This window comes from Streptomyces sp. NPDC017520 (assembly GCF_044329855.1).
In the GTDB taxonomy this organism is placed as follows: Bacteria; Actinomycetota; Actinomycetes; order Streptomycetales; family Streptomycetaceae; genus Streptomyces.
In genome coordinates this window covers 33,314-90,984 of the sequence record NZ_JBIRKB010000013.1, presented here as the reverse complement: position 1 = coordinate 90,984, position 57,671 = coordinate 33,314, and the positions used below count along the sequence as shown (strand labels likewise).

Here is a 57,671-nt window from a genome sequence, read left to right as displayed (position 1 = left end):
CGTGCGCACGGTCCTGGTGTGCGACGACGGCCGCGTCGTGCTCACCGGTCTCGCGGCGGGCGCCGCCGAGGAGGCGCTCTGCGGATACGCCCCCGGACCGGCGCCCGACACCGACCCGGTGGCCGGCCCCACGACGTACGGCGTCCCGGCCGTCGAGGCCGCCCCGCCGAGAGAGCTCGACGGGGCCTACGCGCTCCCGCCGGCCAGGAGCGGAACGGAGTACGCGCCGTTCGAGGGCTACGGCTCCGTCGAGGGCGGCCAGGGCTACGCGGCCGTCGAGGAGCACACGGAGTACGCGGACGTGGATGCGGACGCGGACGCGGACGTCCAGGAGTACGCGGACGTCCAGGAGTACGACGGCGGCGGCCGGGCGGACCGGCCGTACCGGGCGGACCAGGGGCTTCCCGTTCCGTCGCTGCCGGAGGGTTACGCGCCGCGCCGGTACGACGACCGGTACGACGACCGGGATGGCGGCCGGGCCGAGGACCGGTTCGGCGACCGGCCCGGTGACCGGGACGACGACCGTTATGACGACCGGCCCCACGACCAGTCCGGCGACCGACCCCACGACGGGTCCGGCGACCAGCACGACGACCGGTCCGGCGACCGGTACGACCTGCCGCCGGGCGGCCCGGAAGCCGAGCCCTTCGCGTCGCGCGCCGGCCAGGAGATCGTCCCGCGCCCCGCCGCCCCCGCCGTCCCGTACACCACCGTGCCGCCCCCCGCCGAGCCTGGCGCCGCGAGCGCCGCCCAGCTGCGGGCCGCGCGCGCCGGAGCCATCGCCGCCTACCGGGCGGGCGCACGGGCCGCCGCCCGGGTCACCGAGGACCGGCAGCAGACCGACCGGCCCCCGGCCGACCTCACGAAGTCGCCGCCGGAAGGGCACGCGCCCGCCCCGAGCACCAGCGGCACCAGCGGAATCACCGGAACGGGAGCCGGAGCCGGAACCGAAGCCGGAGCCGGAGCCGGGACCGAAGCCGGAACCGGAACCGGAACCGGAGCCGACGCGGACGCCGACACCGGCATCCTCCCGCCGCAGCGCCCGGCGCCCGGCGCCCCGGCCCCCGACGCCCCCGTGACCCCCGGACTGACCTCCCCCTGGGGCATGCCCGCCGAGGACCCCTACGACGACGAGGACGACGAGGACGACGAGGACGGCCCCCGGCCGCCGGGCCGCCGCGTGCACCTCGCCGGGACCTGGGACGACGGACCCGGTGCGCGGCCCGTCTCCGCGGGCGGCTCCGGCGAGGACGCGCTGCGCGCCGACTCCCGGCGGCCCGGCACGGCGGCCCCGGCCCCCAAGCAGCTCGCCCGCACCGCACCGCCCCGGGACGGGCGGACCGCCCCCGGGGCCTGGGAGGAGGCCGTCGCGGGCGGCGACGAGCCCGCCGTCTACCGGGGCCCCGCCACCCCGCTCGCCGCCGAACGCGCCCGCCAGGCACGCATCGCCGTCGTCGGAGCCGTCACCGAGCGCTGGGCCCCCGAGCAGGCGGGTCCCGTCCACGAGAACTGGCAGCTCGCGCCCCCGATCGGCCCCTCCACCGACCTGTGGGCGCTCGGCGCGCTGCTCTACCGCGCCGTCCAGGGCCACGCCCCCTACCCCGAGGAGAACGCGGCCGAGCTCGTCCAGATGGTGTGCGGGGAGCCCCCCGCCTTCGCGGAGGAGTGCGGCCCGCTGCGGCCCGTCGTCGAGTCGCTGCTGCGCCAGGACCCCACGGAGCGGCCGGACTTCGAGGAGCTGCGCGGCTGGCTGCGCTCGCTGGTGCGCTCCGCGCCGGAGCCGGAGGCGGGCGCCGACGTCGTGCCCCTCCCCGCGCCCGACGCCGCCCGGCTCCCCATCGTGCGCCGCCGGGGCGAGCTGGTCCGCAGGCGCCGGGGCCGTTTCGGCGGCGGCTCGGCGCACGGCAGACACCGCCAGGGGAAGCGTCACCAGCCGCCGAAGCGGCGCGGTGACGGCGAGCAGCGGGACCGGCAGGAGTCGCTGCTGCCGCCCGACCGGTCCGTGCGGATGCCCGTGGAGAGCTGGGAGGAGGAGCGCCCGGCCCGCGCACCCCGTGCGCCCAAGGGCCCCCGGGTGCTGCGGGAACCGTCGCGCCGGGGCGAGGAGTCCTCGTCGCCACGCAGGCTGGGCCGGCTGCTGCTCGTCCTCATCCTGCTGCTGATGGCCGCCGCCGTCGCGTACGCCGTGATGTTCCTGCCGAAGCAGGAGCCGGGCAAGGACAGCGGAGCGCCGACGTCGCCCGCCGGCTCCGCCGCACCGCCCGCCGCCTCGGGGGAGCCCGAGCCGTCCGGCTCGGCGGGCGGGTCCGCCGATCCCGGCTCGCAGCAGCCGCAGACCAGCCGGTCGGCCGTGGCGCTCGCCCCCGGCTACGCGCTCCGCGAGGACGCGGAGGGGTTCGAGGTCGGCGTACCGAAGGACTGGCAGCGCAGCCCCGCCAACGCGGACCGGCAGATCCGCTACGGCAGCGACGGGTTCACCCTCCTCGTGGTGCCCGGCCGGGACACGGTGAAGGCGGGGGGCGGCGATCCGCTGGCCTACCAGCGGGACAAGGAGCCCGAGCTCCAGCCGTTCCGCGACTCCTCCTGGTCCTCCTCGTCCGGACTGCGCCGGGTCGACGTCGGCCGGCAGGCCATGGCCGAGGGGCAGTTCACCTGGCAGGAGAGCGGCGGGCGCGAGGTGTACGTCCGTAATCTCGCCATGATCGTCGACGGCAGGTACCACGTCATCCAGGTCATCGGGCCTGAGAGCGACCGGGACAAGGTCACCGAGATCTACGAGCAGGCCATCGCCTCCTACCGAGTCACCTGACCGCCGGTCACACTGCTACCGGGTCACCTGACGCCGGTCACACTGTCACCGGGTCACCTGACCGCCGGTCACGCCCGATCGCGCGCACGTGACCGTCCGTCCCGCGCGCCTGATCGCGCGTCACCGCCTCGCCCGCGCCAGGGGCGTTGTGCGGTGCCGACAACCATCACAGTGCGGTCTCGTGGGCGATCCCCGGTTCCGCCCCGCCGTCGCGCCTCCGTAATCTGGCCATTCGAGGAACGGGGCGGGGACATCACGTGGATCGATCACAGAGCACGGACGCGGGACTGGTGCTGGCGGGGCGCTACCGGCTGGGCGACGTCCTCGGCCGGGGCGGCATGGGCAAGGTCTGGCGCGCCCACGACGAGGTGCTGCACCGCACGGTCGCCGTCAAGGAGTTGACCGCCGGGCTGTACGTCGCCGAGGCCGACCGGCTCGTCCTGCACGCCAGGACGCAGAAGGAGGCGCGGGCGGCGGCGCGCATCACGCACCCCGGCGTCGTCACCGTCCACGACGTGATCGAGTACGACAACCGCCCCTGGATCGTCATGCAGTACGTCGACGGGCCCTCGCTCGCCGACTCCGCCAAGGAGAGCGGCGAGGTCGCCCCGCGCGAGGCGGCCCGCATCGGGCTGCACGTGCTGAGCGCCCTGCGCGCCGCGCACGCGGCCGGGGTGCTGCACCGCGACGTCAAGCCCGGCAACGTGCTGCTGGCGCGCGACGGTCAGGTGCTGCTGACCGACTTCGGGATTGCCGCGATCGAGGGCGACTCCACCATCACCCGGACCGGCGAACTGGTCGGCTCCATCGACTACCTCGCCCCGGAACGGGTACGCGGCGGAGACCCCGGACCGGCCTCCGACCTCTGGTCCTTGGGGGCGACGCTGTACACGGCGGTCGAGGGGACCTCCCCGTTCCGCCGTACGTCCCCGATCTCCACCATGCAGGCCGTCGTCACCGAGGAGCCGCCCGCCCCGCTCAACGCGGGCCCGCTCGGCGCCGTGATCACCGCGCTGCTCCGCAAGGACCCGGACGACCGGCCCACCGCCGCCCAGACCGAGCAGATGCTGCTGGACGCGATGGACGGCCGTGAGCCCCGAGCCGCGCAGGCGCACGTGCCGACCCAGCGCTTCCCCGAGAACGCCCGGTACGCCTACCAGGACACGGACGGCGGTCCCGGCGGCCCGCACGATTCCGGCAGCCCGAACGGCGCCGACGGTTCCGACGGCGCCACCGCCCGGCTGCCCGGAGCAACCCCCTCCATGACCTCACCGCCCGCCCGCGGCCCGGGGGCCGCCGCCCCGGTCACCGGCCCCGCCTCCGCCCCGGTGACCCGGCGCGCCGGGTCCCGGGGGCGCACAGTGCTCGTCGTGGTCGTCGCCGCCGCCGTCCTGGGGGGCGCGGCCGGGCTGTTCGCGATGAAGTACGGGGAGGGATCGGACGCCCCCGGCAGCACGGCCGGCGGCACGGTCGCCGGCAGCACACCGTCCCCGGGGCGGACCTCCACGGAGCAGACCTCCCCGGATCCGGCCGTCTCATCGGAGGGGACACCGGAGATACCCGACGGCTGGCACCGGGTCGACGACCCGGCGGGGTTCAGCCTGGTGGTGCCGGTGGACTGGACCCGGCAGGTCCAGGACGGGCAGATCGACTACACGCCGGACGGCGGGGCCCACCGGATCCGCATCAGCGTCGACCCGGACCCGGACTTCGAGCATCCGTACCTGCACATGGAGAACATGGAGGAGCAGCTCTCCGAGCGGCTGCCGGGCTATCAGCGGATCGGGATGGAGAAGAACACCTTCCGCGACCGGCCGGGCGCCCTCTGGGAATTCACCTGGAACGAGACCAAGGACCACCCGGGGCCCCGGCACGGGATCGACCAGATGTACTACGGCGGCCCCGGCGGCCCCGAGTACGCGCTGTATCTGACGGCCCCGCAGGAGGGCTGGGAGGCCAGCCGCGAGAAGTTCGACATCATGCTGCGGAGTTGGAGCGCCCCGAAACCCCAGCAGTGAGCACGGCACCCGGCGGGACTCACGCTTCCTGAGTGCCGCGGGCCGACCGTCCGGTCGACGGTCGGCCGCATAGCCACTGATCAGCGGTTATGTCGCCAGCGATCACTGGCTCGTTCGAGGGGGGTGCCCGGCGGAGGTGGCGGGTCCTGTGAAAAACTGTTACCCACGGGTACCCAAAGGCTGCGGCTGGACATACTCTCGGCCTCATGACGGACTCGCAGGCCCCTGACGCCCCTCTCGGTACGAACCCCGTGGCGGCCGCCCCCGCCGGTGTGCGTACCGCCGCCGACGTGGTCACCCCCGAAGTGATCGCCCAGCTGACCCGTGGCGTCCTCGGGTCGGGCCGCACGGCCAACCACACCCCCTTCACCGGGGAGAAGCTGGCCGATCTGCCCGAGTCCGCCCCCGAGGACGTCGCCACCGCCTTCGACCGGGCCCGCGCCGCCCAGCCCGTCTGGGCCGCCGTCCCCGTACGGCAGCGGGCCGCCGTCCTGCTGCGCTTCCACGACCTCGTCCTCAGCCGCCAGTCCGAGGTCCTCGACCTCATCCAGCTGGAGACCGGCAAGGCCCGCCTGCACGCCCACGAGGAGGTGCAGGCCGTCGCCGTCGCCGCCCGCCACTACGGGCGCAAGGCCGCCGCCTACCTCAAGCCCCGCCGCCACACCGGCGTCGTCCCGGTCCTCACCAAGGTCACCGAACTCCGCCAGCCGCGCGGCGTCGTCGGCCAGATCGCCCCCTGGAACTACCCGCTCGAACTCTCCGTGGGCGACGCGCTGCCCGCGTTCGTCTCCGGCAACGCCGTCGTGATGAAGCCCGACACGGAGACCGCGCTCACCGCCCTGTGGGCCCGCGACCTGCTGATCGAGGCCGGACTGCCCGCCGAGGTCTTCCAGGTCGTCCTCGGCGAGGGACCCGTCGTGGGACCCGAGGTCGTCAGCCGCGCCGACTACGTCTCCTTCACCGGTTCCACCCGCACCGGCCGCGAGGTCGCCGTCGGCGCCGCGTCCCGGCTGGTCGGCGTCTCCCTGGAGCTCGGCGGCAAGAACGCCATGCTCGTACTGAAGGACGCCGACGTCGAGAAGGCCGCCGCGGGAGCCGTCCGCGCCTGCTTCTCCTCCGCCGGACAGCTCTGCATCTCCATCGAGCGGCTGTACGTCCACGAGTCCGTCGCCGACGACTTCGTGGAGCGCTTCGCCACCCGGACGAAGGCCATGCGGCTCGGCAGCGCCCTCGCCTACGGGGCCGACATGGGCTGCCTCGTAGGCGAACGCCAGCTGGAGACCGTCAAGCGCCACGTCGACGAGGCCGTCGAGAAGGGCGCGAAGCTCGTCGCCGGCGGCGTCGCCCGCCCCGACATCGGCCCGCTGTTCTACGAGCCGACCATCCTCGACGGAGTGGAGGCCCCGATGACCGTCTGCACCGAGGAGACCTTCGGACCGGTCGTCTCGATCTACCGCTTCAGCGACGAGGACGAGGTGATCGCCCTGGCCAACGCCACCCCGTACGGCCTCAACTCCAGCGTCTGGACCACCGACTCCCGGCGCGGTCACCAGATCGCGGCCCGGCTGCGCACCGGCACCGTCAACATCAACGAGGGGTTCGCCCCCGCCTACGGCAGCGTCCAGGCCCCCATGGGCGGCATGAAGGATTCCGGCCTCGGCCGACGGCACGGCTCCGAGGGCATCCTCAAGTACACCGAGGCCCAGACCGTCGCCCAGCAGCGAGTGATGCCGCTCGCTCCCTCCTTCGGGCTGGACGACGAGAAGTACGCCGCGCTCATGACCAGCAGCCTCAAGGCGATGAAGGCGTTCCGGCTGCGCTGACCGCCCGGAGACCCAGCGACGTCCGCCCTTTTCGTACCGCATCCGTTCCGAGGAGTGCCATGTCCCAGGACAGCCCTGCCCAGAAACAGGCCGTGAGCCCCGCGCCGGTGAGCCAGGTCCCGGCCGAGGACGACGCCGCGTACGACTACGACGTCCTGGTCGTCGGATCGGGCTTCGGGGGTGCGGTGTCGGCGCTCCGGCTGACCGAGAAGGGGTACCGGGTCGGGATCCTGGAGGCGGGCCGCCGCTTCACCCCCGGCACCCTCCCCAAGACCTCCTGGGACCTGAAGAACTACCTCTGGGCCCCCGCGCTGGGCCTCTTCGGCATCCAGCGCGTCCACCTCCTCGGCAACGTCATGGTGCTCGCCGGGGCCGGGGTAGGCGGCGGATCGCTCAACTACGCCAACACGCTGTACGTGCCGCCCGCCCCGTTCTTCGAGGACCGGCAGTGGGCCTCGATCACCGACTGGCAGGACGAGCTGAAGCCGTACTACGACCAGGCCCGCCGCATGCTGGGGGTCCGCCTCAACCCGACCATGACCCCCTCCGACGTCCACCTCAAGGCCGCCGCGGAGGCGATGGGCGTCGGCGACACCTTCCACCTGGCCCCGGTCGGCGTCTTCTTCGGCGACGGCAAGGACGCCGACGGCACCGCGAGGGCCAAGCCCGGCGCCACCGTCCCCGACCCCTACTTCGGCGGCGCGGGCCCCGCCCGCAGGGCCTGCACCGAGTGCGGGGAATGCATGACGGGCTGCCGCCACGGCGCCAAGAACACCCTCAACGAGAACTACCTCCACCTCGCCGAGAAAGCCGGAGCGGTCATCCACCCGATGACCTCCGTCGTCGCGGTCACCGACGACCCCGAGGGCGGCTACCGGGTCCTCACCGTCCCCACCGGCCGCCGCCGCAGGGCGAAGCCCACGAAGCTCCGCGCGCGGAAGGTCGTCGTCGCCGCGGGCACGTACGGGACCCAGACCCTGCTGCACACCATGAAGGACCTGGGGCTGCTGCCCCGGCTCTCCGCGCGGCTCGGCGAGCTGACCCGTACCAACTCCGAGGCGCTGGTCGGCTCCCAGACCAGTGACCGCCGCTACCGCAAGAAGCACGGCACCGCGAAGGCCGACTTCTCGCAGGGCGTCGCGATCACCTCCTCGATCCACCCGGACGACAACACCCACATCGAGCCCGTCCGCTACGGCAAGGGCTCCAACGCCATGGGCGCGATGTCGATACTCCAGGTCCCCTACGGCGCCCACCGGGTGCGCGGCTGGCTCGCCAACATGGTCAAGCACCCGACTCTGGCCGCCCGTTCGCTCTCCAACCACCACTGGTCCGAGCGCACCATCATCGGCCTGGTCATGCAGTCGCTGGACAACTCCCTGACGACATACCGCAAACCGGGAGGCATCGGCAAGGGCCTGCTCACCGCCCGCCAGGGCCACGGCGCGCCCAACCCGACCCAGATACCGGAGGCCACCCACAGCGCCACCCTGCTCGCCGAGGAGATCAACGGCTTCGCCGGCTCCAACGTCGGCGAACTGATGGGCACCCCGCTCACCGCCCACTTCCTCGGCGGCTGCCCGATCGGCGCGAACGCCGACGAGGGCGTCATCGACCCGTACCACCGCCTCTACGGCCACCCCGGCATCAGCGTCGTCGACGGTTCAGCCGTCTCCGCCAACCTCGGCGTCAACCCCTCGCTGACCATCACCGCCCAGGCCGAGCGCGCGATGTCGTTGTGGCCCAACAAGGGCGAGGCGGACCCGCGCCCGGAGCAGGGCCAGGCCTACGAGCGGCTCACCCCCGTCGAGCCGCTCGCGCCGGCCGTGCCGAAGGAGGCGTTCGGCGCGCTGAAGCTGCCGTTCCTGGGCATCCCCGTGGTGCCGCCGAAGGGAACGGCGGAGGCCGGGGCGGACGTGAAGGGCGTCGGCAACACCCCCGTACCCAATCCGTGATCTTCTCCTGGGCAACTGTTCGGAGGGCTGCGCGGTCGAACCCGTACTGCCTCACAGCAGTCACACAGCTCCTGCCGAGTCCCAGAGGTCCCCGATGACACGCATCTCCCCGAGAACCGTGCTGCACCGCGCAGCGGGTTCTCTCGCCGCCGCAGGCCTGCTGGCCTCGGCCACGCTCGCCGGGGCGGCCGTCCCGGCACAGGCCGCCGATGCCCCGGTGTTCACCCTCGGCGGCCCCGCCGAGACGGGTCTGCACCCCTACCCGGAGAGCGGCGAGCCCCGGCACTCCACGGTCGGGATCACCGTCAACAACCCGTCCCAGGACGAGGAGAACGGCGGCTACGGAGGCAACTTCACGCTCACCTTCGACCTCAGCGGTATCGACGGTGTCGCCGACGTGGCGTTCGACGGCGAGTCCAACAGCGCGGACTGCGAGGTCACCGGTACCAAGGCGGTCTGCGAGGACTGGGGCATCTGGCCGGGCCTCCAGGGCGCCGCCGACCTCCTGGTCACCGCCGCCGAGGGCAGCCGGGCCGGGGACACGGGCACGATCAGGGTGACCGGCGAGGCGGAGGGTGCGACCTTCACCCCGTTCACCACCCGGCTCACGGTCGGCGGCACCGACCTGGTCATGGAGGAGCTCCCCTTCGACCAGGAGCTGAACCCGGGCGACGAGCAGCAGGCTCCGATCACCTTCTCCAACCGGGGCAGCCGGGACGCCGACGGCGTTCTGCTCACCCTCATGTACACCCGAGGCCTCGACATTCCGCAGCGCTACGCCAACTGCGAGTACGCCGAGGACGACCCGGACGTCCCGGGCATCGGCTGGACCACGGCCCTCTGCTCCGTCGAGGGCTCCTTCGAAGCGGGTGCGACGTACACGCTGGCGACCCCGCTGACCATCGAGGCCACGACCCGCGCCTTCTACGACACCTTCGTCTACCGCATCCACGAGGACGGTGCCGCCCAGCGCACCGCCCAGCGTGCGGGCGCCTCCTTCGCCCGGGGCGCGGGCCCCGTGCTGAAGGCGGTCCCGGCGAAGGCTCCACGGAAGGGCGCGACCGCCCGGGGCGGCGACCTGAATCCGTCCGACAACCAGCAGGAGGCCGACTTCCGTACGAAGAACACGGCCGACTTCGTGGCGTACGGCGACGAGGCATCCGGGGCCGCCGGGACCACGGTGAAGGCTGACATCGGCTTCCGTAACGAGGGCCCGGCGTGGATCGGCTACATCCGCTCCGGCGAGCCCGTCGCCACCGTCGACTTCACCGTCCCGCAGGGCGCGTCGGTCACCGCGAAGCCGGACCGCTGTCGTGCGGTGACCGCCGAAGGAAAGTACCGCGAGGACCAGCAGAGCCCCGCGCCGCGCTACGTCTGCGACACCTCGATGACCGTGCGGGACGACGAGGGTCTCGACCTGCCCTTCGAGCTGCGGATCGACGAGGCCCTGATCGGAGCGAGCGGCGAGGTGACCGTACGCAACACCCGGCCGCAGAACCCGGCGCTGCCGTTCGACCCGAAGCCGGCCAACAACACCGCGTTTCTGGTCCTGAACGGCGAGGGCGGCGGCTCGGACTCCGGCGGCACGACGGACGGCGGCTCCGGCGAACCGTCCACCCCGCCGACCTCGGCCCCGGACCCGGAGGAGAGCCCGTCCGGCACCCCCGGGCCCTCGGCGTCCACGACCTCCGACGGAGGGGCGGCGGGTACGACCGGCGGCTCCGGCGGCGGGGGCGGCCTCGCCTCGACGGGATCGACCGCCCTGATCGCCTCGGGCACGGCGGCCGCGGCGCTGGCGGCGGGCCTGCTGCTGTTCATGGCGGCACGGCGACGGGCTGCCGCGCAGCACGTCTGACGCCTGACCGACGGCGGAGGGGGAACAGGGCCTCCGCCCGAACGTTCCGATGCGGCCGACCCGGGCGTCCCCGGGTACGGCCGCATATGGGGTGACCGGGCTGCTGTCCCCTGCGGACCGGTCACTTTCGCCGGGATGTGGTCCCACGACGCACCTGCGGTACGTCACACGTCCCGGCGGAGCCACGCGTGGTTTCCTGCCGATGCCGCCCCTGGTTGGCACGGACATCAGGATCAACGAAGGCACCGCGCACCTGGTCACGCGCCGTACGGGTGAGACGGGGTCCGAACGCAGATACGGCCGGGTGCCGCAGGCGGAGAACCGTTCCGTCCGCGCACCGCTCACCAGGCCGCACACGTCTCACACCCGGCCGCGGCACAGCTCCAGGAGCGTCATCGCCAGAGCGGTGCCCGGCTTGCCCAGCGCGTCCCTGTAGTGGCCGAGCACGGCCGTCTCCCGGGAGAGGTTGACCCGCCGGCCGCCGGAGGTGATCCGGGCCTCCTGGATCACCGCCGAGACGGCCATCCGTTCCTGGACGAGGCCGATGATCCGGTCGTCGAGGGCGTCGATGCGCTCGCGGGCGCCGCCGATCAGGGCGGCGGCCTCGTCCGTGCGGGCGCCGGTGGCCGCGGTGGTGTCTGTGGTGCTGCTGCTCATGGTGGTGACTCCCGGTGGGGTGACGGCCCCCCCGGAGCTACGGACCCGGACACGCGAGACGCCCCGGGCCTGCTGGCCCGGGGCGCCTGGAACGTTGCTTGTCAGTAGCTCAAGCAGCACGACCATGGCAGCCGGCGGGCCGGATGCCATAGGTAAAGACGAAGGTCGTGTGCTGACGCATGGGGGACAGTATGGCCCCGGCCCGGCGGCCCCCACAAAACGGGGCCCGGATCCTGAGACGCGACGGACACCGGCCTGGAGGCGTCGGCCCCGTCCCCCCGACCCGGCGGAGGGTTCGCGCACGGCCGGTAGAATTGGAAGAACCGACCCCCTTCACCACCGCCGGAAGGCCGCCCCCGTGCCAGCAGCACCCCCCGCCGCCCCCGACGCCACGGCCGACGTGGTCCTCGTCGTCGACTTCGGCGCGCAGTACGCCCAGCTCATCGCCCGCCGTGTCCGTGAGGCCCGGGTCTACAGCGAGATCGTCCCGTCCACCATGCCGGTGGCCGAGATGCTGGCGAAGAACCCCCGCGCGATCATCCTCTCCGGCGGCCCCTCGTCGGTGTACGCGGAGGGCGCACCCAGCCTGGACCGCTCGCTCTTCGAGGCCGGGGTGCCCGTCTTCGGCATGTGCTACGGCTTCCAGCTGATGGCCACCACGCTCGGCGGCACGGTCGACGACAACGGGGCCCGTGAGTACGGCCGCACCCCGCTGCACGTCTCCAAGGCGGGCTCCACCCTCTTCGAGGGCACGCCCACCGAGCAGCCGGTGTGGATGTCGCACGGCGACGCCTGCTCGGCGGCGCCCGAGGGCTTCACCGTCACCGCCTCCACCGACGTCGTACCGGTCGCCGCCTTCGAGAACGACGAGAAGAAGCTCTACGGCGTCCAGTACCACCCGGAGGTCATGCACTCGACCCACGGCCAGCAGGTCCTGGAGCACTTCCTCTACCGCGGCGCGGGCATCGAGCCGAACTGGACCACGACCAACGTGGTCGAGGAGCAGATCGCCCTCATCCGCGAGCAGGTCGGCGACAAGCGCGCCATCTGCGGCCTCTCCGGCGGCGTGGACTCCGCGGTCGCCGCGGCCCTCGTCCAGAAGGCCATCGGCTCCCAGCTCACCTGCGTGTACGTCGACCACGGCCTGATGCGCAAGGGCGAGACCGAGCAGGTCGAGAAGGACTTCGTGGCCGCGACCGGCGCGAAGCTCAAGGTGGTCGACGCGCAGAAGCGCTTCCTCGACGCCCTGGCCGGGGTCTCCGACCCCGAGCAGAAGCGGAAGATCATCGGCCGCGAGTTCATCCGCGTCTTCGAGCAGGCCCAGCTGGAGATCCTCCAGGAGGACGGCCCGGAGGTCGCCTTCCTCGTCCAGGGCACGCTCTACCCGGACGTCGTCGAGTCCGGCGGCGGCACCGGCACCGCCAACATCAAGTCCCACCACAACGTCGGCGGACTCCCCGACGACATCGAGTTCCAGCTCGTCGAGCCGCTGCGCCAGCTGTTCAAGGACGAGGTCCGCATGGTCGGCCAGGAGCTGGGCCTCCCGGAGGAGATCGTCCAGCGCCAGCCGTTCCCCGGCCCCGGCCTCGGCATCCGCATCGTCGGCGAGGTCACCGAGGAGCGCCTGGACCTGCTCCGCGACGCCGACGCCATCGCCCGCGAGGAGCTGACGGCGGCGGGCCTGGACCGCGACATCTGGCAGTGCCCGGTGGTCCTCCTCGCCGACGTCCGCTCGGTCGGCGTCCAGGGCGACGGCCGCACCTACGGCCACCCGATCGTGCTGCGCCCGGTCTCCTCCGAGGACGCCATGACGGCCGACTGGTCGCGTCTGCCGTACGAGACGCTGGCGAAGATCTCCACCCGCATCACCAACGAGGTCGCCGACGTCAACCGCGTCGTCCTCGACGTGACGAGCAAGCCGCCGGGGACGATCGAGTGGGAGTGACCTCCCCGCTTCCGGCGGCCCCATAGGGCTCTCCCGGGTCAAACGCCGATGCCGTCGCTCATTCGTTTGGGCGGCGGCATTGTCGTATCGGGTGGGTACGCTGAGTGAAGAGACGAGACTTCGGCGTATGGGAGTAATTATGAGCGCCGCACCCGATCCCAGGCTTGAGCAGCAGCCGAAGCGGTGGCCTGTCCCGCCGGAGGGTGGCTGGACGGCGGACGACCTCGACCGGATTCCGGGCCTCCCGCCCCACACCGAGCTGATCGACGGGAGTCTCGTCTTCATGAGTCCGCGGACCGCCTTTCATGGGCGTGCCATGCGGTTGTTCGAGAATGCCCTGCTGGATCAGGCGCCGGCGCATCTGGACGTCCTGCGCGAGATGACGATCAAGTTGGACGAGAAGAACAGGCCGGAGCCGGACGTGCTGGTGTTCCCCGTCGAGGCGAACACGGGCCACCGCCAGACCTGGTTCCGCCCCGAGGACGTCGTGCTCGCCGTTGAGGTGGTCTCGGACGATTCGGTGGAGCGGGACCGAGACGTCAAACCCCGGAAGTACGCCGCCGCCGGAGTGCGGCACTTCTGGCGGGTGGAGGCGGACGGCGAAGGACTGCCGATCGTCTATGTCTACGAACGTGACCCCGCGCTGGAGGTCTATGTGCCCACAGGTATCCACCGCGACAAGCTCACACTGACAGTTCCGTTCCCGTTGGTCATCGACCTCACGGCGATCAACAGGCGCCGCCCCTAGAAACCACTGGCACGGCCCCCGTCCCCGTGCCAGGCTCCTTTCCCATGTCCGCCGAAGAAGTCCGCGCCATCGTGTCCGCCGCCGGTAACGACCGCCTCACCTGGAACACCCCGCTCTCCGAGGAACACGCCGCCCGGCTGATCGCCGCCTGCGACCCCGCTCCCGGATCGCGGATCACCGACCTCGGCTCCGGCTGGGGCGAGTTGCTGATGCGGCTCGTCGAGTCCGCGCCCGGCGCCACCGGGGACGGTGTCGAGACCGACCCCGCCGCCGTGGCGCGCGGCCGGAAGCTCGCCGAGCGGCGTGGGCTCGCGGACCGCGTGCGGTTCCACGAGGTGCCCGCCGCCGAGTGGACCGAGGGCGGGTACGACCTCGCCGTCTCCATCGGCTCCTCGCACGCCTGGCCCGGCACGACCCGTGAGGCCCTCACCGCCCTAGCCGCCACCGTGCGTCCCGGCGGACGGGTCCTGTTCGGCGAGGGGATCTGGCTCGAGGAACCGACCCCCGCCGCGCTGGCGGGCCTCGGTGCCGAGCCCGGCGACTTCGGGTCGCTGCTGGAGCTGATCCGGCTGGCGGAGTCCGTCGGGCTGCGCGCGCTCCAGGTCACCGTCGCCGACGAGCGCGAATGGGACCTCTTCGAGTCCGAGGGGCCGATCGGCCGAGGGCAGCGCTGGGCACTGGAACACCCGGACCACCCGCTGCACGCCGAGGTGACGGCCGAGATCGACGCCCGCCGCACCGGCTACTACGGCGGCTACCGCTCGTATCTCACGCTCGCCTACCTGGTGCTCAGCACCTGACCCGGCCGGGGGCGTCACGCCTCTGGCCACCTGACCCACCCGGCGGTAACTTCCGGTCCCGTACGCCCAGGGAACCCGAGGAGCCGCCATGCCCGAGCCGGTCGCCGTGCCCGCCCCCGCCCCGATCCCCGTCGAGCAGCTTCAGTTCGCGATGCCGCCCGTGCACGCCTCACCGGACGAGGAACGCGCGTACCGCAGGGAGCGGCTGGCGGGCGCGCTGCGGCTGTTCGGGCAGCTCGGGTACGAGGACGGGGTCTCCGGGCACATCACCGCCCGCGACCCCGAGCTGGCCGACTGCTTCTGGGTCAACCCGTTCGGCGCCCCCTTCGCCGACATCGCCCCGCAGGACCTGATCCTCGTCAACGGCGACGGCCAGGTGGTCCGGGGCCGTTTCCACGTCAACCAGGCCGCGTTCGCCGTCCACGCGGCGGTGCACCGGGCCCGCCCGGACACGGTGGCCGTCGCGCACACCCACTCCACGCACGGGCGGGCGCTCGCCGCGCTCGGGGAGCCGATCGAGCCGATCACCCAGGAATCCTGCGCCTTCTACGAGGACCACGCGCTGTACGACGCCTACTCCGGGGTCGTCGTGGACGAGGACGAGGGCCGGCGGATCGCCGCCGCGCTCGGGCCGCACAAGGCGGTGATCCTGCGCAACCACGGGCTGCTGACCGTCGGCGGCTCGGTGGACGCGGCGGCCTGGTGGTTCCTCACCATGGAGCGCGCCTGCCAGGTGCAGCTGCTGGCGCGGGCCGCCGGGAAACCGGTCCTCATCTCGCACCGGGACGCCGTCACCACCCGCGACCACCTCGGCGGCGACCTGGTGGCCTGGATCAACTACCAGCCCCTGTGGCAGCGGATCGCTCGAACGTTCTGACGACACGGGCCCCGGTCCGCCCCGACACGCGCCCCCGGTCCGCCCCGACACGCGCCCCCGGTCCGCCTCGATGCGTGACCTGGCCGTCCGGTACGGCACAATTCGCGGATATCGCGGTTGAGTTGGCTGTACCGGGGCGGGAAAGGGTGTAATCCTCCGTGGCGTTGGACGAATCCAGGACGAGCGGCACGCACAGCGGCGGCTGTACGTGTGGCGACTGCCCGCACGGAGCCCGTCGCGGACACCGGCACGCCGTCGCCGCGTTCCTGGCCAAACGGGACGAACTGGCGGCGGGCAAGGGGCTTCCCGCCGGGGTCGCCCAGTCGCCGTCCGCGTCCCGGCAGTGGGTGTCCGACGAGCTGACCGGGTCCGCCCGCACCGTCGCCGAGCGGGCCCGGGAAGCCGGTGACGCCTGGCTCCACCAGGTCTGGCGGGGGACGTTGTTCGCCGTCTGGGGCGCGGCGGGGGCCCTCCTCGTCGGTGCGAGCCTCACCGCGATCGGGGCCGGCTGGTCCACCGCCCGTACCGCCGGGCTGATCGCCGCCCTCCTCACGGCCGGGCTGCTCACCGCCGCCGCCCGCTTCCACCGCGCCCGGGGCGGCCTCCTCGCTCCGCTGATCGGGGAGGACAACCGGCTCTCCACCTCCCGGACGGTCGCCGGGGTCTGGGTGCTGCTGGCCGCCTTCGCCGTTCTCGTGCTCGCGCTGCAACTGGCCGGGGCCTCCGACCCGGAGAGGAGGGACGCGCTGATCGAGGGGCTCGACCTCGTGCGCTCCGCCGGGGTCGTGGCCGTGCTGGCGCTCGTGTGCGCGGTCGCCGTCGTCGTGCGCCGCGTGGTGACCGTACGGGTGCTGGGCCAGCGGCTCCAGAAGCTGCGCGCCGACCGGCCGCGCGCCGCCGACCTGCTCACCGACGACTCGGGGCGCGGCTCCTTCACCGATGTGCAGTACGTGCTGGTCAGCGCCGTCGCCGTGCTGTTCGCCGCGGTGCGGCTGGCCCGCCGCCCCGAGCAGTTGCCCGATCTGCCGTGGGGGCTCGCGCTGCTGGTGGCGGTCTCGGCGGCGACCTACTTCGCCGGGAAGTACGCGGAGGGCGGCCGGCCCGTCGTGCTGTCCGTCGTGCGGGCCCGGGAGGCCGGGGACCTGGACGCCCCCATCCGGACCGGCGACGACATCGAGATCCGGGGCGCGGGCTTCGTACCGCCCGGCGCGGGCGGGCCCGACCGGCTGGCCCGGCTCGTCGTACGGATCGGCACGGTCCATGTCCACGTACCGCTGATCCCGGTCGCCGGGGGCTTCGCCAACCCGACCGACACCGTTCTCACCGTGCCCGTCCCGGTCGAGGTCGAACCGGGGACCGTGGACGTCCAGGTCATCACCGCCGCCGGGGTGGAGACCAACCGCTGCCCGATCGACGTCACGGACTGACCGGCACCCCACAGCCGAGCGGATTTCTGCCGCCGATCGCGTCCCAGCCCTGGTGAGCAGCGCGCCGAGGGCGTACGTATGGTCGAGGTGACGGGATCTCGGGAAGCAGGGCAGCGGTGATGAACGGTTACGGCGGCGGATCGTACGGTCTGGGCGAGCGCAGGACACTGAGGGAGCAGGCCGGCACGTACGCCCTGCTGCCGCTGCGCGTCTTCCTCGGCGTCACCTTCGTGTACGCGGGCCTCGACAAGCTCACGGACAGCGCGTTCCTCTCCGCGACCGGCACCGGCTCCATCGGCGAGATGATGCGCGGGGTGCGCGACTCCTCCGCGATCCCCGCCCTCGTCGACCTGGCGCTGAAGAGCCCCGAGGGCTTCGGTTACGCCATCGCGATCGGGGAACTCCTCGTCGGACTCGGCACCCTCGTCGGGCTCTGGGCCCGGCTCGCGGCGCTCGGCGGCGCGCTGATCTCGCTGAGCCTCTGGCTGACCGTGAGCTGGCAGGCCACCCCGTACTACTACGGCAACGACCTGCCCTATCTGATGGCGTGGCTGCCGCTGGTACTCGCGGGCGCCACCGTGTTCTCCGCCGACGCCTTCCTCGCCTCGCGCCGCCGCAGCATGTAGGCGGCCCACGTCACGGTCGCGGCCAGCCACAGCCCGCCGAGGAACAGCGGCAGGAAGAACGTCCACGGGACCTCCCAGGCCCCGGCGGCGTCGGCCGCGTACCCGCCGGCGAGGCCCAGCATCGCCAGGCCCGCCACCGCGCGGCCGGGCCGGAATTCATGACGCAGCACGGGTGACCTCCACCTGTCCGATGCCGACTTCCAGCACCAGTTCGATCGTTCCGCCGGGCTTCGTGCCCGCGGGCGGCGGCAGCGTCCGCCGCTTCGCCTCGTCGCTGTTGATCCGGACCCGGACCCGCTGCCCCTCCTCCAGCCGGATCTCCCCGAGACCCGCCTCGGCGCGCACCTTCACCGTCACGTTCTCCGGGACGACGACGGCCGCCCGCCCCGCCGCCACGTCGAGCCCCGTGCGCACGGTCTCGCCCTTGGCCACCTTCAGTCCGGACAGGTCCAGCCGGGCGTCGCCCGTACTCAGCTCGTACCGCGGCTGCACGGCGGCCACCGAGGCCGGCCGCCACTCCTGACGCGCCCACGAGGTGTCGATGTCCTTCGGCAGCACCGCCGCGCCCGCCAGCAGACCCGCCGTGACCACCGCCATCAGGACCGTGCCGAAACCGGTCCGCCCCAGCCACGAGGCGATGAGCAGGCCGAGCCCGAAGACGGCGAGAGCGGCGACCAGGCCGATCTGGAGAGCGGTGCCCAGCGGCTGCTGCTCCCAGCTCAGCCCGGTGCCCAGACCGCCCGCCACCAGCGCCGTCAGGAAGACCGGACCGCCGATGGAACGCGGCCCGCGCTCCACGGGCGACGGCTGCGGCCTCAGGAACGGGGCGTCCGGCGTGGGGCGCCCGGCCTTCGCCCCGGCGTGCGCCGCGCCCACCTCGGTGTCCGGCGGACCCCACAGATAGCCGGGGCCGGCCGGCCCCGTGGTGCCGTCCTTGACGATCGGGTCCCGCCACCACGACGGACTGCCCGGTGTCGGCGGGGCCTTCACCTCCGGCGGCGGCGTGCCGAGCCCGCCCGTGTGTACGGGACCGGGCGGGGCCGCCGACGCGCCGGACGTGGCCGCCGGGTCCTCCGGAGCCGCCGCCGCCCGCCGGTTCTGCGTCCACACGGAGAAGCCGACGACGGCCAGCGTCAGCAGCGCGGCGAACGCCAGCATGCTCCGGTTGTGCAGCATCGACAGGAACAGCCCGCAGCCGATCAGCGCCAGCAGCAGCGCCACCAGGGACGCCCCGTCGACCCGCCCCGACAGAAGTTTGCGCGCCTCGTTCTCGTCGTCGCCGTCCGCGGGGAGCAGCAGCCAGGCGAAGCCGTAGAAGATCAGACCGATGCCTCCGGTCGCCGACAGCACACCGAGCACGATCCGGAAGATCACCGGATCCACGTCGCAGTACCGGCCGAGTCCGCCGCACACCCCGGCGACCACCTTCTGTCGCGGGGTGCGCCGCAGCGTCGGCTTCGGCGCTTCGGGGGGCGCGACGCCGGGAGCGGCGTCCGAGGGAGCGGTCATGCCTCCATGGTGACGGTCCGGACCGCCCGCCGGGACCCGCTCCGACCCTGGCCGGTCCCTGATATTGCCCGCGTACGCCCCTGAGGGGCCGGGGCGCACGCGCCGGGCCTAGGCCCTGTCGTCGAACTCCCGTCTGCCCCGCGGCGCCATGCACGCACTCTCGCCGCACCGGGCACACGCCCGAGTACGTCCAGTACGCGGACGTGAGCCCGGCACGCCGAGAGCACGCACCTGACCCCGCAGGGCCGCCCTCCGGGCGACGACGGGAGTTCGACGACAGGGCCGAGCGGGGGAGGGGAGCTGTCGTCAGGCGTGCGCTGGGGACAGCATCAGGGTCACTTCGGGGGCCGACCCTGATGCCGCCCAGCGTCCGCACGTGTGACGATCGGGGTATGCCAGCCGCCACCGCCCGAGCCGCCAGCTCCGTCACCGCCGACCCGGAGGAGCCCGCACCGCGCAAGCTCTACCGCAGCGCCGACGGCCGGCTGCTCGGCGGCGTGGCGCGCGGGCTCGCCGGACACCTCGGGCTGCCCGTCGCCTGGGTGCGGTTCCTCTTCCTCGGGCTGTTCTTCACCGACGGCCTCGGCGCGGTGCTCTACGCGGTGTTCTGGATCGTCGTGCCGCTCGGCGTCGGCGGCGTCGACGCCCCGCGCTCCGTGTTCGAGACGTCGGCGGACGGCCGCCGCAAGCTCCGTAAACCGGACAGGGGCCAGGTCTTCGCGCTGGTCGCCCTGACCATCGGGGCCGTCGCGTTCGTCGTCAACGTCGACATGGGCAGCGAGGCCGACCGCTACATCTGGCCCACCCTCCTGATCGGCGCGGGCTCCGTCCTGGTCTGGCGGCAGGCGGACAACGCCCGCCGCGCCCGCTGGATGGAGACCGGCCGCAACCGCAAGCTGCTGCACCTGGCCCGCGGCCTCGCCGGGGTGGCCCTCGTCGGCCTCGGCCTCGCCGTGTTCATGGTGGTGCGCGGCTCGGCCGCCCAGCTCGGCAACGTGCTCACCGCGGCCATCGCCGTCCTCACCGGCATCGCCCTGCTCGCCGGCCCCTACCTGGTGCGGATGACACAGGACCTCTCCGAGGAGCGCCTGATGCGCATCCGCGCCCAGGAGCGGGCCGAGGTCGCCGCCCACGTCCACGACTCCGTGCTGCACACCCTCACCCTGATCCAGCGCAACGCCGACGACGGCGGCGAGGTCAGACGCCTCGCCCGCGCCCAGGAGCGCGAGCTGCGCAACTGGCTCTACAACCCCGAGGGCACCGGCAAGGACGAGGACGACGAGCCGGAGACCCTGGCGGAGGCGGTCAAACGGGCCGCCGCCGAGGTCGAGGACAAGCACGGCGTCCCGCTGGAGGTCGTCGTGGTCGGCGACTGCCCCCTCGACGACAAGCTGACCGCACAGATGCAGGCAGCGCGCGAGGCGATGGTCAACGCCGCCAAGTACGGTGGCGAGGGCGGCGCCGTCCAGGTCTTCGCGGAGGTCGAGGGCCGCACGGTCTTCGTCTCCGTACGGGACCGGGGCCCGGGATTCGACCTCGACGAGGTTCCCGGGGACAGGATGGGCGTACGAGAATCAATCATCGGCCGGATGCAGCGCAACGGCGGCAGCGCCCGGCTGCGTTCGGTGCCCGGCGGGGGCACCGAGGTCGAGCTGGAGATGGAGAGGGCGAGCGAATGACCGAGAACACCGAAGCCACCGGGGGCCCGGAGCGACGGGTACGGGTCGTGCTCGTCGACGACCACCGGATGTTCCGCACCGGGGTGCAGGCCGAGATCGGCCGCACGGAGGAGACCGGCGTCGAGGTGGTCGGCGAGGCCGCCGACGTCGACCAGGCGGTCACCGTCATCACGGCGACCCGCCCCGAGGTGGTCCTCCTCGACGTCCACCTCCCGGGCGGCGGCGGCGTCGAGGTGCTCCGACGCTGCGCCCCCATGATGGGCACGGCCGAGAACCCGGTCCGCTTCCTCGCGCTGTCCGTCTCGGACGCCGCGGAGGACGTCATCGGCGTCATCCGCGGCGGTGCGCGCGGCTACGTCACCAAGACGATCACCGGCACCGACCTGGTGAACTCGGTCTTCCGGGTCCAGGAGGGCGACGCGGTCTTCTCGCCCCGCCTGGCCGGCTTCGTCCTGGACGCCTTCGCCTCCACGGACGCCCCGCCGGTCGACGAGGACATGGACCGCCTCACCCAGCGCGAGCGCGAGGTGCTGCGGCTGATCGCCCGCGGCTACGCCTACAAGGAGATCGCCAAGCAGCTGTTCATCTCGGTGAAGACGGTCGAGTCGCACGTCTCGGCGGTCCTCAGGAAGCTCCAGCTCTCCAACCGGCACGAGCTGACCCGGTGGGCGACGGCTCGGCGGCTGGTCTGAGACCGCTGCTCACCCGTCGGCCGGCTCCAGCGAGATGTTGACCTTCTCGCCGATCCGGCGGTAGCCGATGCTCGCGTAGACCCGCTCGACGCCGGGGTCGCCGGGCTCCAGCCAGACCGTCCGGCAGCCCTGGGCGAAGGCCCGTTCCGTCAGCCAGGCCGAGAGCGCAGCCCCGACGCCCCGACGACGGAAGGGAGCGGCGACGGCGAGCCCGGCCAGCTCGCTCAGGCCGTCGATCGCGGCCGAGCAGCCGCCGACGCCGGCCGGTGCGCCGTCGAGCACGGCCAGTGCGGCGACCCCGTCGCCGGTGGCGGCCGCGCGCAGCCAGTCGGTCGCCCCCGGATCGGGCTCGCCCTCTCCGCCGAAGCCGTGGTGCTGGACGCGGGCGGCCTCGGTGAACTCTGCCTCGGTGGCCGGTGTGCCGATACGGAGGCCGTCGACCGGCTTCGGCGGCCGGAGGTCCTCGCGGCCGCAGGCGAGCAGCGGGGCGCGGTTCTCCACGGTGAAACCGGCCGCGAGCAGGGCCGGTTCGACGGCCGGGGCCCAGGCGGGCAGGAACTCCAGGCGGGGAAGCCGTTCGTGCTTCCCGAACGCGTCGACCAGGGCCGCCACGTCGTCCGCCGTGGGTTCCGCCTCCCGGTCGGGGATGGCGTAGTTGGCGTACTTCAGTTCCCAGCCCGGGTTGTGCCGGACGGTGAACGGGCCCACCCGGTAGTGGTCGGGGGAGAGCAGCGCGAGCGCCCGGGCATAGTCCTGGACGGCGGTCGCCATCGACGTCATACGGGGATTCCTTCGGCGGGAGAGCGGGACGTGCGCGGCGGACTATGCCACCCGGGTCGCTCCGGCGAAAGGCATTTCATCGACGGGCGCGATGCGGACCGGTGCTCCGGGGCGCGGGGCGTGAATCATTTGGCCGCCGCCGATGTAGAGGCCGACATGGCTGATTCCGGAGTAGAAGAAGACCAGGTCACCGGGGGCCAGTTCGGAGCGGGGGACCCGGGATCCGGCGTTGATCTGGGTGTAGGTGGTGCGCGGCAGGCTCACGCCCGCCGCCTTCCAGGCCGCCTGGGTCAGGCCCGAGCAGTCGAAGGCGTTCGGGCCCGTCGCGCCCCAGACGTACGGCTTGCCGATCGCGCCGTACGCGAAGTCGATGGCCTGGGCGGCGCGGGAGCCGGGGGCCGCCACCGGACCGCTGCGGACGGACGAGCGGTCGGCGTGGGCCGGGCCGCCGCCGTGCCGGGCGTCGGCGGAGCGCTCATGGGCGGCGCGTTCGTCGGCGGTCAGGGTGTCCAGCAGCCTGCGGGCGTCGGCCAGCTTGGTGCGGATCGCGGTGCGGTGTTCGCGCAGCTCGGCGCGGCGGGCGGCGAGGCGCTCGGTCTCCTGGTCGGCGCGGGCCTTGACGCGGGTGATCTGGGAGACCTGTCGCCGGATGCCGCGCAGGAGCCCACTCTGCCGGTCGCCCGCCCGGTCGAGGTAGGAGGCGCGTTGCAGGAAGGCGTCGGGGTCGGAGGAGAGCGCCAGTTGCAGGGCCGGGTCCAGGGTTCCGCCGCGGTACTGCGCGGTGGCCAGCGAACCCAGGGCGTGCCGGGCGGTGTTGAGGCGGGCGGTGCGACGGGCGGCCTCGTCGGCCAGGGCGTCGACGGCGCGGGTGGCGGTGGCCGCCTCTTCCTTCGCCCCGTTGTACTTCTCGGTGGCGACCTCGGCGTCGTGGTACAGCCGGTCGATCTCCGCCTTGACCTGCGAGGCGGTGGGGGCCGGTTCGGCGGGGGCCGCGCCCGCCCCGGTGACCGACCCCGCGGTGGCGGCCCCGGCGAGCGCCAGGGTGGCGGCGGTGCGGGCAGCAGAGCCGGTGAGCGGGCGCTGCTTGGGTTTTCGGTGAGCTGACCTGCGGTGCGCTGCCACGGGGGCGGCATCCTTCCTGTCGGCTGTCCGCCGGGGGAATACCGGCGGGTCCGTGAAGGACGCTAATCCCGGTGCCGGGAAAAGAGTCGGCATGACTGCTATTGCCCTGATGTGACGTTTCATCGGCCATGGGTGATCACTCATACGCCCATATATCAGGGCAATGCATTCAATTTCGGAGGAAGCGCACAAGGAAGGGGGGCCTCACTGAAAGGCACATCCTTGGCCCTGGCTAGGCTCCGGAGCCATGGACGTACTCATCAATGTCTTCGTCGCCCTGCACATCATCGGCATCGCCTCCCTGCTGGGTGGCTTCCTGACGCAGATGAAGGCCATGGGAGCGGGCACCGCCCGCTTCACCCCCGCCATGCTGCACGGCGCGCTGACCATGCTCGTCACCGGTATCGCCCTGGTCGGGCTCAACCAGGCCGACGACCAGACCGTGAACAACGTCAAGATCGGCATCAAGCTCGCGCTGCTGGTCGTGATCCTCGCCCTCGTCTACGTCAAGCGGGACGACGAGACGGTGGACAAGGGCGCGTTCGCCGCGGTCGGCGGACTGACGGCCGCCAACATCTTCATCGCCACGGTCTGGACCTGAGTCTCCCCGGGGGCGGCCGCCCAAGGGCCGCCCCCGGCACGCGTCACGCCGGTCGCACGCTTCCGTAGATCGGCATGGAGTAGATCGACTCCTCGCGCACGTTCGCACCCGGCTTCGGGGCGTGGATCATCATCCCGTCGCCCTTGTAGATGCCGACGTGGCTGATGTCGTCGTAGAAGAAGACCAGGTCTCCGGGGATCAGATCGGACGTGGCGACCCGCGTCCCGACCTCCACCTGGTCCCAGGTAGTCCGGGGCAGGGTCACGCCCGCCTCCCGCCACGCCGCCTGCGTCAGCCCCGAGCAGTCGTAACTGGAGGGGCCCGACGCGCCCCATACGTACGGCTTCCCGATCTGGGCGCGGGCGAAGGCCAGGACCTTCTCCGCCTTGGCGGCGTAACCGCTGTCCGTACCGGTGCCGGAGCCGGAGCCCGGATCCGTTCCCGTTCCCGTTCCCGTACCGGAACCGGAACCGGAACCGGAGCCGGAGCCGGATCCCGTGCCCGAACCGCCGCCGGACTCCTTCGCCGCCTCCTCGCGGGCCTTCTCCTCGGCCTCGGCCTTCTCCTTCGCCTCGGCGGCCTGCCGGGCGGCCAGCCTCGCCGCCTTCTCCTTCGCCTCGGCCTCCTTCTTGCGCTCCAGCTCCGCCAGCCGCGCCTTCTCCTCGGCGGTCAGCCTCGACAGCAGGCTCCGGGCCTCGGTGAGTTTGGTCTGCACGTCCTTCTTGCTGGAGGCGAGCGTGGCCTGCGTCTCGGTGAGGGTCTCCAGGCTCTTCACCGCCTCCGCGCGCTTCTTCGCCGCCGAGGCCTGCTGCGTACGGACCTCGGCGACGGCCTTCTGCTGCCGCTCCGTCGCCCGGTCCATCAGCCGGCTCTGGTCGAAGTACCCCTGCGGGTTGTCCGCCAGGAAGAACGTCGCCGCCGGCGCGATGCCCCCGTTGCGGTACTGGGCCGCCGCGTAGGAGCCCAGCGCCCGGCGCGCCTCGTTGATCTTCTCGGCCCGCTTCGCCACGTCGGAGAGCAGCGTGTCGACCTTCGCCTGCTGGGACGCGGAGGCGGCCTTGGCCCGGTTGTACTCCTGGGTCGCGGCGCCCGCCTGCCGGTACAGGGCGTCGACCTTCTTCTGCACTTCCTCGATGGCGGGCTTCGGCTCAGCCGGCGCGGCCGTGGCGCTCTGCGTGGAGAGCAGCGTCACGGAGGCCAGCGCGGCCGTCGTCAGCCCGACGGCGGGGGTGGTGGTGCGCACCTTCGTGCGCGGCTTGCGATGCGATGCCAAGACCGGCATCTCCTTCCGTGGACCGCCTACCGGGTTAGCTGTCGGGTTCGGACGGAACGGAAGGCTGTCCTACGGTCCGCATGCGAGGGCACGGACCGATTCACCCCGGTGTCGCGTGTGGGTCCCCGGTTCCGCACCGCCAGGGCGGCGGGACGGATTCGGCAGAGGTGCCCGTCGGGCGTGGTTCGCCCCAGGGAGGTACGGGCCACCTGACCGAGCACGCTAGCCAACCGGCCCCGCCGCTGGGAAGGACGATGAGCGATATGCCCGATACATTTTCGTGACCTTTCCGGATCGGGGGGCCGACACCCCCTCCGACCGGGCACTCCTTCACGGAACGTCGACGTCCGCTCTCCGTGCGTACGGGTGAGGCGCGGGCGATTCCCCGGTGCCGACGCCGCCTTCTCACCTTCGGCAGTAGCTTGTCAGTCCGGCCGCCTAGACTCGGGGGGCGATGAGCAGCCTCTTTGACGACAGTTTCCTGACCGGCCTCCAGTCCGCGGAGGACGGCCCCCCGCCGCCCCCCGAGGACCACGCGCCCGAAGCGGTGCCGGAGGGACTCTTCGAGGGCGTCTACGACGCGCCCCCGCCGCCCCGGGACGGGTACTACCGGGACGGTCACGCGCGCCCGGTGATCGACTCCGCCGCCCTGCTCGACGGGCTGAACACCGAGCAGCGCGCCGCCGTCGTGCACGCCGGGTCCCCGCTGCTCATCGTCGCCGGGGCCGGCTCCGGCAAGACCCGGGTCCTCACCCACCGCATCGCCCACCTGCTGGCCGAGCGCGGGACGCACCCCGGGCAGATTCTCGCGATCACCTTCACCAACAAGGCCGCGGGCGAGATGAAGGAGCGCGTCGAGCAGCTCGTCGGCCCCCGCGCCAACGCCATGTGGGTCATGACCTTCCACAGCGCGTGCGTCCGCATCCTGCGCCGCGAGTCGAAGAAGCTCGGCTTCACCTCGTCGTTCTCGATCTACGACGCCGCCGACTCCAAGCGCCTGATGGCCCTGGTCTGCCGCGACCTCGACCTGGACCCGAAGCAGTTTCCGCCGAAGTCCTTCACCGCCAAGGTCTCCAACCTCAAGAACGAGCTCATCGACGAGGAGACCTTCGCCGGGCAGGCCGGAGGGGGCACCTCCCGTTCGAGCGAAGCCGAGAATGGGGGAGGTTTCGAGAAGACCCTGGCCCAGGCGTACGCGCTCTACCAGGCCCGCCTGCGCGAGGCCAACGCCCTGGACTTCGACGACATCATCATGACCACGGTCCACCTCCTCCAGGCCTTCCCGGACGTCGCCGAGCACTACCGCCGCCGCTTCCGCCACGTCCTCGTCGACGAGTACCAGGACACCAACCACGCCCAGTACACGCTGGTACGGGAGCTGGTCGGCCCGGCCGGGGAGGCCGACGCCCCCGCCGAGCTGTGCGTGGTGGGCGACGCGGACCAGTCGATCTACGCCTTCCGGGGCGCGACCATCCGCAACATCCTCCAGTTCGAGGAGGACTACCCGAGCGCGACGACGATCCTCCTGGAGCAGAACTACCGCTCCACGCAGACGATCCTCTCCGCCGCCAACGCCGTCATCGAGCGCAACGAGAGCCGCCGCCCCAAGAACCTCTGGACCAACGCCGGCAGCGGCGCCCGCATCACCGGCTACGTCGCCGACACCGAGCACGACGAGGCGCAGTTCGTCGCCGACGAGATCGACCGGCTCACCGACGCGGGCGACGCCAAGGCGGGCGACGTCGCCGTCTTCTACCGGACCAACGCCCAGTCCCGTGTCTTCGAAGAGATCTTCATCCGCGTCGGTCTGCCCTACAAGGTCGTCGGCGGTGTGCGCTTCTACGAGCGCAAGGAGGTCCGGGACGTCCTGGCCTACCTCCGGGTCCTCGCCAACCCCGAGGACACCGTCCCGCTGCGCCGCATCCTCAACGTCCCCAAGCGCGGCATCGGCGACCGCGCCGAAGCGATGATCGACGCCCTGTCGATGCGCGAGAAGATCTCCTTCCCCCAGGCACTGCGCCGCGTCGACGAGGCGTACGGCATGGCCGCCCGCTCGTCCAACGCCGTCAAGCGCTTCAACACGCTGATGGAGGAGCTGCGCACGATCGTCGAGTCCGGCGCCGGCCCCGCCGTCGTGCTGGAAGCCGTCCTGGAGCGCACGGGCTATCTCGCCGAGCTCCAGGCCTCCACCGACCCGCAGGACGAGACCCGCATCGAGAACCTCCAGGAACTCGCCGCCGTCGCCCTCGAATTCGAGCAGGAGCGCGCCGAGGAGGAGGGCGCGGGCACGCTCGCGGAGTTCCTGGAGAAGGTCGCGCTCGTCGCCGACTCCGACCAGATCCCCGACGAGGACGAGGACGGCTCCGGCGTCATCACGCTGATGACCCTGCACACCGCGAAGGGGCTGGAGTTCCCGGTCGTCTTCCTCACCGGCATGGAGGACGGCGTCTTCCCGCACATGCGGGCCCTCGGCCAGACCAAGGAGCTGGAGGAGGAGCGCCGCCTCGCGTATGTCGGCATCACCCGCGCCCGCGAACGGCTCTACCTGACCCGGGCCGCGATGCGCAGCGCCTGGGGCCAGCCCTCGTACAACCCGCCCTCGCGCTTCCTGGAGGAGATCCCGGAAGCGCACCTGGACTGGCGGCGCAAGGGCCCGATGGCCGCCCCCGCGGGGCCCACCTCCGGCATCACGTCCTCGCTGTCCTCCTCCCGCTCCCGCTCCGGACCCTCGGGTTTCGCGACCCGGCGCGGCGGCGCGGAGAAGCCGACGGTCACCCTCGTGGCCGGGGACCGGGTCACGCACGACCAGTTCGGGCTCGGCACGGTGACGGCCGTCGAGGGCTTCGGCGACCAGGCCAAGGCGACGGTCGACTTCGGCGACGAACGTCCGAAGAAGCTGCTCCTGCGGTACGCGCCGGTCGAGAAGCTGTAGGCGGGCGGGGCAGAGCCGGACAGACGGCAGCGGGAGAGAGCGCCGAGGCACTCTCTCCCGCTTCCGTCTGTTTCCGTCTGTCCGTGCTCGTGATGCCGTATCAGCTAGGGTCGAGGCCCTTGCTGCGCAGCCACGCCAGCGGGTCGATCGCCGAGCCGCCGCCGGGCCGGACCTCGAAGTGCAGGTGCGGGCCGGTGGAGTTGCCCGAGTTCCCGGCGTACGCGATGACGTCGCCGGCCTTCACCGGGCCGGAGCGGATCTTGGTGCTGCTGAGGTGGCAGTACCAGGTCTCGGTGCCGTCGGCGGCGGTCACGATCGCCATGACCCCGTAGGCGCTGTTCAGCTGCGTGCGTACGGTGCCGTCGGTCGCGGCCATCACCGGAGTGCCGTACGAGACGGGGAAGTCGATGCCCGAGTGCACGGACATCCAGTTGACGCCCGCCTGGCCGTAGTAGGCGCTGAGCCCGTGCTGCTTGACCGGCAGGACGAACTTGGGACGCAGCGCCTCGCGGCGTGCGGCATCCTCCGCGCGCTTCCTCTTCTCCGCCGCCTGCCGTTCCCGCAGGTCGATGCGCTCCTGGGTGCGGCTCGCGCGCTCACGGAAGTCGTCGCTGCCCTCGGAGAGCTGCTCCAGCTGGCTGTCCAGCCGGTTGTTCGCGGCGACCGGTTTGACCGTGCTGGGGTCGGCCACCGCCAGCGAGGTGGTCGTCTCCTCCGGCTTCTCCTCGCCGCCGGGCATCCCGCCGACCGAGGCGGCGGCGATGCCCGCGACGCTCATCACGCAGGCGGAGGGCACCGCGACGGTCAGCAGGGCGGAACGCTTGGCGGGAGTACGCCGACGGGCCCGGTTGCGGGGGGCGGGGGGTCGGACGGCGGTGTGGTTCACGGAGTGCGTGGCGGGGAAGTCGTCCCCGGCTTCCGGCTCCGGCACGGCGTCCGGTGCGAGGGCGGCGAACTCGGCGGTGGAGTGGTGGGCGGTCTCCGGCTCCTCGGCCGTACCGTCCGGTTCGGCCGCCGCCCCGGGCGCCGTCGCGTCGGCCGGCTGCTGTTCGTACAGCGGGTGCGACGTCTGTTCGGGTTCATACGCGGTGTCCCCGGGCGTGGCGCCGGAGTTCCACGCCGTCGCGTCGTAGGCGCCCGTGTCGTACGTACCCGTGCCGTAGGAAACGGTGCCGTAAGCGCCGGTTTCGTAGGCGCCGAAGCCATGCGAACCGGTGTCGTGGGTGCCCGCGTCGAACGTGCCGGTGGTGAAGGCGGTGCTGGCGTACGTCCCGGTGTCGGCGGCGACGGCCGTCGTGCCGTACGCGCCGGTCGGGTACGACCCGGTCTCGTAGGCGTCGGCGCCGTGGACGCCGTCGGCTCCGTACGCGGTACCGGCCGGGTACGTACCGGTGTCGTAGGCGTCCGTCCCGTACACCCCGGTGCTGTAGGCCTCCGTGGCCTGCGTGTTCTCCGTGCCGTACGGGGCGGCGGCGGGGAAGCCCGTGGTGGGGAACGCGCCGGTGTCGGCCGTCGCCCACTGGCCGGTCAGGTTCTGTTCGGCGACCTGTTGCCAGGCCCCGGAGGTGTCCCACTGCTGCGGGGCCTGCTCCTGGGCGGAGTAACCGTCGTAGGCGGGCGTCTGCTGTGCGCCGGTGTCGGTGTTCCACGCGGAGGAGTCGTACTGGCCGCTGTGGTCCGGCAGGCCGGTCGCGTACGTCGTGTCATAGCCGGCGCCGTAGGTGGTGTCGCCGTGTCCGGCAGCGGGGGGACCCGCGTCGTAGCCGGTGTCGTGGCCGCCCGGAAGGGAGCCGAAGAGCGGGTCGGTGGCGAAGCTGCCGGTCGATCGGTCGTCGTACCCGACAGGCCCGGCGTGGGGGTGCTGGTCGTTCACCAACTTCTCTCTCGCCTCGGCAGCAGGACTGTTCTGGGTCCCGGTCAGGGGAGTCCCAGGGGGAAGCAGTGGCCGCGACTGTACCCGGCGGTATGTGAGGACGACAATCTTCGACAGGTTTTGCGTTCGCAGGAAACGGGCAATCGTCCGTCTTTCGGTGGACGGCAGGCGCAGCCTTGGTCCTACGTTCGACTGATGTTCTATTTCAGGCCGCGGAAGTCGCCCCGGTGGAGGATCCGGCAGCGGTGGCGGTGTCCTCTCCGGCCTCCGGTGCCTCAAGAGCCTCACGGATCGCGGCGGCCACCGTCGGGTGCACGGGCAGCGCGAGGTGTCCGATGCCGGTGACGCGTACGTTCACCGCGTCGAGATCCGGATGGTCGACGCACGCTGTTCCGACCGGAACCATCACCTGGTCCAACTCGCTCCAGAAGCTCACGAACCGGGTCCGGCAGCCGGGAGCGGGGGCGCGCAGCTCCTCGATCACGGAGGAACCGCCGCGCATCTGACGCACGATGGGGTGAATGCCCGCCCCGGGGGCGACGGCGGTGCCCCCGTGGGGGGTTCCGAGCGTCACCAAGGTGCGCACCCGCCGGTCACCTCCGAGTCGCTGTACGTAATAGCGGGCGATCAGGCCGCCGAGGCTGTGCCCGACGACGTCGACCCGGCTGTGCCCGGTGCGCTCGCAGATTTCCTCCACATGCCGCCCGAGCAGTTCGGCGGCGGTGGGGATGTCGCGGGTCAGCGGTGAGTAATTGAGGGCTTCCAGGTGGCGGTGGCCGTGCCCGGTCAGCGCGCGCCGCAGGACGACGAACACGGAACGGTTGTCGATGAAGCCGTGCAGCAGGACGACGGGGGGCGCGGTTGCGGCCGCGACCGGCGGGGCGGTGGTCTCGGGCGGGGTCCCGCTGTGATCCGGGCCGTCGGCGCCGGTGCTCGCGGGCCGGTTCGGCGGGCGGGGGGACCGGCGGCGCTCCGGGGCGAGACCGAAGGGGTAGGCGATCAGGTGCCCGGCGAGGACGGCCAGCTCCAGCGCGGTGGCGCCGAGGAGCGCGGCCGACAGTCGGGGGCCGGGCAGGCGGGGCAGCAGGGAGAGGAGAGGGAGGAGCTTCACGGCCGGCCTCCTGCACTGGCATACGGGGAGGCGGCTCCCGTCCCCGTATGCCCTCATGGGGTGTCTCCGCGTCTCCGCGTCTCCGCGTCGGTCGCGGATCTGCGGGTACGGGGGCCGTACCACCGTGCCGTGCGGCTGGCGGCGCGGTGGTACGACAACCTCGTGGCGGCTTCCCTAGGGGTGTCCGATCGGTCACGTACGGGTCGATGGCGCCCGGCGAACATGTCCCACATGTGATTTCCCCCTCCCCGCCTGCCGTGAAACAGCGCCTTGCGGAATGCTGTGGATAACGTTCGTTCACATCCCCGGCCCTTCAGGCGCGGGAGACCAGGTGGAGGCAGTGATGGGTGTGACCGGTCCGATCCGTGTGGTGGTGGCCAAGCCGGGACTCGACGGCCACGACCGCGGGGCCAAAGTCATCGCGCGGGCGTTGCGGGACGCCGGTATGGAGGTGATCTACACCGGGCTCCACCAGACGCCCGAGCAGATCGTCGACACCGCGATCCAGGAGGACGCCGACGCCATCGGCCTCTCGATCCTCTCCGGGGCGCACAACACGCTGTTCGCCAAGGTGATCGAGTTGCTGAAGGCCCGGGAGGCGGAGGACATCAAGGTGTTCGGCGGCGGGATCATCCCGGAGGACGACATCGCGCCGCTGAAGGAACTGGGCGTCGCGGAGCTGTTCACCCCGGGGGCGACGACGACCGAGATCGTCACGTGGGTCAACGCCAACGTCCGCCAGGCCGCACAGGCCTGAACACCGGCCCCGGAGCGGGCCCGCTGCGTACGGGGCCCGCGCGGGTGACGGCGATTCCGTCGCCGTCCCGGGGCATCGATGCGGCCCTCGCCCGCGTGGGTGCCCGCGGTCGTGGTCGCCGGCGTGTGTGTGCTCGTGGTCGCCGCAGCCCGGGTGTGTGCTCGCGGTCTCGTGGCCGCCCGCCCGTGTGTGCTCGCGGTTGCCGCCGCCCGGGTGTGTGCTCGCGGTCTCGTGGTCGCCCGCGTGTGTGCCCGCGTCTTCTTCGTCGTCTGTCACGGCGGTGGGCGGGTCAGCTCCCTTCCCCTACGGCGGCGGGCAGCTCCGCGCCGTTCCCCCTCCCGCGCGTCAGGACATCAGTTCCGCCTCCATCGCGGCGCGCAGCCGCAGCGTGGAGACCAGGCGCTGGAAGGCTTCCGACCAGTAGCCGCCCGCCCCCGGCGATGCCCCCTCCTGCTCGTCCTGCGCGGCCGTCAGGACCTCCAGCCGGTCGGCCTCGGCCGGATCCAGACAGCGTTCCGCGAGGCCCATCACTCCGCTGAAACTCCAGGGATAGCTCCCGCCGTCCCGCGCGATGTCGAGAGCGTCGACCACCGCACGCCCGAGCGGCCCGGCCCAGGGAACCGTGCACACCCCGAGCAGCTGGAACGCCTCCGAGAGGCCGTGCGCGGCGATGAACTCGGCGACCCAGGACGCGCGTTCGGCCTGCTCCAGGATCGCGAGGAGCTTCGAGCGCTCGGCGATCGAGGCCGCCCCGGGTCCGCTCGCCGGGGGCGCCGAGGGGCGCCCGAGCAGGGCCCTGGCCCACTGGGGATTCCGCTGACGCACGGCCGCCCGGCACCAGGCGGCGTGCAGCTCGTCCGCCCAGCCGTCGGCGACGGGCAGGGCCACGATCTCCTCGGCAGTACGTCCGCCGAACCGCTCCTCCCAGATGCCGAGCGGGGTGGCCTCCACCAACTGGCCGAGCCACCACGACCGTTCGCCCCGGCCCGTCGGCGGAACCGCGGCGACGCCGTCGCGCTGCATCGCCGCGTCGCACTCGTGCGGCGCCTCCACGGCTATGGAGGCGGTGTCCCCGGTGCGGTCCGGGTTCACGCAGGACATCGCGCGGGCCGCCATCCGTCCGGCGAGCGCCGACTCGGGCAGCGCGGACAGCAGTTCGGCGGCGGTGGCGCGGACATTGCGGCTGCGGTCGGAGAGAGCCTGCTCCAGGAACGGCTCGTCGTCGCCCCCGAGCCCGGACCGCAGGGAGTCCAGGAACATCAGCCGGTCCTCGGCCCGTTCGGCCGGCCAGGTGGTGGCGAGCAGGGCGAGCGCCGCGGGCGGGTCCTGCGCCCGTACGGCGTCGAGCAGCGCGACCCGCTCCGCGAACAGTCCCTCCTCCCACAACCGGGCCACGGCTTCCTGGTCTCTGATGTCGGAGTGGGGCGCACCGCTCGCCGCGCCCCGTAGGGCGAACCTCCAGTCGGGATTCAGTCCGGCCAGCCACAGGCCGCGCGGCCCGGCGAACGCGAGCGCCTGCGGGCGCAGGTCCGTACGGGCGCGGGCGGCGTCCAGCAGCTGCGGCAACAGGGCCGCCGGGGCACGGAAACCCTTCCGGTTGGCGGTGGCCAGCCACTGCGGAATCAGCTCGGTGAGGTCGGGGACTGCCCCGCGGCGCCCGCTGCCCGAGGGCGCGGCCCGGTCGGCCAGCAGGTGGGCGAGCCGGTGCCGGGCGGCCTCGGGCAGCGCCGGGCGGGGATCCGGTGCGGCGGGCCCGGGCCGGTTCTCCGGCACGGCCGGCAGCAGCCCGGCCCGCTGCCGCACGGTGTGCAGTGCGGCAGCGTCCAGCAGGGCCGCGGGCGCATCGGCCGGTACGGGGCCGCCGTGTGGCGCCGGGGGGCGGCGGTCGGTGCCCAGGAGCGCCGAGGTGACGAGCTCCTCCCAGGGGAGGGAGTCGACGGAGGCACAAGCGGCGGTGCTAGCGGCGATATCGGCGGCAGAGGCGGCAGAGGCGGCGGGGGCGGTGGGGGTGGCAGTGGGGCTGGTCGAGCGAGGCATCTTTCCCCTCCAGCGGCGGAAGTGCGCGGATGTCGGACTGGGACGGCGGGCTGATGGCGGGGGAAGGGCGGCGAGCCGGGACGACGGTCCGGGGCGGCGGCGCCGGAGTTCGCGGTGGTGGGCGAGCGGACGGGTGGGGCGGTCGCGGGGTGTGCCGGGCAGGTGGATCGGGGCGGCGGGAGGGGTGCGGCCGGGCGGGGCGGCGGGCAGCGAGCCGGGGGACGGGTCGGAGTTCGCGGGCGGTGGGCCGGTGGGGCGGGTCGTGGGGGTTTGCCGGGCGGTGGGGCGAAGTCGTCGGGTGCGGTGGACAGGTGGGGCGGGTCGTCGGGGTGTGCCGGGCAGGGTGGGGTGTCGCTCGGGCCGGGGCGGCCGGGCGCGCGGGTCAGACCAGTTGGACGATCGAGCCGCCCGTGGTGCGCCGGTTCTCCTCAGCTTCGTCCGGGTCCCAGGCCGCGAACGGGTCGAAGCCGCGGTGGCCGATCTCGCCGAACACGGTGACCGGGCCACCGCCGGACAGGGCGACGAGCTTCCACAGCCCCGGCCGGGACAGCGCGGCCGGGGCGATCGGTAGCGCGGAGTCGGCGCCCGCGTCCGCGACCTGCCAGCCGTCCTTGGTCGGCACGGGTATGACGTCGCGCAGGGTGACCGGCCAGGCGTCCAGCCAGGGGTCGTCCCGCAGGGCGTCCCCGTAGATGGCCGGCGCGGCTGCCGCGGCGATCCCCGGCGGGGGCCCGGCCGGGGCCATGGCCCCGAACTGCTCCCCGAGCTCGGCACGGAGCTGCCCGCCGCCCGGATACGGCGTCAGCTCGGCGTCGATCGTCGCGCCCACCGGCAGCGCCTGAGCCGGGGGCCGGCCCGCCGCGCCGAAGGAGAGCAGCAGAGCCGTGCGGCCCGACTCCCGTCCGTACAGCCAAGTCCGCCGGGCGACGATCTTGCCGTCCGGGGTGTCGTACTGCGCGAGGACCAGCCAGTGGTCACGGACCGGGGCGCCCTCGGCGGACACGGGCAGTCCCACTCTCGTCCGCACGGTCGCGGCCAGCGGGTCCGGCAGCCGCTCCCGGCCGAGCCAGGCCGTGTCCAGCAGATGGAGCAGGCCGCACTCCTCCAGCAGGCGGACCGGCCAGCCCGGACCGGACCCGGTGATCGCGCCCAGCTCCCTCACCCGGGCAGCGAGCCCTGGAGCCTGGGCGTCGACCATGCGGGCCGCGGTCTCCTCCCACAGGCCGTACCCCGAGCGCTCGGTAGCGGCGAGTCCGCCGCGCAGCAGGTCGGCCAGGCGCTGTTCCAGCTCCTGGGCCCCGCCCGTGACGCGCTCGGCACGGCGCTCCGCCCGCTTTCTGGCAGCGGCGGGGTCGGAGGGGCCCCGCGTGGTGTCACCGCCCGCGGCGGGCCCGCCCTTCTCCGCCGCGAGGCCGCGCCGGGCCCCGAGCCACGCCGCGGCCCAGTCGGCCGGCTCACCAGGCCGGAACGCGGCGTCGTCGGACGCCCGGAGCAGCAGCAGCCCCAGCGCGTGCTTGCACGGGGACTTCCGGCTCGGGCAACTACAGGAGTAGGCCGGGCCGGTGGTGTCGACCACCGTGCGGTACGGCGTGCTCCCGCTCCCCTTGCACAGGCCCCATACCGCGCCCGCCGCGTCGCGGCCCGTGCCCGTCCACGGGCCGGCCGCGCCGAGCCGGGTGCCCGCCTTGCGTGATGTGCCGTCAGGAGCCAGTGCCAGCACCTGTTCCACCGACCAGCGCGCCACCGGTCCAGCGGTGGGCGAGGGTTCTCCCCCGTGAGATAGCAGCATGCGTCCGACGGTAGGGGGCACCACTGACAAACCCCTCCGACCTGCGAAGCAGCCGATCCAAGCGGGATTTGACTTTGCCAATCCCTTGCGTTTCTCTGCGATCTCCGCGTACGGAAAGGATCCGTGCCCGGCCCGATCCAGGGGGGATCCGAAGATGAACCGCACCATCCGCACCGCACGTACCGCCAGAACCGGCCACCCGGTACGCGCTGCTGCCCACGCCCTCGCGATCGCCGGTCTCGTGCTCGGCCTCGGCGCCTGCTCGGCCGAGTCGGTGGACGAAGCGGTCGGCAAGGCGGTCGACACGACCGTGGACGAGAAGTACGAGGTCACGTACGAGGTCACCGGCAAGAGCGTCGACGAGATCACGTACCACGGGGGCGGCGGGGAGGCCATGGAGCCCAAGCTGGAGACCGTCACCTCGCCGACCCTGCCGTGGAAGAAGACCGTCGAGCTGCGCGGCATCATGCCGCCGGCCGTCATGCCGATGGCCCTGGACGCGGGCGGCGCCGACGTCACCTGCACCATCACGTACAAGGGCAAGGTCATCAAGGAGGCGAAGGGGGAGGGCATGCTCACGGCGGGCGGCTGTGTCGCCGTCTCCCCCATCGTGGGCTGACCAGCTGACCAGCTGACCAGCTGACCGGCTGACCAGCTGACCGGCTGACCGGCTGACCGGCCGACTGGCCGAGCGGCCGAGCGCCTGAGTGACTGGTCGAGCGCGGGTCCGGCGGGGGCGGCCGAGTCGGTTTCGCGCGCCTCCCAACGGGTCCTGACCTGCGGTCAGGGCCCGTTGTCAGTGGCATGGTGCACGGTGGGAACCACATCAGGTCGAACGATCTGGAGGGGGATCCATGACCGTGTCCGAAACCACCGCGGCCGTCGAGCCGGAGGTGGGCGCCAAAGCGCTCCGCCCGCATGCCGAGGACGCGTTCGCCGACGAGCTGAAGGCGCTCGAAGCCGCCGACGACCGCCCGAGGCCCGCCCGTTGGCGGCTGTCGCCCTGGGCCGTCGCCACCTATTTGCAGGGCGGGACCCTGCCGGACGGCACGGTGATCACGCCGAAGTACGTGGGCCCGCGCCGCCTCGTCGAGGTGGCCGTGACGACGCTCGCCACCGACCGGGCGCTGCTCCTGCTCGGCGTCCCCGGTACGGCCAAGACCTGGGTGTCCGAGCATCTCGCCGCCGCCGTCAGCGGTGACTCGACGCTGCTCGTGCAAGGCACGGCGGGGACGCCCGAGGAAGCCGTCCGCTACGGGTGGAACTACGCCCAGCTGCTCGCCCACGGCCCCAGCCGCGACGCCCTGGTGCCCAGTCCGCTGATGCGGGCGATGTCCGAGGGCATGACCGCCCGGGTCGAGGAGCTGACCCGCATCCCGGCCGACGTGCAGGACTCGCTCATCACGATCCTGTCCGAGAAGACGCTCCCCGTTCCCGAGCTGGGGCAGGAGGTCCAGGCGGTCCGCGGCTTCAATCTCATCGCCACGGCCAACGACCGGGACCGCGGCGTCAACGAGCTGTCCAGCGCGCTGCGCCGCCGGTTCAACACCGTCGTGCTGCCCCTGCCCGCGACCCCGGAAGCCGAGGTCGACATCGTGTCCCGACGGGTCGACCAGATCGGCCGCTCGCTCGACCTGCCCGCGGCGCCGGAGGGCCTGACCGAGATCCGGCGCGTGGTGACGGTCTTCCGCGAACTGCGCGACGGGGTGACCACCGACGGGCGCACCAAGCTCAAGTCCCCCTCGGGCACGCTCTCCACGGCGGAGGCGATCTCCGTCGTCACCAACGGTCTCGCACTCGCCGCCCACTTCGGCGACGGCGTCCTGCGCCCCGGCGACGTCGCGGCCGGCATCCTCGGCGCGGTCGTGCGGGACCCGGCGGCGGACCGGGTGGTCTGGCAGGAGTATCTGGAGACCGTGGTCCGCGAGCGGGACGGCTGGAAGGACTTCTACCGCGCCTGCCGCGAGGTATCCGCATGACGAGCCCCGCCGGGACGGCGGCGACGACGACCGGGACGGCGGCGACGACGACCGAGACGGCAGCGACGACGACCGGGGCGGCAGCGGTGACCGGGGCCCCGGCCACGACCGGGGCGCCAGGGGCGACCGGAGCCCCGGCCACGACCGGCACGGGCGGGCCGGGGCCCCGCGTGGCCGCCGGGCCCTGGCTCCTGGGGGTACGGCACCACGGCCCCGGGTCGGCCCGCGCGGTCCTCGCCGCGCTCGCGGCGGCCCGTCCGGCCGCAGTCCTCATCGAGGGGCCGCCGGAGGGCGACGCGCTGCTGCCCCTCGCCGCAGACCCGCGGATGCGTCCTCCCGTCGCGCTGCTCGCGCACGCCGTGGACGACCCGGGGCGGGCCTCCTTCTGGCCGATGGCCGCGTTCTCGCCAGAGTGGGTGGCCATCCGCTGGGCTCTCGACCACGACGTCCCGGTCCGCTTCATCGACCTCCCGGCAGCCCACTCCCTCGCGCTCAAGGAATCCGCGCCGGGCATCGGGAGCGAGGAGTCGGCGGCGGGAGAGCGGGCCGAGGAAGAAGCCACGCCGCTCGTCGACCCGATCCGGGTCCTCGCCGAGACCGCCGGATACGACGATCCCGAACGCTGGTGGGAGGACGTCGTCGAGCACCGCTCACCCACCGGAGCGACACCCACCGGAGCGACACCCTCCGGAGCGACGCCCACCGGCGGCCCGCCCGGAGTCATGGCGGACGAGAACGGTGGGGGCGATGGGGGCGAGGTGGGCGACGGGGGCGACGCGCTCGCGCCGTTCGTCGCGCTGGCAGAGGCCATGAGCGCTCTCCGCGAGGTGTACGGCGAGGGTGGGCAGCCCCGGGACGCGGTGCGCGAGGCGTACATGCGGATCCAGTTGCGTACCGCGCGCAAGGAATTCGGGGACGACGTCGCCGTCGTCTGCGGCGCCTGGCACGTTCCCGCCCTCGCCGCGCGGACCACTCTCGCCGCCGACCGCGCCCTGCTCAAGGGCCTCCCGAAGGTCAAGGCCGACCTCACCTGGGTGCCCTGGACACACCGCAGGCTCGCCCGGCACAGCGGATACGGGGCGGGGATCGACTCGCCGGGTTGGTACGGGCACCTCTTCGACGTCGCCGACCGGCCGATCGAGCGATGGATGACCCAGGTCGCCGGACTGCTGCGCGAGGAGGACCGGTTCGTCTCCACCGCCCATGTCATCGAGGCCGTCCGGCTCGCCGAGACCCTCGCAGCCCTCCGGGGCCGCCCGCTGGCCGGCCTCGGCGAGACGACCGACGCGGTGCGGGCCGTCATGTGCGAGGGGTCCGACGTCCCGCTCGCCCTCGTCCGGGACCGGCTCATCGTCGGCGAGACCCTCGGTGAGGTGCCGGACGCCGCCCCTGCCGTCCCGCTGCAACGGGACCTGACCCGCAGCCAGCGCACCCTCCGGCTCAAGCCGGAGGCATCGGAACGCGAGCTGGACCTCGACCTGCGCAAGGAGACCGACGCCGCCCGCAGCCGCCTCCTGCACCGGCTGCGCCTCCTCGACGTCGGCTGGGGCGACCCGGTCGAGGGCCGGGGCAGCACCGGCACCTTCCGGGAGAGCTGGCGGCTGAGCTGGGAACCGGAACTGCACGTCCAGGTCGCGGAGGCGGGCGTGTGGGGTACCACCGTGCTCACCGCCGCCACCGCGAAGGCCGAGTCGGGGGCCGTGGCGGCGACCGCGCTGGCCGACGTCACCGTACTCGCCGAGCGCTGCCTCCTGGCCGGACTGCCCGACGCGCTGCCCGTCGTGATGAGGGCCCTCGCCGACCGGGCCGCACTCGACGCGGACGTCGGCCACCTCGCGGACGCGCTGCCCGCCCTGGCCCGCTCCCTGCGGTACGGGGACGTGCGCTCCACGGACACGGCGGCGCTCGCGGAGGTCGCCGCCGGACTCGCCGAGCGGATCTGCGTCGGCCTGCCGCCCGCCTGCACCGGCCTCGACGGCGACGGAGCCGAGGCGCTGCGCCGTCGGATGGAGGCCGTGCACGGTGCGATCGGGCTCCTGCTCGCCGGAGCGGCCCCCGCCGATGGGCTGCGGGAGCGCTGGGACGCCGTTCTGCACAAGCTGGCGGCCCGGGACACGGTCGCCGGGGTCATCCGGGGCCGGGCCACCCGGCTGCTCCTGGACGAGGGACGGCTGGCCGAGGACGAGGCGGCCCGGCTGATGGGCCTGGCGCTCTCGCCCGGAACGCCGCCCGCCGACGCCGCCGCCTGGATCGAGGGGTTCGTGGGCGGGGCGTCGGGCGGCGGCATGCTGCTGGTCCACGACGAGCGGCTGCTCGGCCTCGTCGACGCCTGGCTGACCGGTGTCCCCGCCGAGATGTTCACCGATGTGCTGCCGCTGCTGCGCCGCACGTTCTCCGCGTACGACCCGGGCGTACGGCGCGCGCTGGGCGAGCTGGTCCGGCGCGGGCCCGTCCCCGAGGGCGCCCGCCGGGACGACGCCGCTCGGGCGTCCGGGGGCTTCGGACCCGGTCTCGACCGGGTCAGGGCCGACGCGGTGGAGCCGGTGCTGCGCCTGCTGATCGGCCGCGGACCGGAGGCCGGTGAGGCAGCCGGATGACGACGACCACGACGGACCCGGGCACGACAGGGCACAGCGCGACGGACCCGGGCACGACCGACCACGGTACGACAGGCCACAGAGCGACCGGCCCGGGCATGAGGGGTCACGGCGCGACAGGCCACAGCGCGACGGGCCCGGGCATGAGGGGTCACGGCGCGACAGGCCACAGCGCGACGGGCTCGGGCATGAGGGGGCACGGCGCGACGGACCCGACGGGGGAGACGATGGAGCGGACGACGGCACAGACCTCCGGGACGGCGCGGACCACCGCCCCGCACGTGCCTGACGCCGAACGGCTGCGGCGCTGGCGGATGGTGCTCGGCGCGGACAGTGCCGACGGCGCCGCGCGCGCCCTCACCGGCCAGGACGCCGCGATGGACGGTGCGTTGGAGGCGCTGTACGGCGGGGGCGCGGGGAAGAAGCCCGGCGGCCGGGGCTCCGGTGGCCGTACGGCGGGCCTCGGCGCGTCGGCGCCCTCCGTCGCCCGCTGGCTCGGCGACATCCGGACCTATTTCCCCAGCTCCGTGGTCCAGGTCATGCAGCGCGACGCGATCGACCGGCTCGGCCTGGCGGCCCTGCTCCTCGAACCGGAGATGCTGGAGGCGATCGAGGCGGACGTCCACCTCGTCGGCACCCTGCTCTCCCTCAACAAGGCGATGCCCGAGACGACGAAGGAGACCGCACGGGTCGTCGTCCGCAAGGTCGTCGAGGACCTGGAGAGGCGTCTGGAGAGCCGCACCCGGGCCACCCTGACCGGTGCCCTGGACCGCTCGGCGCGCATCAGCCGGCCCCGCCACCGGGACATCGACTGGAACCGCACCATCCGGGCCAACCTCAAGAACTACCTCCCCGTCCCGGGGGCCGACGGCGCGCCGCCGACGGGCACGATCGTTCCCGAGCGTCTCATCGGCCACGGGCGCGCCTCCCGGTCCGTCAAGAAGGACATCGTCCTGTGCATCGACCAGTCGGGCTCGATGGCCGCGTCGGTCGTCCATGCCTCGGTCTTCGGGGCGGTGCTCGCCTCCATGCGCACCCTCTCGACCCGGCTCGTCGTCTTCGACACGGCGGTCGTCGACCTCACGGACCAGCTCGACGACCCGGTCGACGTCCTCTTCGGCACCCAACTCGGCGGCGGCACCGACATCAACCGGGCGCTCGCCTACTGCCAGTCGAAGATCACCCGCCCCGCGGACACCGTCGTCGTCCTCGTCAGCGACCTCTACGAGGGCGGCATACGCGACGAGATGCTCAAGCGGGTCGCCGCGATGAAGGCTTCCGGCGTGCAGTTCGTGACGCTGCTCGCGCTCTCCGACGAGGGCGCACCCGCGTACGACCACGAGCACGCGGCGGCGCTCGGGGCGCTGGGCGCACCAGCGTTCGCCTGTACGCCGGATCTCTTCCCGGACGTCATGGCTGCGGCGATCGAGAAGAGGCCACTGCCCATACCGGACAAGGAGACCCAACAGTAACCGGGGACTTGCGCGACCCCCACGGGCTCGTGCAAGCATCGACCCGTCATTCGCGGAGGGGCGCATTCCGCCAGCCGTGCACCAGAGAGGATCCACCGAGGTGACCGCAACCGCCGCTGCTCGCGCAGCCGTCGATCCGCGCCCTGCGCGGGGTACGGCGGGGCGACGCGCGGTACAGGCGGTGCTGCTCCTCGGCGGGCTGCTGGCCCTGGGTCTCCTCGCGGGTGGACACGCGGAAGCGCGGGAGCGTCCTGTCCCGGGCCCGCTCACCGCCTCCGTGGCGGACGCCGTGCCGGAGGTCGCAGCCTCTGAGGCCGCCGTCCGTACGGCAGTCGAGCCGGCGACCCAGCCGGTGGTCAGGACAGTGATCAAGCCGGTCGAGCGGGCCGCCCGGCAACAGGCCGCACAGCAGTGGACCGTACAGAAGGCCCCTGCGGAACCTGTAGGGGAATCCGGCGCGGAACCAGCCGCCGAACCCGCCGCCGAACTAGCCGCGGAACCAGCCGCCGAACCCGCGACCCCCGCCGGCGCCCTTGCCCCCGCCGATACCCTTGACCCTGCCGGCGCCCTTGTTCCCGCCGACACCCTTGCCCCCGCCGGCGCCCTTGCATCCACCGTGGACCGGATCGCCGGGGAGGTGTGGCCGTTGGTGCCGCCCCTGCCGGGGCTTCCCCCGCTGTCCTCCGTGCTCCCCGTCCTCCCCGTGGCCGGTGGAGGACCCGACATACCCGGTGCACCGTCACCTTCCCTGCCGGACACCGGTCGTGGGCCACGGAGCGGCACGGCGGCGCCCGCCGACGCAGGGGCGGACGCCTCTGCCGAGCCCGCGGCCGACCACGACCGGAGCATCGCGGACCAGAGCTCCGCCCCGGTCGTGCCGGAGATATCCGGAGCGCCGGACAGCGGGCTCGCGCCGGTCTCCGAGCCCCCGCCGGCTCCGGGCCGTGCGCCGCTCGGTCCCTGCGGCGACCTCGTGCGTACGGCGGTGGCCGACGGTCAGGGGCCGCGCGGCGGCGACCTGCACGCGGTCCCTGCCCCGAGTGGTCCGTTCACCGCGACCGTGCAGGGAGCGGGCCTCCCGGCGACCGCCGCCCCGATCCCCGACAGATCCGGCGAGATCCTCGCATTCCCCGGCTAGGGCAGGCCGTTCCCCGCCTCGACCTGCCGCGCGGGGGCGGAACAGGTCTGCCCGCGTCCGGAGTTCTCCGGACTGCCGAACATTTTCGAAGGATCTGACACACCCATGCACAAGAACATGCGCCGATCCATAGCCGTCGCCGCCACCGCCACCGGTATGTGGGCGCTCGGCACCGCCGCGGCGAGCGCGGACGAGCTGCCCGTGTCCGTGCCGCTCTCCACCCCGGACCTGGCGGCCGAGGCCCCGGACGCGACGGAGATCGTCGAGGACGTCAAGGACGTCAAGGCCGTCAAGGACGTCACCGGCACCAAGGCCCTCAAGGACCCCAAGGCCGTCGATGGCATCGACGGCACCGACGGCGTCAAGGACACACTGACGGAGGCCGGGAGCAAGGCCGCCGGTGCGGCCGACGTACGGGACGGCCTCCCGTCACAGGTGCGTGCGCCGCAGGTCCCGCAGGCCGCGCAGGCCGCGCAGGTCCCGGAGCTCGGCGACGTACAGCAGGTGCCCGGGGCCGTGCGGCTTCCCGCCGCGCCGGCCGACGAGATCGACTACCTCTTCGGACCGATCGAGCAGATCCCCGGCTACGCGCAGAACCAGGCGCCGGCCGCCGTCCAGGGGGCGCTGGCCGAGGCAGGACCCGTGGTCGGGCAGACGTCCGACTCGGTGCTGCCGCCACTCGCCGCGGGCGCGGTCGGCGTCGCGGTCCCGGTCGTCGGGCAGGCGGTCGGCGACGTCGGCACGCTCGCCCGGGGAGTCGTCGGCGAGGTCGCGCCGTTCGCCCAGGGCGTCGTCGGCGACGAGGCCGCGCCCTTCGTGCGGGGCGTCACGACCGAGGTCCAGCCGCTGGCGGGTGACGTCACGGGTGCGGCCCTGCCGTTCGCCGGGGGCGTCGCCTCCGAGGTGGCGCCGCTCGCCGAGGGGCTGACCGGTGACGCGGTCGCGCCGTTCGTCCAGGGGGTCACCACCCGGGTCCAGCCGCTGGCCGAGGGCGTCGGGGCGCAGGCTCTGCCGTTCGCGGGCGGTCTGGCGGACACGGTCAGTGAGGACGCCCGCCCCGCCGTCGGTCACGCGGGCTCCGGCGTCCAGGGCGTCACCTCCGTCGCCCCGTCCTTCGTGACGGACGTGCTGCCCGCGCTCTGAGCAGCCTCCTCTGAGCAACCGGCTCTGAGCAGCCCGCTCTGAGCAGCCCGCTCGGAGAAGCCGGCTCGGAGAAGCCCTCCCCGAGAAGCCCCCTCCCCGAGAAGTCGGCGCCGAGAAGTCGGCGCCGAGATGTCGGCTCTGACATGTCGGCTCTGAGAAGTCCGACAGGGGCGGACGGCGCGGGCTGAGAGGTCGCACGGTTTCACCACATCGGAGTACTCGGCCCAGGGGACCCGGGCCGGGTGCTCCGGTTCCGACCAGCCCCTTCCGGCTCCCGGCAAGACCCGCCCGGGGGCCGGAGGGGCCACCCCCTGTGACCGTTATCACCGCTCAGGTGGGATCTGCGATTTAGGGTCACACGGAGCGCGGGGATAACCTGCCGGATGGACATGCCGCGTACTCGGACACCGTGTACGCCTTCCTTGTGACCGCGCAGTCACGTTGCCCATCGCGGCACGCCCACGCAGAAGAACGAACCGCGATACCACTAAAAGGGACGGACGCGCGTGGACCTGTTCGAGTACCAGGCGAGGGACCTCTTCGCCAAGCACGGTGTACCGGTGCTGGCCGGTGAAGTCATCGACACGCCTGAGGCAGCCCGCGAGGCGACCGAGAAGCTGGGCGGCAAGTCTGTCGTCAAGGCGCAGGTGAAGGTCGGTGGCCGAGGCAAGGCCGGCGGCGTCAAGCTGGCGGCCGACCCCGACGAGGCGGTCGCCCGGGCGACCGACATTCTCGGTATGGACATCAAGGGCCACACGGTCCACAAGGTGATGATCGCCGAGCTGTCCCCGGAGATCGAGGCGGAGTACTACGTCTCGTACCTCCTCGACCGCACCAACCGCACCTTCCTGGCCATGGCCTCGGTGCAGGGCGGCATGGACATCGAGGAGGTCGCGGAGAAGACCCCCGAGGCCCTCGCGAAGGTCCCCGTCAACGCCGTTGACGGGGTCGACATCGTCAAGGCCCGCGAGATCGTGGCCCAGGCGAAGTTCCCGGCCGACGTGGCCGAGGGCGTCGCCGAGGCCATGGTGACCCTGTGGGACACCTTCGTCGCCGAGGACGCGCTCCTCGTCGAGGTCAACCCGCTGGTCAAGACCAAGGACGGCCGGATCCTGGCCCTGGACGGCAAGGTGTCTCTCGACGAGAACGCCGACTTCCGTCAGCCGGGTCACGAGGCGCTTGAGGACAAGGCCGCAGCCAACCCGCTCGAGGCTGCCGCCAAGGCCAAGAACCTCAACTACGTCAAGCTCGACGGCGAGGTCGGCATCATCGGCAACGGCGCCGGTCTGGTCATGTCGACCCTGGACGTCGTCGCGTACGCCGGTGAGAACCACGGCAACGTGAAGCCCGCCAACTTCCTCGACATCGGTGGCGGCGCCTCCGCAGAGGTCATGGCGAACGGCCTGGAGATCATCCTCGGCGACCCGGACGTCAAGTCCGTCTTCGTCAACGTCTTCGGTGGCATCACCGCCTGCGACGAGGTCGCCAACGGCATCGTGCAGGCGCTCGCGCTGCTCGAGTCCAAGGGCGAGAAGGTCGAGAAGCCGCTGGTCGTGCGTCTCGACGGCAACAACGCGGAGCTGGGTCGCAAGATCCTTTCCGACGCCAACCACCCGCTCGTGCAGCGTGTGGACACCATGGACGGCGCGGCCGACAAGGCCGCCGAGCTCGCCGCGGCTGCGAAGTAAGGAAGAGGGACTCAGACCACCATGGCTATCTTCCTCACCAAGGACAGCAAGGTCATCGTCCAGGGGATGACCGGCGCGACGGGCATGAAGCACACCAAGCTCATGCTCGCCGACGGCACCAACATCGTCGGCGGCGTGAACCCGCGCAAGGCCGGCACCTCCGTCGACTTCGACGGCACCGAGGTACCGGTCTTCGGCTCCGTCGCCGAGGCGATGGAGAAGACCGGCGCGAACGTGTCCGTCCTCTTCGTGCCGCCGGCCTTCTCGAAGGCCGCCGTCGTCGAGGCGATCGACGCGGAGATCCCGCTCGCCGTCGTGATCACCGAGGGCATCGCCGTCCACGACTCGGCCGCCTTCTGGGCGTACGCCGGCGCGAAGGGCAACAAGACCCGGATCATCGGCCCGAACTGCCCGGGTCTCATCACCCCCGGCCAGTCCAACGCCGGCATCATCCCGGGCGACATCACCAAGCCCGGCCGTATCGGTCTCGTGTCGAAGTCCGGCACGCTGACCTACCAGATGATGTACGAGCTCCGTGACATCGGCTTCTCGTCCGCCGTCGGCATCGGTGGCGACCCGGTCATCGGCACCACGCACATCGACGCCCTCGCTGCGTTCGAGGCGGACCCGGAGACCGACCTCATCGTGATGATCGGCGAGATCGGCGGCGACGCCGAGGAGCGTGCCGCCGACTTCATCGCGAAGAACGTCACCAAGCCGGTCGTCGGTTACGTCGCGGGCTTCACCGCCCCGGAGGGCAAGACCATGGGCCACGCCGGCGCCATCGTCTCCGGCTCCTCGGGCACTGCCCAGGCGAAGAAGGAGGCCCTTGAGGCCGCCGGCGTCAAGGTCGGCAAGACGCCGACCGAGACCGCCAAGCTGGCACGCGAGATCCTCGGCGCCTGACGCAGTCGGTCAGGCGGCGGAGACACGCTGCGAACGGCCCGGGCCCGCACTCCCTGTCATGCAGGGGTGCGGGCCCGGGCCGTTCGCGTCCACGCCTGTCGTTCGCGTACACGCCTGTCGTCCGGGTGCGCGCCTGTCGTTTGCGTGCGCGCCTGTCGTCCGGGTGACGGCTCAGTCCGCGTGGCGGCTCACCGGAGCTGCGGAAGCAGCCGCTCCGGGCCGTGCGACAGCTGCTCGCGCAGCGACTTCTGGAGCTTCAGATCCTGGGCGGTGAGCTTCTGCGGACCACCGCGGGGCGGTACGCCCCCGACGCGCTCGGCGGGGGCGATCGGCGGCTCGTAGTGGGTGGGCGCGGTGTGCAGGGTCAGTCCGGTCACGGCGATGAGCAGCGCGACACCCGCGATGGCGGCCCGGGTCCATAGCCTGGCCCTGTCCTCGCTGCCGGTGCGCACGGCACGGGCCGGCTGCGGTACGGGTACGTGCTCGGCGCGCGCGAGCCCGCCCAGCCGGTCGTGCAGCAGGGCCGACTGCTCGGCGGGCGAGCCCGCGGCCGCGAGTTCGGGGAGCCGCTCGGCGACGGCGGCGCGGGCGGTCATCAGACGGCCCGCCGCAGCCGGGGTGCTGGCCTCCGTCTCGGCCGCGGTCTCCGGGAGGTCCAGGCCGACCCCGTCGTACAGGAGGAGCGTGCGCCGGTAGGCCGGGGGCAGGTCGAGCAGCGCGTCGAACAGCGCCTGTTTACCCGGTTCCGTGGGTGGGGCGTCGGGGTGTCGGTGCGCGCGGCGCAGCCGGTGCCAGGGGGACATCGCGTACTCGTACGCCGCCGCGCGCACCCAGCCGGCCGGGTCGCGGTCGACGGCCACCTCCGGCCAGCGGTGCCAGGCCAGTTGGAAGGCACGCTCGACGGACTCGGCGGCCAGGGCGCGGCGGCCGGTCAGCAGATAGGCCTGCCGGACGAGGCCGGGGGCGGTCCGGGCGTACAGCTCGTCGAACGCCTCGGCGGGGGAGAGACGCCGCTCGCCGGCCGCCTCCGTGCCCACCTCCCTCTTCTCTTCCGCCTCCCCCTCCGCCGCCGTGTCCGCCACCACCACCGGCACCTGTGCCTCCGGAGGGGCGTCGGGAGGGGCTTCGGGTGGGTGCCCCTGCGTTGCCACAGCCACAGCCACAGCCACAGGCACACCCACAGGCACACCCACAGGCACGGGCGCAGCCACACCCACACCCGCAGGCACAGCCACACCCACACCCGCAGGCACAGGCGCAGCCGCTGGTGGCGTCGTGGTGGGCGCCTCCGGTTCGGGGGTGGGCGCCGCCGGTTCGGGGGTGGGCGCCGCCAGTTCGGGGGCGATGAGCTTCGCGTACAGCGCGCGCTTGCGTCCGCGCGGGCTCGTGCGCCCCGTCTCCCAGGAGCGCACGGTGGCGCGCGTGACGCCGACCGCCGCCGCTACCTGCTCCTCGCTCAGCGATTTCGCCTCGCGCAGTCTGCGGCGCTCCTTGGGGGAGGGCAGCTGCGGTGCGGCGGCCTCGTCGGTCGTGCTCCGGGTCATGGACGACCCCCGGCAGCGCCGCACTGAGTGAAAAAGTACATAAACGTATATTGGGCGACACAACGGCTGTTCGCGCGTTACGCGGAATAAGCGCGTGTCGTTGGCAGCATGGGCCGCGTGACCCAGATGACGGAACGCAGCCCGAAGGCGACGGCCGAGCGGAACCGCACCCTGGCCCTGGCCTCCGCCCTGGTGCGGGGAGCCGTCGCCGCCGGGCTCGGCCTCGGGTCGCTGACGGTACTGGTCATGGTGTTGTGGATCAGCTCCCCGTATCCCGACAGCGGGCCGGGCGGTGCGCTGCGCGCGGCGGCCGGGGTCTGGCTGCTCGCGCACGGCGCGGGACTCGTGCGGCCCGACACCCTGAGCGGCGTTCCCGCCCCTGTGTCCATCGTGCCGCTGCTGCTCGTGGTGGGCCCGGTCTGGCTGGCGCACCGCGCTGCGCGCGATGCGGCGGAGCCGGAGGAGGGGCGGCCCAGGCCTTCGCAGGCGGGCGCGTTCTGCGCGGTGACCGCGGGATACCTCCTGGTTGTGGCGGGGGCGGCGGCCGGTGCGCGGGGCGGTTCGCTGCGCCCGGACCCGGACACGCTGGTGTTCCCGGTGGCGCTGGTGGTGGCCGGTGCCGCGGCGGCCGGGGTGTGGACGGCGGCCGGCCGGCCGCTCGGACCCCTGCCGTCCTGGTCTCCCCTGGTACTTCAGGAGGCGATCGCGCGGACGCTCTTCCGGGACCGGGCCAAGGCGGCGTGCCGGTCGGCGGCGGCGGGCGTGACGGTGCTGCTCGGGGGTGGTGCGCTGCTGGTCGCGGTGGCGCTCGGCCGGAACGCGGGGGCGGCGCAGGACGCGTTCCTGGGGCTCGCGGGCGACTGGTCGGGACGGTTCGCCGTGCTCCTGCTGGCCGCCTCGCTCGTGCCGAACGCCGCACTGTGGGGAGCTTCGTACGGTCTCGGGCCCGGCTTCTCGCTCGGTACGGGAGCCACCGCCACCCCGCTGGGCCTCGACGGGACTCCGGCGGCGCCCCATTTCCCCCTGCTGGCGGCCGTGCCGGACCAGGGGCCGGGCTCCTTGCTGAGCGGGGCGGCCCTGGCGGTGCCGGTGGCCGCCGCGCTGGCGGTCGCCTGGTTCACCGCCCGCAGGGCCGCGCCCGCCGACGCGCCCCGTGCTCAGGCGTGGAGCCGGCGCGAGACGGTGCTGGTGACGCTGTTCGCCGCGCTGGCCTGCGGTGCCGTGACGGGGCTGCTCATGGCGGTGGCCGGCGGGCCGCTCGGCACCGGGGCGCTGAGGGAGTTCGGCCCGGTGTGGTGGCTGGCCGGGCCGGCGGCACTGGCGTGGACCGCGGGCATCGGCGTACCGGCGGTCCTGCTCCTGCGGCTGTGGCGCCTGCGCACCCCGGGCTGGGCCTGGCGCAGGGACGTACCGGAAGCGGGCGAGGCCCCGGTGACAGCGCCGACGCCGACGCCGACAAATGCGACGGCGAAAGCGACCGCGCCCGACGAGAAGGCGGTGGCGGAGGCGCAGGCCGCCATCGGGCGTCCGCGCCGCTGGTGGGCGCCGTGGCGCGGGCGGGGAAGGGCGGCGGGCGCGTCCGGCGGCGCGGCGCAGGGCGGTTCCGCGGCACCCGCCGCGTCCGCCGTTCCGGCCCCCGGGACGGGACCCGAAACGGACTCCGCCGATCTGTTCGGCGGGGCCGGGCCGGGGGTGGGGAGGGCGGACGCGGGGTTCGAGCCGTACGACTTCCTGCCGACAGACCCGTACCACGAGAAGAACCGGCACGAGAAGAACCGGCACGAGAAGGACCGGCACGAGAAGGACCGGCACGAGAAAGACCGGCACGAGAAAGACCGGCACGAGAAAGACTGGCATGAGAAAGACTTCAGGGAGGCCCGTTGGGCCTCCCTGAAGCGAGGGTCCGGCGGCCTGATGGCCGACTTCCCCGCTGGTCCTGCTGGTCCTGCTGGTCCTGCTGGTCCCGCCGACCCCGCGGACCCCGCGGACCCCGCTGGTCAGGCCGGCCCCGCCGATTCTGCTGATGCCGCCGGTTTCGCCGCGGGCCGTCCCGCGCCGGAAGCGGACCGCCCGGGGCCTACTCCTTGACGCCGAAGAACGGCTCCAGCGGCTTCGGCAACTGGTCGTTGCAGGACAGCGCGCCCGTCTTGGTCAGGGCGTCGTTCACGCAGGTGTAGTAGTCGCGGTAGACGAGCTGCACGGTGAACGTGGTCGCCACGATGAGCAGCGCCAGCAGGGCGGTCACCAGTCCGCTCACCGCCGCCGTGGTCTGTTGCCGGCTGCTGACGTTCGGCGGCGCGGCGGGCGTGGGTGCGGTGGGCGAGGCTCCGGAGACATCGCCCGCCGTGGCCCCCGTGCCGCTCCCGGTCCCCGCTGCGGTCCCCGACGCTCCCGTGCCGCCCGCCGCCGTGCGGTCCGTGGCTGAGGCGCTCTTCATCGGGGTGCGGAGCGCGCTGATCGCCCAGTACGTCGAGAGCGCGCCCAGAAGGAGGGCGAGCTCCGAGAGGTCGAAGAGGGCGAAGAAGAAGGCCCACATACCGCCGAGCACCGCGTAGCGGGCGCGCCGCTGTGCGGGGTCCGTGGGGTCCCAGCGCAGTCCGCCCGGACCGCCGCGTTCGGGTCCGCCCTTGCCTCCCGGGCCGCCGGAGCCGTTCCCGCCGGGGCGGCCGCCGAAGCCGCCGTTGCCCCGGCCGGGCTGTTTGCTGCTCCACTGGCTGCCCCACGACGGGCGGCCCCCGGCGGAGCCGTCCCCGTCGGGCCCACCGTTCCCGTCCGAACCGTTCGTTCCCTCCGACCCGTCGGACCCGGCGGGGCGGCGCGGCTGCCACGGCTGGTCCGGGCGGTCCACGGGCGGCGCGGCGAACGGGTTGTCCTCCTGGGGCTTCGCGGCGGAGCCGGAGGCCGGCGCGGACCCCGAGGAGGAATCCGGCGAGGAGTGACCCGAGGACGAGGAGCCCGGGGACGAGGAGTCCGGCGAAGAGGGCAAACCTTCCCGCATCAGGGGAGCGGACCGCTCGGGCAGGGGGAGGCGGAAGTCGGTGCGACGGCGTCGGTCCGGCATGTGGTGAACGTCTTCCCCATCTCGTCATGTCCGCCCGTGGGACGGACGGTTCGTCCGCCCGTAGGACGGTTCGTCCGCCCGGTGGACGGTTCGTCCGCCCGGTGGACGGCTCGCTGTCCCCTGACGCTACCTCCCGGTCACGCCCCCGTCCCGTGGGGGCCGTCGGGTGTGCCGGTATCGTTGCTGACGGTCGGCCCGTTCGTAGGGTTCCCCGTATCGGGCGAAGCGATACTTTCGTACGACCCTACAAAGAGCAGGCCGCATCTGCGTCACCCTGCGGTCATCACGTGAGAAAGGGCCCCGACGTGGCCTCCCCGCCCCCCTCCGCCTCTCCTGCCCGGCTGGTCGTGCTGGTCTCCGGATCCGGTACGAATCTCCAGGCTCTGCTCGACGCCATCGGCGACGACCCGGCGGCGTACGGGGCACGGATCGTCGCCGTCGGCGCGGACCGCGACGGGACCGGTGGCGTGGAGCGCGCGGAGCGGGCCGGAATCCCCACGTTCGTGTGCAAGCTCAAGGACCACGTGACCCGCGCCGAGTGGGACGAGGCGCTCGCCGCACAGGTCGCCGCGCACCGCCCGGACCTCGTCGTGTCCGCCGGTTTCATGAAGATCGTCGGTCCGGCGTTCCTCGCCGCGTTCGGCGGCCGGACCGTCAACACCCACCCCGCCCTGCTGCCCGGTTTCCCCGGCGCCCACGGAGTGCGTGACGCACTCGCGTACGGCGTCAAGGTCACGGGCTGCACCGTCCACTTCGTCGACGACGGCGTCGACACCGGTCCGATCATCGCGCAGGGCGTGGTCGAGGTGACCGAGGAGGACACCCCGGAGGGCGAAGCCGCCCTTCACGAACGCATCAAGGAAGTCGAGCGCTCGCTGCTCGTCGAGGCCGTGGGGCGGATCGCCCGTGACGGCTATCGCATTGAGGGACGAAAGGTTCATCTCGGTCATGTCGGTGAATAAGCCCATCCGCCGCGCCCTGGTCAGTGTCTACGACAAGACGGGGCTCGAAGACCTCGCCCGCGGTCTGCACGAGGCGGGCGTCGAACTCGTCTCCACCGGCTCCACCGCCGGGAAGATCGCCGCCGCCGGCGTTCCGGTCACCAAGGTCGAGGAGCTCACCGGCTTCCCCGAGTGCCTGGACGGCCGCGTCAAGACGCTGCACCCCCGCGTCCACGCCGGCATCCTCGCCGACCTCCGTCTCGACTCCCACCGCGAGCAGCTCGCCGAACTCGGCGTCGAGCCGTTCGACCTGGTCGTGGTGAACCTCTACCCGTTCAAGGAGACCGTCGCCTCGGGCGCCTCCGACGACGAGTGCGTCGAGCAGATCGACATCGGCGGCCCCTCGATGGTCCGCGCCGCCGCCAAGAACCACCCCTCGGTCGCCGTCGTCACCAGCCCCGAGCGGTACGCCGACGTCCTCGCTGCCGTCCAGGCCGGCGGCTTCGACCTCGCCGCCCGCGCCCGGCTCGCCGGCGAGGCCTTCCAGCACACCGCCGCCTACGACGTGGCCGTCGCCTCCTGGTTCGCGGACGGCTACGCGGCCGCCGACGACTCGGGTCTCCCCGCGTTCCTCGGCGACACCTACACGCGCAAGAACGTCCTGCGCTACGGCGAGAACCCGCACCAGCCCGCCGCGCTCTACACCTCCGGCGACGGCGGTCTCGCCGAGGCCGAGCAGCTGCACGGCAAGGAGATGTCCTACAACAACTACACGGACACCGACGCCGCCCGCCGAGCCGCCTACGACCACGCCGAGCCGTGCGTCGCGATCATCAAGCACGCCAATCCGTGCGGCATCGCCATCGCCGACGACGTCGCCACGGCGCACCGCAACGCGCACGCCTGCGACCCGGCCTCGGCCTTCGGCGGGATCATCGCTGTCAACCGCCCGGTGACCGTCGAGATGGCCGAGCAGGTCGCGGAGATCTTCACCGAGGTCATCGTCGCCCCGGCCTACGAGGACGGCGCCGTCGAGGTGCTGGCCCGCAAGAAGAACATCCGCGTGCTGCGCGCTCCCGAGGCGCCGACCGCCGCGTTCGAGGTGAAGTCGATCGACGGCGGTGCGCTGCTCCAGGTCGCCGACCGCCTCCAGGCCGATGGCGACGACCCGGCCAACTGGACGCTCGCCACCGGCGACGCGCTCTCCGAGGCCGAGCTGAAGGAGCTGGCCTTCGCCTGGAAGGCGAGCCGCGCCGTCAAGTCCAACGCGATCCTGCTCGCCAAGGGCGGCGCCTCGGTCGGCGTCGGCATGGGCCAGGTCAACCGGGTCGACTCCGCGAAGCTCGCCGTCGAGCGGGCGGGCGCGGAGCGGGCAGCCGGTTCGTACGCCGCGTCCGACGCGTTCTTCCCGTTCCCCGACGGTCTGGAGATCCTTACGGCCGCCGGCGTCAAGGCCGTCGCCCAGCCCGGCGGGTCCGTCCGCGACGAGCTGGTGATCGAGGCCGCGAAGAAGGCCGGCGTGACCATGTACTTCACGGGCACGCGCCACTTCTTCCACTGACCGACCCAGCGGTCGCCCCGGTGGCCGCACCCCGTCCCAGGGGTGCGGCCACCGCCGTGTCCGTCGTACGGAATCCGCTCGCCGCTCTGTTCTAATGACACGGCCGTGGCCAACCCACGGCCGTACCCATCCCCAGCGGGAGCAGCCACCGTGCTTGAGCTGAACAAGAGTGGAACGGACGACCGGCCGGGACCGGGCCGCCTGCCCGCCCAGGACCCGGGGCCCGACGCCGCCCCGGGCACCCGCCCGGCCGGCGACGCCCCGAGCGCGGCAGACGCCGCCACCGAACGCGTGCCCCTGCGCCCGTACGTCGTCGCCGGCGCGATCCTGTGCGCGCTCTACTTCCTCTACGCGTACTTCCAGTACAGCCGCTTCGGCTCGCCCTCCTGGGACCTGGGGATCTTCGAGCAGGAGGTCCGGGCGTACGCCGGGTTCGACGCCCCGGTCGTCGACATCAAGGGCCCCGGCTATCTGATCCTCGGCGACCACTTCTCCCCGATCGTGGCGCTGTTGGCCCCGCTGTACTGGCTCTGGCCGTCGGCCGAGTCCCTGCTGTTCGCGCAGGCCGCGCTGTTCGCGCTGGGAGCGGTCATCGTCGGCCGTACCACCCAGCAGCTCCTCGGCGGGCGCTCGGGGCTCTGCGTCACCGTCGCGTACGGGCTCTCCTGGGGCATCCAGGAAGCGGTGAAGGCCGACTTCCACGAGATCGCGTTCGCCGTACCGCTGCTGGCCCTCGTCTGCCGGGCCCTGCTCCTGGAGCGGTACACGGCCGCGCTCCTGTGGTCGCTCCCCCTGGTCCTGGTCAAGGAGGACCTGGGCGCCACCGTGGCGGTCGTCGGCTTCCTGCTCTTCGTGTACGGCCGCCGCCTCCAGGGCGCGCTGCTCGCCGCCTTCGGGGTCGCCGCCTTCGTCGTCACGCTCATGGTCCTCATCCCGGCGGCCAGCAGCGCGGGCACCTACGACTACTGGCAGAAGATCGACAAGAACGGTGAGCAGGACGTCTCGATGCTGGACTCCGTCCTCGGCGTCCTCAACTCCTCCGTCAAGATCGAGATGCTGGTCTTCCTGATCGGCATCACCGCGTTCATGGCGCTGCGTTCACCGCTCACGCTGCTGATCGTTCCCACGCTCGGCTGGCGGCTGCTCTCGCAGGACAGCAACCACTGGGGCATGGTCTGGCACTACAGCGCGATCCTCATGCCGGTGCTCTTCCTCGCGCTGGCCGACGGCGTCCGCCGCAGCCGCGCCTCGCACCGGCCCTGGCTCGCCTCGTACGCGAAGGTAGCCGTGCCCGTCGCCGCCGCGATCGCCGTCGCGATGACCCAGCACCTGCCGCTGCGCGACCTGCTGCGCCCGGAGACCTACCGCACCGACGACGCCCGCAGCCAGGCCGCCCGGGCGGCGCTCGACGCCATCCCGGCCGGGGCGCGGGTCGAGACGGACATCACGCTGATGGCCCACCTCACCTCCGACCGCACCGTCTACTGGATCGGCGGAGCCCCGGGCACCGCACCCGACATCGTCGCCATCAACCTGGACTTCGGCTGGTCCCGTCCGATCCAGGACCCGGTGGCGTACGCCCAGCAGCTGCACCCCGAGGCGTCCTACCGGCTCAAGCACCGGGGCGGCAGCTTCGTGGTGATGGAGCGCACGTCACCGGAGCCGGCGGAGATCCCGAGGGCCCGGGGGGACTGACAGCGTCCCGGCAGGGCCGACAGCGGCGGCCCCGGGCCCGTACGCGCGAAGGCCGCACCCGTTCGCCGGGAGCGGCCTTCGCACGTGCGAGGTGCTGCGGTTGATCCACCTGATCAGGTGGATCACGTTGATCAGTTGGCCTTGACGACCACCGACGAGCAGACCTTGTCCGCGAACGTCTGCTTCTTCGCGTCCCACAGCGGCCACAGGAAGCCGATGTAGCAGGGGGAGTCGAGGATGTGGGCCAGGCGGCGCACGAAGGCCATGCCGAAGCCCAGCGGGCGGCCGTCGGCCTCGCGCAGCAGGCGGATGCCCACGGCCTTCTTGCCGATCGTCTGACCGGTGGTGCCCTCCTGGTACACCTGCCAGATGCCGAAGCCGCAGGCCAGGAGAGCGCCGATCATGATCATGACGCCGCCGGCCGAGTCGCCCATGGCGCCGCCGATGGCGAAGAAGAGGATGTACGGGATGAAGATGATGAGCCCGTCGATGATGGTCCCGCCGAAGCGCAGGCCCCAGTGGGCCAGTTCCGGCATGCCGCCCTGGCCGGGCTGCTGCGGGTAGCCGCCGCCGTAGGGCTGGCCGGGCTGCTGCGGGTAGCCGGGCTGCTGGGGATACCCCGGCTGCTGCTGCGGGTAGCCGTAGCCCTGCGGCGGGACACCCTGCGGAGCCTGCTGCGGGTAGCCGTAACCGGGCTGTCCCTGCGGCGGGCCCTGGGGCGGCTGGCCGGGCTGCTGCCCGTACGGGTTGTTCGGGTCGCCGAAGCTCATAAGGGGTGTTCCTTCAACAGGCGTGTGGGGACGAGATGGCCACACGGAGGAAGGACATCGATCAGCGGCCCGCCCCCCCGTACAACCGCGTCCCTCATCGTTATAAGCAGAACATATGTTTGTCCAGTCCGGAGCCCCGGAAGTTGTGCAAGTGCAATGTCCGGTACGGGGGCGGCACCGGCAATTGGTATGCGGGCGGGGTCATCCGCGAGGATGGGCGCATGACTGCCCAGATTCTCGATGGCAAGGCCACCGCTGCCGCGATCAAATCCGATCTGACCGTCCGTGTGGCGGCCCTCAAGGCCCAGGGGATCACTCCCGGCCTCGGAACCCTGCTCGTCGGGGACGACCCGGGCAGCCGGTGGTACGTCAACGGCAAGCACCGTGACTGCGCCCAGGTCGGCATCGGCTCCATCCAGCGCGAACTTCCCGACACCGCCACGCAGGAGGAGATCGAGGACGTCGTCCGGGAGCTCAACGCCAACCCCGAGTGCACCGGCTACATCGTCCAGCTGCCGCTGCCCAAGGGCATCGACACCAACCGGATCCTGGAGCTGATGGACCCGGAGAAGGACGCCGACGGGCTGCACCCGATGAGCCTCGGCCGTCTCGTCCTCAACGAGACCGGCCCGCTGCCCTGCACCCCGCAGGGCGTCGTCCAGCTACTGCGCGCGCACGGCGTGGAGATCAACGGGGCGCACGTCGTGGTCGTCGGACGCGGTGTCACCATCGGCCGGTCGATCCCGCTGCTGCTGACCCGCAAGTCGGAGAACGCCACGGTGACCCAGTGCCACACCGGCACCCGGGACCTCTCCTCCCACCTGCGGCAGGCCGACATCATCGTCGCCGCCGCCGGGGTCCAGCACCTGATCAAGCCGGAGGACGTGAAGCCGGGCGCGGCCGTGCTCGACGTCGGCGTCAGCCGGGACGCGGACGGCAAGATCGTCGGCGATGTGCACCCCGGGGTCCGTGAGGTGGCCGCCTGGGTCGCCCCGAACCCCGGGGGCGTCGGCCCGATGACCCGCGCGCAGCTGCTGGTCAACGTGGTCGAGGCCGCCGAGCGGGCCGCCGCCGAGGCCGCCGACGCCGCGGCAACGGGCTGACGGCCGGATCCGGAGGGAACCCCATGGGTGCTGGCACGAGTCCGGCCGACCCCGCCCCGGCCGGCCGGGCGGGGGACGAGCCGCGCGAAGCGGACGAGCGGGAAGAGCGGGACGGGCCCACCGGGTCCACCGGGTCCACCGGGTCCCCCGGGTCCACCGGGTCCACCGGGTCCACCGGGTCCCCCGGGTCCACCGGGTCCACCGGGTCCACCGGGTCCACCGGGTCCACCGGGTCCCCCGGGTCCACCGGGTCCACCGGGTCCACCGGGTCCACCGGGTCCCCCGGGTCCCCCGGGTCCCCCGGGTCCCCCGGGTCCCCCGGGTCCCCCGGGTCCCCCGGGTCCCCCGGGTCCCCCGGGTCCCCCGGGTCCCCCGGGG

42 protein-coding genes and 1 riboswitch (1 of these 43 cut by a window edge) are annotated in these 57,671 nt (G+C 73.0%); of the genes, 29 read left to right on the top strand and 13 right to left on the bottom strand.

Going from position 1 to position 57,671, the window contains the following annotated elements; all coding sequences use genetic code 11:
- The 5 genes from ACH4KB_RS27530 to ACH4KB_RS27510 all read left to right on the top strand — a co-directional run.
- On the top strand, positions 1-2,809 hold the 3' portion of the coding sequence (locus ACH4KB_RS27530; protein ID WP_398068577.1) for a protein kinase. 488 nt of this gene lie to the left of the window's left edge; the window shows 2,809 of its 3,297 coding nt (coding positions 489-3,297); the start codon falls outside the window, past its left edge; it ends in the stop codon at positions 2,807-2,809.
- A 257-nt stretch (positions 2,810-3,066) separates the two neighbouring features.
- A complete protein-coding gene (locus ACH4KB_RS27525; RefSeq protein ID WP_398068576.1) occupies positions 3,067-4,827 on the top strand; it encodes a protein kinase in 1,761 nt (586 codons plus the stop codon).
- 206 nt (positions 4,828-5,033) lie between these two features.
- Positions 5,034-6,650 carry a succinic semialdehyde dehydrogenase gene (locus tag ACH4KB_RS27520; protein ID WP_398068575.1) on the top strand — a complete coding sequence of 539 codons (1,617 nt, stop codon included), beginning with the start codon at positions 5,034-5,036 and terminating at the stop codon, positions 6,648-6,650.
- 59 nt (positions 6,651-6,709) lie between these two features.
- Positions 6,710-8,605, top strand: a complete 1,896-nt coding sequence (locus ACH4KB_RS27515; RefSeq protein ID WP_398068574.1) for a GMC oxidoreductase — start codon at positions 6,710-6,712, stop codon at positions 8,603-8,605.
- A gap of 94 nt (positions 8,606-8,699) precedes the next feature.
- Positions 8,700-10,460: a peptidase gene (locus tag ACH4KB_RS27510; protein WP_398068573.1), complete on the top strand. Its 1,761-nt coding sequence runs from the start codon at positions 8,700-8,702 to the stop codon at positions 10,458-10,460.
- 360 nt (positions 10,461-10,820) lie between these two features.
- Here ACH4KB_RS27510 and ACH4KB_RS27505 read toward each other — a convergent pair whose 3' ends face one another.
- Entirely contained in the window at positions 10,821-11,117 is a 297-nt protein-coding gene (locus ACH4KB_RS27505) for a chorismate mutase (RefSeq protein WP_398068572.1), read from the bottom strand.
- Between the two features lie 358 nt (positions 11,118-11,475).
- Between ACH4KB_RS27505 and guaA the strand changes: the two genes are divergently transcribed.
- The 6 genes from guaA (at position 11,476) to ACH4KB_RS27475 (ending at position 17,540) form a co-directional block, all read left to right on the top strand.
- The gene (gene guaA, locus ACH4KB_RS27500) at positions 11,476-13,062 is read left to right on the top strand and encodes a glutamine-hydrolyzing GMP synthase (RefSeq protein ID WP_398068571.1); all 1,587 of its coding nucleotides are present in this window, start codon (positions 11,476-11,478) and stop codon (positions 13,060-13,062) included.
- A gap of 139 nt (positions 13,063-13,201) precedes the next feature.
- Positions 13,202-13,810, top strand: coding sequence for a Uma2 family endonuclease (locus ACH4KB_RS27495; RefSeq protein ID WP_398068570.1), 609 nt, complete (start codon positions 13,202-13,204; stop codon positions 13,808-13,810).
- Positions 13,811-13,854: 44 nt separating this feature from the next.
- The gene (locus tag ACH4KB_RS27490) at positions 13,855-14,610 is read left to right on the top strand and encodes an SAM-dependent methyltransferase (RefSeq protein WP_398068569.1); all 756 of its coding nucleotides are present in this window, start codon (positions 13,855-13,857) and stop codon (positions 14,608-14,610) included.
- Between the two features lie 88 nt (positions 14,611-14,698).
- Entirely contained in the window at positions 14,699-15,487 is a 789-nt protein-coding gene (locus ACH4KB_RS27485; protein WP_398068568.1) for a class II aldolase/adducin family protein, read from the top strand.
- Positions 15,488-15,645: 158 nt separating this feature from the next.
- Positions 15,646-16,914 (top strand): hypothetical protein, encoded by a 1,269-nt coding sequence (locus ACH4KB_RS27480; RefSeq protein ID WP_398068567.1) that lies wholly within the window; start codon positions 15,646-15,648, stop codon positions 16,912-16,914.
- 119 nt (positions 16,915-17,033) lie between these two features.
- Positions 17,034-17,540 carry a DoxX family protein gene (locus tag ACH4KB_RS27475; RefSeq protein WP_398068566.1) on the top strand — a complete coding sequence of 169 codons (507 nt, stop codon included), beginning with the start codon at positions 17,034-17,036 and terminating at the stop codon, positions 17,538-17,540.
- On the opposite strand, the gene ACH4KB_RS27470 is transcribed toward ACH4KB_RS27475, so the two are convergent.
- Together ACH4KB_RS27470 and ACH4KB_RS27465 are read right to left on the bottom strand one after the other, a co-directional pair.
- Positions 17,450-17,710: a hypothetical protein gene (locus tag ACH4KB_RS27470; RefSeq protein ID WP_361873470.1), complete on the bottom strand. Its 261-nt coding sequence runs from the start codon at positions 17,708-17,710 to the stop codon at positions 17,450-17,452. The two genes, ACH4KB_RS27475 and ACH4KB_RS27470, sit on opposite strands and share 91 nt — an antisense overlap.
- Positions 17,697-19,049 carry a PspC domain-containing protein gene (locus ACH4KB_RS27465; protein WP_398068565.1) on the bottom strand — a complete coding sequence of 451 codons (1,353 nt, stop codon included), beginning with the start codon at positions 19,047-19,049 and terminating at the stop codon, positions 17,697-17,699. Before ACH4KB_RS27465 ends, ACH4KB_RS27470 begins: the two co-directional genes overlap by 14 nt.
- Before the next feature lie 392 nt (positions 19,050-19,441).
- On the opposite strand from ACH4KB_RS27465, the gene ACH4KB_RS27460 reads away from it, so the two are divergent.
- Together ACH4KB_RS27460 and ACH4KB_RS27455 are read left to right on the top strand one after the other, a co-directional pair.
- Positions 19,442-20,728, top strand: coding sequence for a PspC domain-containing protein (locus ACH4KB_RS27460; protein ID WP_398068564.1), 1,287 nt, complete (start codon positions 19,442-19,444; stop codon positions 20,726-20,728).
- Positions 20,725-21,420 (top strand): LuxR C-terminal-related transcriptional regulator, encoded by a 696-nt coding sequence (locus ACH4KB_RS27455; protein ID WP_398068563.1) that lies wholly within the window; start codon positions 20,725-20,727, stop codon positions 21,418-21,420. The genes ACH4KB_RS27460 and ACH4KB_RS27455 overlap by 4 nt, the downstream gene beginning before the upstream one ends.
- Before the next feature lie 9 nt (positions 21,421-21,429).
- On the opposite strand, the gene ACH4KB_RS27450 is transcribed toward ACH4KB_RS27455, so the two are convergent.
- The gene (locus ACH4KB_RS27450) at positions 21,430-22,200 is read right to left on the bottom strand and encodes a GNAT family N-acetyltransferase (protein WP_398068562.1); all 771 of its coding nucleotides are present in this window, start codon (positions 22,198-22,200) and stop codon (positions 21,430-21,432) included.
- Between the two features lie 42 nt (positions 22,201-22,242).
- Positions 22,243-23,322 (bottom strand): NlpC/P60 family protein, encoded by a 1,080-nt coding sequence (locus ACH4KB_RS27445; RefSeq protein ID WP_398068561.1) that lies wholly within the window; start codon positions 23,320-23,322, stop codon positions 22,243-22,245.
- A 247-nt stretch (positions 23,323-23,569) separates the two neighbouring features.
- Between ACH4KB_RS27445 and ACH4KB_RS27440 the strand changes: the two genes are divergently transcribed.
- Positions 23,570-23,923: a hypothetical protein gene (locus ACH4KB_RS27440; protein ID WP_003966864.1), complete on the top strand. Its 354-nt coding sequence runs from the start codon at positions 23,570-23,572 to the stop codon at positions 23,921-23,923.
- 43 nt (positions 23,924-23,966) lie between these two features.
- Here ACH4KB_RS27440 and ACH4KB_RS27435 read toward each other — a convergent pair whose 3' ends face one another.
- The gene (locus tag ACH4KB_RS27435) at positions 23,967-25,205 is read right to left on the bottom strand and encodes an NlpC/P60 family protein (protein ID WP_398068560.1); all 1,239 of its coding nucleotides are present in this window, start codon (positions 25,203-25,205) and stop codon (positions 23,967-23,969) included.
- Positions 25,204-25,370: riboswitch (cyclic di-AMP (ydaO/yuaA leader) on the bottom strand. It overlaps the preceding gene by 2 nt.
- Before the next feature lie 280 nt (positions 25,371-25,650).
- Between ACH4KB_RS27435 and pcrA the strand changes: the two genes are divergently transcribed.
- Positions 25,651-28,128, top strand: a complete 2,478-nt coding sequence (gene pcrA / locus ACH4KB_RS27430; protein WP_398068559.1) for a DNA helicase PcrA — start codon at positions 25,651-25,653, stop codon at positions 28,126-28,128.
- A gap of 100 nt (positions 28,129-28,228) precedes the next feature.
- Here the strand turns inward: pcrA and ACH4KB_RS27425 are convergent, their stop codons facing one another.
- Both ACH4KB_RS27425 and ACH4KB_RS27420 read right to left on the bottom strand, forming a co-directional pair.
- The gene (locus ACH4KB_RS27425) at positions 28,229-30,001 is read right to left on the bottom strand and encodes a peptidoglycan DD-metalloendopeptidase family protein (protein WP_398068558.1); all 1,773 of its coding nucleotides are present in this window, start codon (positions 29,999-30,001) and stop codon (positions 28,229-28,231) included.
- 205 nt (positions 30,002-30,206) lie between these two features.
- A complete protein-coding gene (locus ACH4KB_RS27420; RefSeq protein ID WP_398068557.1) occupies positions 30,207-31,112 on the bottom strand; it encodes a lipase family alpha/beta hydrolase in 906 nt (301 codons plus the stop codon).
- Between the two features lie 343 nt (positions 31,113-31,455).
- On the opposite strand from ACH4KB_RS27420, the gene ACH4KB_RS27415 reads away from it, so the two are divergent.
- Positions 31,456-31,869 (top strand): cobalamin B12-binding domain-containing protein, encoded by a 414-nt coding sequence (locus ACH4KB_RS27415; RefSeq protein ID WP_003966859.1) that lies wholly within the window; start codon positions 31,456-31,458, stop codon positions 31,867-31,869.
- 345 nt (positions 31,870-32,214) lie between these two features.
- Here ACH4KB_RS27415 and ACH4KB_RS27410 read toward each other — a convergent pair whose 3' ends face one another.
- Together ACH4KB_RS27410 and ACH4KB_RS27405 are read right to left on the bottom strand one after the other, a co-directional pair.
- Positions 32,215-33,906 (bottom strand): DUF5691 domain-containing protein, encoded by a 1,692-nt coding sequence (locus ACH4KB_RS27410; protein ID WP_398068556.1) that lies wholly within the window; start codon positions 33,904-33,906, stop codon positions 32,215-32,217.
- 382 nt (positions 33,907-34,288) lie between these two features.
- Positions 34,289-35,695, bottom strand: coding sequence for an SWIM zinc finger family protein (locus tag ACH4KB_RS27405; protein WP_398068555.1), 1,407 nt, complete (start codon positions 35,693-35,695; stop codon positions 34,289-34,291).
- Between the two features lie 154 nt (positions 35,696-35,849).
- Here ACH4KB_RS27405 and ACH4KB_RS27400 point away from each other — a divergent pair, with 154 nt between their 5' ends.
- The 8 genes from ACH4KB_RS27400 (at position 35,850) to sucD (ending at position 46,618) form a co-directional block, all read left to right on the top strand.
- Complete coding sequence (locus tag ACH4KB_RS27400; protein WP_398068554.1) at positions 35,850-36,314, top strand: hypothetical protein; 465 nt, start codon at positions 35,850-35,852, stop codon at positions 36,312-36,314.
- 235 nt (positions 36,315-36,549) lie between these two features.
- Positions 36,550-37,674, top strand: a complete 1,125-nt coding sequence (locus ACH4KB_RS27395; RefSeq protein ID WP_398068553.1) for an AAA family ATPase — start codon at positions 36,550-36,552, stop codon at positions 37,672-37,674.
- Positions 37,671-40,271: a DUF5682 family protein gene (locus ACH4KB_RS27390; protein WP_398068552.1), complete on the top strand. Its 2,601-nt coding sequence runs from the start codon at positions 37,671-37,673 to the stop codon at positions 40,269-40,271. Before ACH4KB_RS27395 ends, ACH4KB_RS27390 begins: the two co-directional genes overlap by 4 nt.
- A gap of 188 nt (positions 40,272-40,459) precedes the next feature.
- Positions 40,460-41,743, top strand: coding sequence for a VWA domain-containing protein (locus ACH4KB_RS27385; protein WP_398068551.1), 1,284 nt, complete (start codon positions 40,460-40,462; stop codon positions 41,741-41,743).
- 100 nt (positions 41,744-41,843) lie between these two features.
- Positions 41,844-42,881 (top strand): hypothetical protein, encoded by a 1,038-nt coding sequence (locus ACH4KB_RS27380; protein ID WP_398068550.1) that lies wholly within the window; start codon positions 41,844-41,846, stop codon positions 42,879-42,881.
- 105 nt (positions 42,882-42,986) lie between these two features.
- Positions 42,987-44,024: a hypothetical protein gene (locus ACH4KB_RS27375; protein WP_398068549.1), complete on the top strand. Its 1,038-nt coding sequence runs from the start codon at positions 42,987-42,989 to the stop codon at positions 44,022-44,024.
- Positions 44,025-44,530: 506 nt separating this feature from the next.
- Positions 44,531-45,712, top strand: coding sequence for an ADP-forming succinate--CoA ligase subunit beta (gene sucC / locus ACH4KB_RS27370; RefSeq protein ID WP_097871141.1), 1,182 nt, complete (start codon positions 44,531-44,533; stop codon positions 45,710-45,712).
- Positions 45,713-45,733: 21 nt separating this feature from the next.
- The gene (gene sucD, locus ACH4KB_RS27365; protein WP_018955930.1) at positions 45,734-46,618 is read left to right on the top strand and encodes a succinate--CoA ligase subunit alpha; all 885 of its coding nucleotides are present in this window, start codon (positions 45,734-45,736) and stop codon (positions 46,616-46,618) included.
- 188 nt (positions 46,619-46,806) lie between these two features.
- On the opposite strand, the gene ACH4KB_RS27360 is transcribed toward sucD, so the two are convergent.
- Positions 46,807-48,162, bottom strand: a complete 1,356-nt coding sequence (locus tag ACH4KB_RS27360; protein WP_398068548.1) for a helix-turn-helix domain-containing protein — start codon at positions 48,160-48,162, stop codon at positions 46,807-46,809.
- A gap of 126 nt (positions 48,163-48,288) precedes the next feature.
- Here ACH4KB_RS27360 and ACH4KB_RS27355 point away from each other — a divergent pair, with 126 nt between their 5' ends.
- Positions 48,289-50,250, top strand: a complete 1,962-nt coding sequence (locus ACH4KB_RS27355; RefSeq protein WP_398068649.1) for a DUF6350 family protein — start codon at positions 48,289-48,291, stop codon at positions 50,248-50,250.
- On the opposite strand, the gene ACH4KB_RS27350 is transcribed toward ACH4KB_RS27355, so the two are convergent.
- The gene (locus tag ACH4KB_RS27350; RefSeq protein ID WP_398068547.1) at positions 50,240-51,223 is read right to left on the bottom strand and encodes a hypothetical protein; all 984 of its coding nucleotides are present in this window, start codon (positions 51,221-51,223) and stop codon (positions 50,240-50,242) included. The genes ACH4KB_RS27355 and ACH4KB_RS27350 overlap by 11 nt on opposite strands.
- 305 nt (positions 51,224-51,528) lie before the next feature.
- Here ACH4KB_RS27350 and purN point away from each other — a divergent pair, with 305 nt between their 5' ends.
- From purN to ACH4KB_RS27335, 3 genes are all read left to right on the top strand, one after another.
- Positions 51,529-52,185, top strand: a complete 657-nt coding sequence (gene purN / locus ACH4KB_RS27345; protein ID WP_398068546.1) for a phosphoribosylglycinamide formyltransferase — start codon at positions 51,529-51,531, stop codon at positions 52,183-52,185.
- Complete coding sequence (gene purH / locus ACH4KB_RS27340) at positions 52,172-53,725, top strand: bifunctional phosphoribosylaminoimidazolecarboxamide formyltransferase/IMP cyclohydrolase (protein ID WP_398068545.1); 1,554 nt, start codon at positions 52,172-52,174, stop codon at positions 53,723-53,725. Before purN ends, purH begins: the two co-directional genes overlap by 14 nt.
- A gap of 150 nt (positions 53,726-53,875) precedes the next feature.
- Positions 53,876-55,420, top strand: a complete 1,545-nt coding sequence (locus ACH4KB_RS27335; RefSeq protein WP_398068544.1) for a DUF2079 domain-containing protein — start codon at positions 53,876-53,878, stop codon at positions 55,418-55,420.
- A gap of 131 nt (positions 55,421-55,551) precedes the next feature.
- Here the strand turns inward: ACH4KB_RS27335 and ACH4KB_RS27330 are convergent, their stop codons facing one another.
- On the bottom strand, positions 55,552-56,190 hold the full coding sequence (locus tag ACH4KB_RS27330) for an RDD family protein (RefSeq protein WP_398068543.1): 639 nt from the start codon (positions 56,188-56,190) through the stop codon (positions 55,552-55,554).
- 221 nt (positions 56,191-56,411) lie between these two features.
- Between ACH4KB_RS27330 and ACH4KB_RS27325 the strand changes: the two genes are divergently transcribed.
- Positions 56,412-57,293: a bifunctional methylenetetrahydrofolate dehydrogenase/methenyltetrahydrofolate cyclohydrolase gene (locus tag ACH4KB_RS27325; RefSeq protein WP_215107657.1), complete on the top strand. Its 882-nt coding sequence runs from the start codon at positions 56,412-56,414 to the stop codon at positions 57,291-57,293.
- The last annotated feature ends 378 nt before the right edge of the window (positions 57,294-57,671 follow it).

Excerpts from the sequence above, each read along its gene's own strand:
- ACH4KB_RS27520 (WP_398068575.1), top strand. The coding sequence starts at position 5,034 with ATGACGGACTCGCAGGCCCCTGACGCCCCTCTCGGTACGAACCCCGTG.
- ACH4KB_RS27515 (WP_398068574.1), top strand. The coding sequence starts at position 6,710 with ATGTCCCAGGACAGCCCTGCCCAGAAACAGGCCGTGAGCCCCGCGCCG.
- ACH4KB_RS27510 (WP_398068573.1), top strand. The coding sequence starts at position 8,700 with ATGACACGCATCTCCCCGAGAACCGTGCTGCACCGCGCAGCGGGTTCT.
- ACH4KB_RS27505 (WP_398068572.1), bottom strand. The coding sequence starts at position 11,117 with ATGAGCAGCAGCACCACAGACACCACCGCGGCCACCGGCGCCCGCACG.
- ACH4KB_RS27495 (WP_398068570.1), top strand. The coding sequence starts at position 13,202 with ATGAGCGCCGCACCCGATCCCAGGCTTGAGCAGCAGCCGAAGCGGTGG.
- ACH4KB_RS27490 (WP_398068569.1), top strand. The coding sequence starts at position 13,855 with ATGTCCGCCGAAGAAGTCCGCGCCATCGTGTCCGCCGCCGGTAACGAC.
- ACH4KB_RS27485 (WP_398068568.1), top strand. The coding sequence starts at position 14,699 with ATGCCCGAGCCGGTCGCCGTGCCCGCCCCCGCCCCGATCCCCGTCGAG.
- ACH4KB_RS27475 (WP_398068566.1), top strand. The coding sequence starts at position 17,034 with ATGAACGGTTACGGCGGCGGATCGTACGGTCTGGGCGAGCGCAGGACA.
- ACH4KB_RS27465 (WP_398068565.1), bottom strand. The coding sequence starts at position 19,049 with ATGACCGCTCCCTCGGACGCCGCTCCCGGCGTCGCGCCCCCCGAAGCG.
- ACH4KB_RS27460 (WP_398068564.1), top strand. The coding sequence starts at position 19,442 with ATGCCAGCCGCCACCGCCCGAGCCGCCAGCTCCGTCACCGCCGACCCG.
- ACH4KB_RS27455 (WP_398068563.1), top strand. The coding sequence starts at position 20,725 with ATGACCGAGAACACCGAAGCCACCGGGGGCCCGGAGCGACGGGTACGG.
- ACH4KB_RS27450 (WP_398068562.1), bottom strand. The coding sequence starts at position 22,200 with ATGACGTCGATGGCGACCGCCGTCCAGGACTATGCCCGGGCGCTCGCG.
- ACH4KB_RS27440 (WP_003966864.1), top strand. The coding sequence starts at position 23,570 with ATGGACGTACTCATCAATGTCTTCGTCGCCCTGCACATCATCGGCATC.
- ACH4KB_RS27435 (WP_398068560.1), bottom strand. The coding sequence starts at position 25,205 with ATGCCGGTCTTGGCATCGCATCGCAAGCCGCGCACGAAGGTGCGCACC.
- pcrA (WP_398068559.1), top strand. The coding sequence starts at position 25,651 with ATGAGCAGCCTCTTTGACGACAGTTTCCTGACCGGCCTCCAGTCCGCG.
- ACH4KB_RS27415 (WP_003966859.1), top strand. The coding sequence starts at position 31,456 with ATGGGTGTGACCGGTCCGATCCGTGTGGTGGTGGCCAAGCCGGGACTC.
- ACH4KB_RS27410 (WP_398068556.1), bottom strand. The coding sequence starts at position 33,906 with ATGCCTCGCTCGACCAGCCCCACTGCCACCCCCACCGCCCCCGCCGCC.
- ACH4KB_RS27405 (WP_398068555.1), bottom strand. The coding sequence starts at position 35,695 with ATGCTGCTATCTCACGGGGGAGAACCCTCGCCCACCGCTGGACCGGTG.
- ACH4KB_RS27400 (WP_398068554.1), top strand. The coding sequence starts at position 35,850 with ATGAACCGCACCATCCGCACCGCACGTACCGCCAGAACCGGCCACCCG.
- ACH4KB_RS27395 (WP_398068553.1), top strand. The coding sequence starts at position 36,550 with ATGACCGTGTCCGAAACCACCGCGGCCGTCGAGCCGGAGGTGGGCGCC.
- ACH4KB_RS27390 (WP_398068552.1), top strand. The coding sequence starts at position 37,671 with ATGACGAGCCCCGCCGGGACGGCGGCGACGACGACCGGGACGGCGGCG.
- ACH4KB_RS27385 (WP_398068551.1), top strand. The coding sequence starts at position 40,460 with ATGAGGGGGCACGGCGCGACGGACCCGACGGGGGAGACGATGGAGCGG.
- ACH4KB_RS27375 (WP_398068549.1), top strand. The coding sequence starts at position 42,987 with ATGCACAAGAACATGCGCCGATCCATAGCCGTCGCCGCCACCGCCACC.
- sucD (WP_018955930.1), top strand. The coding sequence starts at position 45,734 with ATGGCTATCTTCCTCACCAAGGACAGCAAGGTCATCGTCCAGGGGATG.
- ACH4KB_RS27360 (WP_398068548.1), bottom strand. The coding sequence starts at position 48,162 with ATGACCCGGAGCACGACCGACGAGGCCGCCGCACCGCAGCTGCCCTCC.
- ACH4KB_RS27355 (WP_398068649.1), top strand. The coding sequence starts at position 48,289 with ATGACGGAACGCAGCCCGAAGGCGACGGCCGAGCGGAACCGCACCCTG.
- ACH4KB_RS27350 (WP_398068547.1), bottom strand. The coding sequence starts at position 51,223 with ATGCCGGACCGACGCCGTCGCACCGACTTCCGCCTCCCCCTGCCCGAG.
- purH (WP_398068545.1), top strand. The coding sequence starts at position 52,172 with ATGTCGGTGAATAAGCCCATCCGCCGCGCCCTGGTCAGTGTCTACGAC.
- ACH4KB_RS27330 (WP_398068543.1), bottom strand. The coding sequence starts at position 56,190 with ATGAGCTTCGGCGACCCGAACAACCCGTACGGGCAGCAGCCCGGCCAG.
- ACH4KB_RS27325 (WP_215107657.1), top strand. The coding sequence starts at position 56,412 with ATGACTGCCCAGATTCTCGATGGCAAGGCCACCGCTGCCGCGATCAAA.